Raw genomic sequence first — 54,662 nt, 5'->3', positions numbered from 1 at the left:
GCCGTGCGCGCCATGGCGGCGTCCCGCTCCGTCTCCCTCGTCGTGGTCGTGGCGCCGCCCGACGGCGCGGCCGAGGTGAAGAGCCTGCTCGCCGACCACGCGCTGCCCGAGCGCACCGACGTCGTCGTCGTGCCCGGCGGCGCGTCCCGGCAGGAGTCCGTGAAGCGCGGCCTCGACGCCCTGCCGGCCGGCATCGACATCGTCCTCGTGCACGACGCGGCCCGCCCGCTGGTGCCGGTGGACACCGTCGACGCGGTCATCGAGGCGGTGCGGGACGGCGCCCCGGCCGTGGTGCCCGCGCTGCCCCTCGCGGACACCGTCAAGGAGGTCGTGCCGACCACCGACGGCAGCCCCGAGCCGGTCGTCGCGACCCCGTCGCGGGCCAGGCTGCGCGCGGTGCAGACCCCGCAGGGCTTCGACCACGACACGCTCGTACAGGCGCACGAGACCGTCACCGAGGACGTGACCGACGACGCCAGCATGGTGGAGCGGCTCGGGCTCCAGGTCGTCCTCGTGCCCGGGCACGAGGAGGCGTTCAAGGTGACCCGGCCGCTGGACCTCGTGCTCGCCGAGGCCGTGCTCGCCCGCAGGAGGGCCAACGATGGGTTCTGACCGGCGGGCTCTCCCGTACGCGCTGCCGCAGGTCGGCATCGGGACCGACATCCACGCCTTCGAGGAGGGGCGGGAGATGTGGTGCGCCGGGCTGAAGTGGGAGGCGCCCGGCTACGAGGGCCCCGGGCTCGCCGGGCACTCCGACGCGGACGTCGTGGCCCACGCGGCCTGCAACGCGCTGTTCTCGGCCGCCGGGCTCGGCGACCTGGGGCAGCACTTCGGGACCGGGCGGCCCGAGTGGGCGGGGGCCGGAGGGCGCACGCTGCTCGCGGAGGCGGCGCGGATCGTGCGTGCGGCCGGTTTCGAGATCGGGAACGTGGCGGTGCAGGTCGTCGGTCCCCGGCCGAAGATCGGCAAGCGGCGCGACGAGGCGCAGAAGGTGCTGTCCGAGGCCGCCGGTGCGCCGGTGTCCGTCTCGGGCGCCACCACCGACGGCCTCGGCTTCCCCGGCCGCGACGAGGGCCTGATGGCGGTGGCGACGGCGCTGGTGGTGCGGACCGGGCCCTGACCTGCGGAGCGACCCGCACCGCGGGCTTATTGCGCATGGCTTGCAGTTAGCATGTTCGGGCAGGTTGATCGTGGCTCGGACAGGGTGAAGGCAGGCAATGGGTGACTATGTGCTCCGCGTGGCCGGTGACGGCGACGTGGACGGGGCCCGCGCCGTCATGCTGGACACCGTGTACCGCGACCTGAAGTCCGGCTACGTGCCGCGCTGGCACGCCGACATCATCGACCCGGCCGCCCACTACCTGCGCCCCCGCCGCCGCACGCTCCTCGTCGCCGAGCACCTGCCCAGCGGCGAGATCGTCGCCACGGGCGGGGTGCGGGACCGCGGTCCGGCCGCCCCGCCCAACCCGCGCCGGGTCGCCGACCGCTTCCCGTCCGGCACCACCGCCCAGCTGTGCCGCGTCTACGTCCGCCCCGCGCACCGGCGGCAGGGCCTGGCCCGCGCCCTGGTGCGCGAGCTGACCGCGTTCGTCGCGGCGGCCGGCGGCTACGAGGCGATCTACCTGCACACCGACCCGGCCGTGAGCGGCGCCGAGCCGTTCTGGCGGGCGCTCGCCCACGAGGTCTGCGACGAACGCGAACTGCCCGGCGGCGGACAGGGCATCGTCCACTTCGAGCTGCCGCTGCCCGCCGCCGTCCCCGCGCCCGCCCGCTGATGCGCCGCCGTGGCGTGCTGCTCGCGGCGGCCGGGCTCGGCCTCACCACCGCCTGCGGGTCGTTCACCGGCACCGCGCGCGGCGGCCGGCTCGGCGTCGACCTCGCCTTCGCGCCCACCCAGCGGCTCTCCCCGTACGGCGACGACGGGCTGCTGCTGAGCCGCCTCGCGGTCGTCGACGGCCTCACCCGGATGGACGCCGACGGCGCGATCCACCCGGCGCTGGCCGCCCGCTGGACCCGCACCACCGCCACCACCTGGGAGTTCACCCTGCGCCGCGCACGGTTCCAGGACGGCCGCGACGTCACCGCCGACGCCGTCGTGCGCTCCCTCACGCGGGCCGGGCGGGCGGCGGTGACCCCGCGCGTCCTGAGCGACGTACGGCTGAGCGCCCGGACGGCCGGGGAGCGGACCGTGCGGATCACCACCGCGGACCCCGATCCGCTGCTTCCCGCGCGCCTCGCCAACCCCTCCCTCGCCGTCCTCTCGCCCGCCGCCTACCGGCCGGACGGCAGCGTCGACCCGGTCGGGACCGCCACCGGCCCGTTCGCCCTGACACGGGTGAGCGGGGCGGTGTCCGCGACGCTCGACCGGTTCGACGGGCACTGGCGCGGCCGGGCCGCCGCGCGCGGCCTCGACGTCACCTTCGTCGCCGACAACAACGCCCGCGCCAACGCGCTGCGCTCGGGCCAGATCGAGCTCGCCGAGTTCGTGCCCGCCGCCCAGGCGCTGGTGCTCGGCGGCCGGGCCCGGCGGGTGCCCACCGTGCGCACCACCACCCTCTACCTCAACACCCGCACCGGCCCGCTCGCCGACCCCGGACTGCGCGCCGCCGTCCGCGCGGGCGTCGACATCGGCGCCCTGGCGGGCAGCGTCTACGAGGGATACGCCCGGCGCGCCGACGGACTGCTCGGGCCCGGCTTCGCCTGGGCCGACGGCCGCCGGCCGCCGGTCACCGGGCGGGCCGCGGCCACCGCGCCGCGCGGGCGCGCGCTCACCCTCGCCACGTACACCAACCGCGCCGAGCTGCCCGAGGCCGGCGCCGCGCTCGCGCAGCAGCTGGAGCGGGCCGGGTTCCGGGTGCGGCTCGTCGTCAAGGACTACGCGCGCCTGGAGGCCGGGGCGCTCGACGGCGCCTACGACGCGTTCCTGATGTCCCGCTCCACCGCGCTCGACACCGGCGACCCGGTCTCCTACCTCGCCTCCGACTTCACCAGCGGCGGCAGCTTCAACATCTCCCGGCTGCGCGACGCCCGCGTCGACGACGCCGTGCGCGCCGCCGCGGGCCGCGAGGGCGCGGCCCGGCACCGCGCGGTGCTCGCCGCCGAGGCCGCCGTGCTGCGCACCGACGCCGTCGTGCCGATCGTCCATGAGGAGCACCTCCAGGGCGTCGGCGCCGGGGTGCGCGGCGTCGTCCTCGACCCCTACGAGCGGCAGTTCGTCGGCCTGGAGACCCGCGCGTGAACCGGACCGGCCTGAAGACGGGCGCCGGACGGGTGGCCGCGGCGGGCGGACTGCTCGCGCTCACCGCGCTGCTGCCCCGGCTCACCCGCACCGACCCGGCGCGGACCGTGCTGCACGCGCGGTACGGGGACGCGCCCACGACGCCCCGGCAGCTCGCCGAGGTGCGCGAGCAGCTCGGGCTCGGCGAGGGCCCCTTCACCTTCCTCGGGCAGTGGCTGCGCGGCCTCGCGCACGGGGACCTGGGCACGTCCTGGGTGACGGGCGCCGACGTCGGCGCGGACGTCGCCGCCGCCTTCCGGGTGTCCGTGTCGCTGATGGCGTACGCGATGGCGGTCGCCGTCCTCGTCGCGGTGGCCGTCTGCCTGCCCGCCCTGCGCCGCGGCCGGGCCGAGGCGCCGAACGCGGTGGCCGCCGGGGTGCTCGCCGCGCTGCCCGAGTTCCTGATCGCCTCCGTCCTCGCGACGCTGTTCGCCGTCCGGCTCGGCTGGTTCCCGGCGCAGGGCTGGGCCTCGCCCGCCTCCGCCGTGCTGCCCGCGCTCGCCCTCGGCCTGCCCGCGGGCGCCGTCCTCGGTCGGCTCGGGCAGGACGCGCTGCCCGCCGCGTTCGCCGAACCCTGGGTGCGCACCGCCCGCGCGAACGGCATGCCGCGCTCGCGCATCGCCGGGCACGCCGTGCGCCGCGCGCTGCCCGCGGTGCTGCCGCAGGCCGGGCTGACCGTGGTCGGCCTGACCGGGGCGGCGGCGGCCGTCGAGGCGGTGTTCGCGATCCCCGGGCTCGGCGGCACCGCCGTCGCCGCCGCGCTCGACCTCGACCTGCCGCTCCTCCAGGGCTGCCTGCTCGCGCTGCTCGCCCTCGGCACGGTCGCGGCCGTCGCCGCCGAGGTCGTCCGGCGCCGGCTGCTCGGGCCCGCCCTGCGCGCGGGCGCGCTGCCGGGCGCCGCGCCGGTGCGGGCGGGCGGCCGGTGCGCCCCGTACGCGGCGGCGGCCCTCGGCTGCGTGCTGCTCGGGGTGCTCGGGTGGGGCCTGACCCGCGACCCGCTCCAGGTGGAGCTGACCGCCCGGCTCGCCCCGCCGTCCACCGCGCACCCCTTCGGCACCGACGCGCTCGGCCGCGACGTGCTGGCCCGGCTCGGGCACGGCGCGCTGCGCACCCTGGCCACGGCCGCCGCCGTCTGCGCCGCCTGCTGGGCCGCCGGCCTCGCGCTGGGGCTCACCCGCTGGGCCAGGGGGCCGGCCGAGGTCGCCAACGCGCTGCCCGCGATCCTCGCCGGGCTGCTGGTCACCGGCCTGTTCGGGGCGGGTCCCGGCGGCGCGGCCGTCGCCGTCGCCGCGGTCGGCTGGGCGCCGCTGGCCGCGCACACCGCGGCGCTGGCCGAGACGGAACGGGCGTCGGGGCACGTCGAGGCCGCGCGCGCCCAGGGCGCGGGCCGCGCGCACGTCCTGCGCCGGCACGTGCTGCCCGGGGTGTGCGGCCCGGTCAGCAAGCACGCGGCCCTCCGGCTGGCCCCCACCACCCTCGCCCTGGCCTCCCTCGGCTTCCTCGGCCTGGGCGCCCGGCCGCCCGCCCCCGAGTGGGGCCGCCTGCTGACGGAGAACCTCCCGTACGCGGAGCGCGCCCCCTGGGCGGTCCTGGCCCCGGCGGCGGCCCTGGCCTGCGTCGGCGCGCTGGTGGCGCTGGCCCCGGGCGTCCTGAAGGGGCGCGGGGTCCGCGCGCGCGGGCGGTGACACCCGGCCGAAAGCGCCCGAATACCGGCCACGCGCGGTGTGTTGCCGCAGGATCGGGTATGCGTTCGCAGTCATACGAGAAGGAGTGAAGCCATGTCCGCCCAGCTCTCCGACGAGCTCAAGGAACTGCTCGACAGCACGGTCTTCATCGCCGTCGCCACCATCCAGCCCGACGGCAGCCCCCAGGTCTCCCCGGTGTGGGTCAAGCGCGACGGCGACGACGTGCTGTTCTCCACGACGGTCGGCCGCCGCAAGGAGAAGAACCTGCGGCGCGACCCGCGGGTGACGGTCCTCGTGCAGCCCGCCGACAACCCGTACGCCTACGCGGAGATCCGCGGCACCGCCGACATCACCACCGAGGGCGGCCAGGAACTCATCGACGAGCTGTCGGTGAAGTACACCGGCAAGAAGTACGCCGAGTTCAACACGTCGTCGGGCGACGACGCGGAGCGGATCGTGGTCCGGGTCAGGGCCCGGAAGGTCGTCGGGCGGCTCTGACGCCCGCGCGGGTCCGCCTCTTTTGGGGGCCCGCGTCCGGCGGGGACCGCTCGCGTGGTCCCCGCGCCCCCATCGGGGCACGGCACCCTCCGCGGGCTACTACCCTGGGAGCGTGACTATTCGCCTGTACGACACCAGCGCCCGGCAGATCCGTGACTTCATCCCGCTCACACCGGGCCGTGTCTCGATCTACCTCTGTGGCGCCACCGTGCAGGCGGCCCCGCACATCGGGCACATCAGGTCGGGCCTCGACTTCGACATCATGCGCCGCTGGTTCGCGTACCGCGGCTACGACGTCACGTTCATCCGCAACGTGACGGACATCGACGACAAGATCATCAAGAAGGCGGCCGAGCAGAACCGCCCGTGGTGGTCGATCGGGTACGAGAACGAGCGGGCGTTCAACGACGCCTACGACGCGCTCGGCTGCCTGCCGCCGACGTACGAGCCGCGGGCCACCGGGCACGTCCCCGAGATGATCGAGATGATGCGCGGGCTCATCGAGCGCGGCCACGCCTACGAGGCCGACGGGAACGTGTACTTCGACGTGCGCTCCTTCCCCGGCTACCTGGAGCTGTCGAACCAGGAGCTGGACGGGCTGCGCCAGCCGTCCGAGGAGGGCGTCACCGGCAAGCGCGACCCGCGCGACTTCGCCATGTGGAAGGCGACCAAGCCGGGCGAGCCCAGCTGGGAGACGCCCTGGGGCCGCGGCCGGCCCGGCTGGCACCTGGAGTGCTCGGCGATGGCCCACAAGTACCTGGGTCCCGCCTTCGACATCCACGGCGGCGGCCTCGACCTGGTCTTCCCGCACCACGAGAACGAGATCGCGCAGGCCAAGGCCTTCGGCGACGACTTCGCGAAGTACTGGGTGCACAACTACTGGGTCACCATGGCCGGCGAGAAGATGTCGAAGTCGCTGGGCAACAGCGTCCTCGTCTCCGAGATGGTCAAGCAGTGGCGGCCGATCGTGCTCCGGTACTACCTGGGCACCCCGCACTACCGCTCGACCATCGAGTACAGCGAGGAGGCGCTGCGCGAGGCCGAGTCCGCGTTCGCGCGCATCGAGGGCTTCGTGCAGCGGGTCACCGAGCTGGCCGGCGGCACGGTCGCGCCGGCCGCCGAGGTGCCGCCCGCCTTCGCCGAGGCGATGGACGACGACCTGGGCGTGCCCCAGGCGCTGGCCATCGTGCACACCGCCGTCCGGCAGGGGAACTCCGCCCTGGCCGCCGACGACAAGGAGACCGCCGTCGCCCGGCTCGCCGAGGTGCGGGCCATGCTCGGCGTCCTCGGCCTCGACCCGCTGGACGCGCGGTGGGCCGGGGAGCAGAGCCAGGGCGAGGACCTCCACGGCGTCGTCGACAGCCTCGTGCGGCTCGTGCTCGACCAGCGCGAGGCCGCCCGGTCCCGCAAGGACTGGGCCACCGCCGACGCCATCCGCGACCGGCTCGGCCAGTCCGGGCTCGTCATCGAGGACAGCCCGCAGGGCCCGCGCTGGACGCTGGGACCGCGCTGACCGCACGGTGAATGTGCCGCCCGGTCCGCGGGGCGGCACACTTCATGTACGTACAGACATTCGTTTCCGTAAGAGAACAGGTAGGTCATGGCCGCCAACAACAACCGCCGCATGTCCGGCAAGAAGGGCGCGCAGGTCGGCAGTGGCGGCCAGCGACGCAAGGGTCTCGAGGGCAAGGGCCCGACCCCGCCCGCCGAGATGCGCAAGAAGCACAAGAAGAACCGCATCGCGACGGCCCAGGCCAAGCGCGCGCAGGGCCGCCCCACGAGCCGCACCGGCGGCCCGCGCGGCAAGTCGGCGTCCGAGATGGTCGTCGGCCGCAACCCGGTCGTCGAGGCGCTGCGCGAGGGCGTGCCCGCGAGCACGCTCTACGTCCAGCAGTTCATCGACAACGACGAGCGGGTCCGCGAGGCGCTCCAGCTCGCCGGCGAGCGCGGCGGCATCCACCTCATGGAGGCCCCGCGTCCCGAGCTGGACCGGATGACGAACGGGCTGAACCACCAGGGCCTCGTGCTCCAGGTGCCGCCCTACGAGTACGCGCACCCGGAGGACCTGGTCGCCGCCGCGTTCGACGAGGGCCAGGACCCGCTGATCGTCGCCCTCGACGGGGTGACGGACCCGCGCAACCTCGGCGCCGTCGTCCGGTCCGTCTCCGCGTTCGGCGGGCACGGTGTCGTGGTGCCCGAGCGGCGGGCCGCCGGGATGACCGCCGGCGCCTGGAAGACGTCCGCCGGTGCCGCCGCGCGGACGCCGGTGGCGCGGGCCACCAACCTGACCCGCACCCTGGAGCAGTACAAGAAGGCGGGCCTCGCCATCGTCGGGCTCGCCGCCGACGGCGAGCGGACCGTGGGCGACCTGGCCGCGCTGGAGGGGCCGGTCGTCGTCGTGGTCGGCAGCGAGGGCAAGGGGCTGTCCCGGCTCGTCGGGGAGACCTGCGACTTCCGGGTGCGGATCCCGATGCCCGGCGGCGCCGAGTCGCTGAACGCCGGTGTCGCCGCGGGCGTCGTCCTGTACGAGGCCGCCCGGCGCCGCGGCTAGCCGCTCCGTGCCCGTTCCCCGCGCCCCCGGCCGGGCTTCACCCGGCCGGGGGCGCGGGGCCTTGTTGACCTTGACGGGGCCCGGACATTTTGGCGCAGTCAAGGCAGTGTCCTAAACACACATCACTCGGTTAGATGAGTGTGGACACCAGAACGCCCCGCACACCCTCGGGGGACCGCTCGTCGGGATTCGACGACGCTCCCGCGCTGAGCATGGTGAAAGTCCCGTGCGACCCGGCGCAGGTCATCGTCAACCACGCGAGTTTCCGCGTGCAGCTCCCCACGGCGCAGAAGACCCAACTCCCGCGCATCGCGCGGCACTTGTCCGCCGTCGACGCGGCGACCGCGCGCATTCCCGTGATCACCGCCGCCGGTACGCCGGCGGCCAGGCGACGCCCGGTCGTCATGAGCGGCGGCGCCTTCGCCGCCGACGGCCTGCTGACCGGCGCGCGACGCCCCGGTGAGCCGGACGCGGGCGGTGCCACGCAGGTCATCCCGCGCATCGACGTCGACGACCGCTACGAGGGCGAGCCGACCCAGGAGACCCCGGTCATCGGGTCCGGCGCCCGGATCCTGCCGCAGATGCGGCAGTCCGGCAGCGCCTTCGAGGACTCCGGCGAGCTCGATCAAGTCCGGTACCGCGGCCATGAGTTCGACGGCGCCGACGGCGCCGACGACGCCGACGACGCCACCGAGACCACCGCCGCCCGCCGCTACGGACCCGTCCGGCACGCCTACTACCCCGGGCGCCGGATGAACCTCGGCGTGGTGCTGCTCCCGCTGCGCGTCTTCCTCGGCTTCATCTCCATCTACGCCGGCATGGGCAAGCTGTGCGACCCCGTCTACTTCGACGGCGGCGAGCGCGGCTCCATGGTCAAGTGGCTCAACTCGCTGCACCCGTGGGAGCTGGCCGAGCCGCTGCGCGACTGGGCGTTGCAGCATCCCGTCGGCGCCGGACTCGCCATCGCCTTCTTCCAGGTCATCGTCGGCGTCCTGACCGTGCTCGGACTCTGGCAGCGGCTCGCCGCCGGCATCGGCGTCCTGCTCTCCGCGGCGATCCTCGTCACCGTCAGCTGGAAGACGGTCCCCGCCTACGACGCGCCCGACATCATCTATCTGGCCGCGTGGTCGCCGCTGATCATCGCCGGCGCCCCGGTCTACTCCATCGACGGCCGCCTCGCCTCCCGGGCCTGGCGACGGCTCGGCCCGCGCTCCACGCTCGGCGAGCTGCGCCGCTACGTGCTGCGCCGCGGCACGGTCATCGCGACCGTCGTCATCGGCCTGACCCTGCTGATCGGTTCGCTGCTCGGCGGCGCCGTGCGCGACGCCGACCGGGTCACCGCCCCGGGCCCCGGCGACACCCCGCACAACCAGCTGCCCGGCTCCCCGCTCCCCTCCGAGCCCGGCAGCACGAAGCGGCAGGAGCGCGGCTCGTCGAGCCCGTCGGCCTCCGAGGCGCCGTCGCAGGGCAGCACGTCGAGCCCGTCCGGCCCGCCCGGCGCCACCCGGGAGAGCGGCGCCGCCAGCGGCACCACCAGCACCCCGACGCAGGGCGCCACGGCGGGCCAGGCCCCGCCGCAGCAGACGACCCCGCAGCAGCCGCCGAGCAGCACCGGCGGCGCGCCCGCCACCGGCGGCACGACCAGCGGCGGCACGTCGGACGGCGGCTCGTCCGCCACCGGCGGCGGCAACGGCGGCACCGGCGGCGGCGGTGGCGGCGGCGGAGGCGGTGGCGGCGGGTCCGACTCGTCGAGCGGCCGGCTCGTGGGCGGTCTGCTCGGCTGACCGCCCTCTTCACCCACTGCGCCGAGGGGGCCCCGCACGGAACGTGTGCGGGGCCCCCTCGGCGCAGTGCCGTACGGACGTGGCGGGCGTTGCTGGTGCCGACGGCGTGGGGAGGGGGCTCAACGGGCCTGGGCGGCCAGCTCCTTCGCGGCCTCGGTGAGGTCCTTCGCCGTGTCGATCGCCCGCCAGTAGGCGCCCTGCGGGAGCGGGAAGCCCGCGAGCCGCTTGGCGCGGGCCAGGCGCGGGAACGTGGTGCGCTCGTGGTCGCCGGTGGTGGGCAGCAGCGAGGCGAACTCGGGGGAGAAGACGTAGACGCCCGCGTTGATCAGGTACGGGGACGGCGGGGCCTCGATGAAGTCGGTGATGTGCCCGAACGCGTTGGTCTCCACCGCGCCCCACGGGATGCGCGGCCGGGCCAGCGCGAGGGTCGCGGTGGCCTCCCGCTCGTGGTGGAAGTCGGCCATCTCGCGCAGCGAGAAGCGGGTCCAGATGTCGCCGTTCGTCGCGTACCAGGGCCGGTCGGGGTGGGGCAGGCGGGCGGCCGCGTACTTCAGGCCGCCGCCCCGGCCGAGCGGCTCCTTCTCGACGACCGTCGTGACCCGCAGCGGGAGTTCGGCCCCCGCCAGCCACTCCTCCAGGACCTCGGCGAGGTGGCCGCAGGAGACGACGGCGTCCGTGACGCCCTCCGCGGCGAGCCAGGCCAGCTGGTGGCCGATGATCGGCGTGCCGGTGCCGGGGATCTCCACCATCGGCTTGGGGCGGTCGTCGGTGTACGGGCGCAGCCGCGAGCCCTGGCCGCCCGCCAGGACGACGGCCTGCGTGGGCCGGTGCGGATACGAGTGCGGGCCGTGCGCGGCGGGTTCAGCGGTCGTCATGACCGGAACCCTACGTGCGCACGGCCCGCTGGGTGTCAGGGGACGCGAGAGCGGTCGGTGCCGCCCGTCAGGCCCGGAAGCCGGCCACGCCCGAAGCGAAGGAGGTGTCGCAGACCGGACGGGCGTACGACTGGGCGCGCGCCGGACCGTACGCCTGCACGGCGGCCTTCCCCAGGGACTTCGCGATCGACATGCAGTACTTCGCGAGGGAGGGCCGCTGGTCGATCTCCTGCTGGAGGTGGGTGAGTGCCGTGCCCGGGTCCTTCTCCTGGAGTTCGACCAGAAGGCGGTCGCGCAGGACGTCCTGGGGGGCGCGCGACTTGGCGCGCGCCGAAACGTCCTGTGAGGAAGCTGTGAGGACGGAGTCCGAAGAGCCTCCCGACCAGTTGACTCGGGTGACCGCGAGGGTTCCGGAGAGCACCAGCATCACCGGCAGGACGAACGCGAGCGTGCGAGCGGCGCGGCGGGCGGGGCCCCGGCCCCGGGCGCGGCGCGGCTTCTGGGTGTAGGTAGCAGAGTGCGTCACGCGAGTGAGCGTAGCGGTAGGTGATGATTTGGCGACATTTAGTCACTCGACCGAGCGACACGCAACTTGGTTTTGCTGCCAAGGGGTTGACGCCCAGTAGTGAAATGTCCGAGTTGCCGGGGTATTTGTCGACAACGTGACCGAACGCGCGGAAGGGCCCCGCACCGAAGTGCGGGGCCCTTCCGTGGACTTCCGGGGGATCAGTCGGTGAGGCGCTCGCCCGTGGAGGTCGAGAACACGTGGGTCTCGCCCGGACGGGGCACGACGTGCAGCTGGGCGCCCTTGTCGGGCACCTGGCGGCCGTTGACCCGGACGACGAGGTCCTTGGTCTCGCCACCGACCTGGGCGGTGCCGTAGACGTAGCCGTCGGCACCCAGCTCCTCGACGACGTTCACCGAGACGGCGAGGCCGGCCGGGGCGTCGCTGGTGTCCTTGGTGAGGGTCCTCGCGGCCTCGCCACCGTGCTCGACGATGTCGAAGTGCTCGGGGCGGACACCGACGGTGACCGTGGTGTCGCCCTTGTCGGAGGCGGCCTTGAGGGCGTCGCGGTTGACCGGGACGACCGAGTTGCCGAACTTCACGCCGCCGTCGGTGATCGGGACCTCGACCAGGTTCATGGCCGGGGAGCCGATGAAGCCGGCGACGAACAGGTTGGCCGGGCGGTCGTACATGTTGCGCGGGGAGTCGACCTGCTGGAGCAGACCGTCCTTGAGGACCGCCACGCGGTCGCCCATCGTCATGGCCTCGACCTGGTCGTGGGTGACGTAGACGGTGGTGATGCCGAGGCGGCGCTGGAGCGAGGCGATCTGCGTACGGGTCGACACGCGGAGCTTGGCGTCGAGGTTCGACAGCGGCTCGTCCATGAGGAAGACCTGCGGCTCACGCACGATGGCGCGGCCCATCGCGACACGCTGGCGCTGACCGCCGGAGAGGGCCTTCGGCTTGCGGTCCAGGTACTCGGTGAGGTCGAGGATCTTCGCGGCCTCCTCGACCTTCTGCCGGATCTCCGTCTTGTTCACGCCGGCGATCTTGAGCGCGAAGCCCATGTTGTCGGCGACGGACATGTGCGGGTAGAGCGCGTAGTTCTGGAACACCATGGCGATGTCCCGGTCCTTCGGCGGCAGGTGGGTGACGTCGCGGTCACCGATGCGGATCGCTCCGCCGTTGACGTCCTCGAGACCCGCGAGCATGCGCAGGGAGGTCGACTTGCCGCAGCCGGAGGGGCCGACGAGGACGAGGAACTCGCCGTCCTCGATCTCGATCTCCAGACCGTCGACCGCGGGCTTGGTGGAACCCGGGTAGACGCGGGTCGCCTTGTCGAACGTGACAGAAGCCATGGCTGTGAAGCCCCCTTCACCGGCAGGAACGTGCCGGACGATCCGTTGTAAAGAAGGTGATCCCCGCCGGGCGCTCCCGGAGAGGTGTAGTCCACACGGGTGAACTGATCGGACCGTACCCGCCGGATCCCGGATCTGTCAGTAGCCCGGGGCCTGTGAGATTCGTCGAAATTTTCGACGGCGGCGGCCCGGCCTTTGGTTACACTGCTCGGGCTGCCTCCTTAGCTCAGCTGGTCAGAGCGCCGCTCTTGTAAAGCGAAGGTCGTCGGTTCGAATCCGACAGGGGGCTCCAGTACGACCGTGGGAGACGGGTCGCGGCAGTCGGCCGCGGCCCGTCTCCCGTTCCGCGCCGTCCTCGGCAGGCACGCGGACCGCGCGTGCTCGACGTCAGCAGCGGCGACCGCGCGTCAGTGCCGGCCGGCCAGCCGGTCCGCGATCTTCGCCAGCCGCGAGGAGTCCGCGGTGTGCGTGGTCAGCTCCCGGCGGTCGGCCGCGTAGTACGTGGCGTACATGCCGTGCACGCCAAGCCAGCGCAGCGGCTCCGGCTCCCACCTGCGGACCTTGTGGCCGACCCACGGCAGCGTGGTCAGTTCGGTCGGGCCCGCCTGGCCGGAGTCCTGCTGGACCAGGTCGCGCAGGGTGCGGGCCGCCAGGTTCGCGGTGGCGACGCCGGAGCCGACGTAGCCGCCCGCCCAGCCCAGGCCCGTGGAGCGGTCCAGGGTGACCGTGGCGCACCAGTCGCGCGGCACGCCGAGGACGCCGGACCAGGCGTGGTCGACGCGGACCCCGGCGAGCTGCGGGAAGAACCGGGTCAGGATCTCGGTGAGGGCCTCGATGGTCTGCGGCCGGGTGCGGCCGTCGCTGTCGGTCTTCGAGCCGTAGCGGTACGGGTGGCCGCGGCCGCCGAGCGCGATCCGGCCGTCGGCGGTGCGCTGCGCGTACATGTACGCGTGCGCCATGTCGCCGAGCGTCTCGCGGCCCGCCCAGCCGATCGTCGCCCACTGCTCCTCGGTGAGCGGTTCGGTGGCGATCATCGAGGAGTTCATGGGGAGCCAGGTGCGGCGCTGGCCCTTGAGCGAGGCCGTGAAGCCCTCCGTGCAGCGCAGGACGTACGGGGCCCGGACCGTGCCGTAGGGCGTGATCGCGTGCTTCGGCCTGATCTCGGTGACCGGCGTCGACTCGTGGATGACGACGCCGAGCGCCTCCACGGCCCGCGCCAGGCCCTTGACCAGCTTCACCGGGTGCAGCCGGGCGCCGTGCGGGGTCCAGGTGGAGCCGACCGCGCCCGCGATCCGGACCCGCTCCGCCGTCTCCCGCGCGCCGTGCAGGGTGCGCTCCTTCTCGCCGTACGCCAGCTCGGCCTCGTGGAAGGACTTCAGGCGCGACAACTGCGCCGGGGTGTAGGCGACTTCGAGGACGCCACCGTGGTGGATGTCCGCCTCGATGGACTCGGCGCGGGCGGTGTCGACGACCTCGGTGACCGTCGCGTTCATCGCCTGCTGGAGGCGGACCGCCGCCTCGTGGCCGTGCAGCTTCGCGTAGCGGTCGCGGCCCGCGATGCCGTTGTAGAGCCAGCCGCCGTTGCGCCCGGAGGCGCCGTAGCCGCAGAACTTCTGCTCCAGGACCGTGATCCGCAGGAAGGGCGCGGCCTTCTTCAGGTAGTACGCCGTCCACAGGCCCGTGTAGCCGCCGCCGACGATCACGACATCGGCGCTCGCGTCGCCGGACAGGGGCTCACGGCCGTCGGGGATGCCGTCGTCCGCGTACCAGAACGATATGCCGCCGTTGACGGTGTTCTCGCTGTTCACGCTGCTCATGCGGCGGGACGCTATCGCACGCGGGTGACGGCTGCCCAGGTCCGGCGCAGGGCGGCCGGCGGGTTCCACTCGGCGCCGGGACGGTCCCGGGTGAGCGGGAAGCAGGCCAGACCGATCAGGACCGACGCGAAGTGGCCCAGGTCGGTGAAGGTGCGGCCGGTGAGCAGCGGGGCGCCGTAGACGGCGAGCACCCCGGCCGCGTACAGGTACCGCCACGGGCGCGCGAAGCGGTACGTGAGGACGGCGACGACGCCCGCCAGCGCGTAACTCACCCCCACGTCCAGGGTGTTCACCATCGACACGGGGGCGTGGCCGTGCCGGATCGCCCACAGCAGGGAGCCCTCGCTGAGGTAGGTGGCGCCGACGTGCGCGGTGCCGAGGACGAGCAGCCAGCGGCCGGTGCCCAGCCAGCGCTCGGCGGGCGCGTGGAAGAGCGTGTACAGCACCGCGTACGGGAGCCAGCCGCTGCCGTCGATCCACAGCGCGCTCTGCACCAGGACGCGGACGGGGTGGGTCGACAGGGCGTGGATGTTGGTGGAGCGGGCGCCGAGGAACGCGTCGAGGGTGTCCGGTGCCATCAGGCGCATGATGATCGTGGTGAGCAGCAGGATCGCCAGCCAGACGTACGTGCCGGGGGCGCTGCGGAGCCGGTCCCGTACGGCGCGTCCGGCCCGGCGCGGGGAGAAAGGGCGCATGGTCGATTCAGGCACGGCGGCGGGGTCCGGCCGGTGATCGACATTCCGGACGCGCGGGGGTGGGCCGGGGGCCCGTCCCCCCGAAGGGCGCTCCGGCGGGGGGACGGGCGGCGTAATCTGCGCGGATGATTCGTGCAGCCAAGCCTCAAGACATCCCCGTGATCCATGCGATGGTCCGTGAACTCGCCGCGTACGAGAAGGTGCCGGACGAGGCGCGGGCCAGCGAGGAGCAGCTGCGGGAGGCGCTGTTCGGGGAGCGGCCCGCGGCGTTCGCGCACCTCGCCGAGGACGCGGACGGCGAGCCGGTCGGGTTCGCGCTGTGGTTCCTGAACTTCTCCACCTGGCGGGGCGTCCACGGCATCTACCTGGAGGACCTGTACGTCCGCCCGGAGGCACGCGGCGGCGGCCACGGCAGGGCGCTGCTCACCGAACTCGCGCGGATCTGCGTCGCGCGCGGTTACGAGCGTCTGGAGTGGTCGGTGCTGAACTGGAACCAGCCCTCCATCGGCTTCTACCGCTCGCTGGGCGCGCGGCCGCAGGACGAGTGGACGGTGTACCGGCTGACGGACGAGGCGCTGACCGCACTGGGCGGCTGATCGACCGTTCAGGGTTCCAGGACCACCTTGCCCGTCGTGCCCCGGGATTCCAGGGCGCGGTGGGCGGCGGCGGCCCCGGACAGCGGGAAGCGGCTGACGGCCGGGGCCAGGACGCCGCGGGACGCCAGGTCGAGGGCGGCGAGTTCCAGGGTGCGCATCGGGTCGGGGCCGCCCGCCCGGCGCAGCATCGCGGGCCCGAGCGTGCGCACCTGGGTGATGCCGCGCCGGGCCCGCTCGGCCTCGTCGAGGAGGGGCGGACCGGCCGCGTCGCCGATGCCCTGGGCGGACCAGCCGAAGACCAGGTGCTCGCCGCCGGGCGCGAGCAGGTCGAGCGCGGCGGCGGTGACGGGGCCGCCGACGCCGTCGAGGAGGACCGTGGCCCGCCGCCCGCCCAGGAACTCCCGTACCCGGGCGGGCCAGCCGGGGTCGGTGTAGTCGAGGGCGAGGTCCGCGCCGTTCGCCGCGACCAGGGCGGCCTTGCCGGGGCCGCCGGCCAGGCCGACGACGGTGCCGCCCGCGTGCTTCACGTACTGCACCAGGAGCGTGCCGATGCCGCCCGCCGCCGCCGGGACGAGGGCGACGGTGTCCTCGGTGACGGTGGTGAAGCCGAGGACGCCCAGGGCGGTGCGGCCGGTGCCGATCAGGGCCACCGCCCGCGCGGCGTCGAGCGCGGCGGGGATCTCGTGCAGGCGGGCGGCGTCGGTGACGGCGAGTTCGGCGTAGCCGCCGGGGACCGGACCCAGGTGGGCGACGACCCGTCTGCCGAGCCAGGCGGGGTCGGTGCCCGCGCCGAGCGACTCGACGGTGCCGGCGACCTCGCGGCCGGGAATCGTGGGCAGCGCCGGCAGTTCGGGGAACGGGCCCCGCACGCCCTGGCGGAGGGCGGTGTCGAGGAGGTGCACGCCCGCCGCCTCGACGGCGACGCGGACCTGGCCGGGGCCCGGCTCGGGATCGCCGGTCCTCTCGTACGTGAGGTGGTCGGCCGGGCCGAAGGCGTGCAGGCGGACGGCGTGCATGGGTGCTCCCGGGGGTGGGGCGGGCGGGCTGCCGCGCCGGGCGGCCAGTCTTCGACCTCAAGTCCGGTCGAGGTCAAGGGTGGTGGCCGGTGGTGGTGGCCGGTGGCGGGGGCCGCGGGGTGGGGCGTTGTCAGTGGGGGAGTGCAGCATGGGGGCATGGCGACGGAACGGCGTGGTGCGGCGGCGAAGGTGAAGCGGGCTCGGCGGCCGGAGGTGCGGCTGCCTCCGCTCGCGCCGTGGCGGGGCGCGGGCCTGGAGCCCGACGGGGACTACGACGGCGTGGAGTTCCGGGACGTGGACTTCGCCGGGCAGGAGGGGATCGGGGCGCGGTTCATGGACTGCGCGGTGGAAGGGTGCGCCTTCGACGAGGCGGGGCTCGCGCGGGCCCGGATCCTCGACTCGGCGCTGACCGGGATCAGGGGCGTCGGCACCGATCTGGCCGAGGCGACGCTGCGGGACGTCGAGGTGGTGGACGCGCGCCTCGGCGGGGTGCAGCTGCACGGGTCGGTCCTGGAGCGGGTGGTGATCCGCGGCGGCAAGATCGACTATCTGAATCTGCGCAGGGCGAAGCTGAAGGACGTCGTCTTCGACGGGTGCGTGCTGGTGGAGCCGGACTTCGGGGGAGCGCGCCTGGAGCGGGTGGAATTCACCGGGTGCGTGCTGAAGGGCGCGGACCTCACCGGGGCGACGCTGGTGGACGTGGACCTGCGCGAGGCGGCGGAGCTGGGCATCGCGCGGGGGGTCGACCGGCTGGGCGGCGCCGTCATCTCGCCCGGGCAGCTGTTCGACCTGGCGGGGGCGTTCGCGGCGCAGCTGGGGGTGCGGGTGATCTGACGCGGGCGCGCCGGCGGGTCAGGGCAGGCGGGGGAAGCGGGCCTGGAGGTCCCAGATCGCCGGGTTGTCCGCCAGGTCCTCGTGCAGGTCGCTGAGATCGGCGATCAGGTCGTGCAGGAAGTCGCGGGCCTCGCGGCGCAGGGCGCTGTGCGAGAAGGTCAGCGGCGGCTCGTGGCTCTCCATCCAGTCGGCCTCGATGTCGACCCAGCCGAAGCGGCGCTCGAAGAGCATGCGGTCGGTGGACTCGGTGAAGTCCAGGTCCGCGTACTGGGGGGTCGCCGAGCGGCTGCCGCGCGGGTCCCGGTCGAGCTGCTCCACGATGTCGCACAGCGCCCAGGCGAAGTCCAGGACCGGCACCCATCCCCAGGCGGTGGACAGTTCCCGGTCGGCCTCGGTGTCGGCCAGGTACACGTCGCCGCAGAACAGGTCGTGGCGCAGCGCGTGGACGTCCACGCGGCGGTAGTCCATCTGCGGGGGGTCCGGGAAGCGGCGGGAGAGGGCGTAGCCGATGTCGAGCACGGGGTCGATGGTGTCATGCCCGCTCACGGCAGCAGTCGCTGCTCCTTCGCGACCGCCACGGCGCCCGCCCGGGTGTCGACGCCGAGCTTGTCGTAGATCCGGCCCAGGTGGGTCTTGACCGTGGCCTCGCTGATGAAGAGGGCCTTGGCGATCTCGCGGTTGCCCAGGCCGTGGGCGAGCTGGGCGAGGATGTCCCGTTCGCGGTCGGTGAGGGTGGGGCGGGGGCGGCGCATGTTCGCCATCACGCGGGAGGCCACCGGCGCGGAGAGGGCCGTGCGGCCGTGGGCCGCCGCGTGGATCGCCGCGAAGAGTTCTTCCGGGCGCTCGGCCTTGAGCAGGTAGCCCGTGGCGCCGGCCTCGATGGCGCGGGTGATGTCGGCGTCGGTGTCGTAGGTGGTCAGGACCAGGACGTGCGGGGTGGGGGGCGGGGTCGTGGTGAGGCGGCGGGTCGTTTCTACGCCGTCGATGCCCGGGCCCAGCTGGAGGTCCATCAGGACGACGTCGGGGTGGAGTTTCGCCGTCAGCGCGATGGCTTCTTCGCCGGTGCCCGCCTCGCCGATCACTTCGATGTTCTCGGCGCTGTCGAGGAGGGCGAGCAGGCCCGCCCGGACGACCACGTGGTCGTCGCAGAGCAGGAGTCGGACCGGGGTCGCCGTCATGCGGGCTCCTTCGGCTTTGTTGGTTGGTCGGTCGGTCGGTGGGGCGGGGCTGGGCTGGGCGGGTTGTCGTTCGTCCGCGGCCCGGTGGCCTCTTCTCGCGCAGTTCCCCGCGCCCCTGAGGCATGCGCTGCCGCGCAGCCTCCCCCAGAGGCAGCGCTCCGCGCGCCTCCGCATGAGGCAGCGCTCCGCGCGCCTCCCTGGGCGAGCGGAGCTCGCTTCCAGGGGCGCGGGGAACTGCGCGGCCAGCCCCCACCGGGCGGCGGACGAAAGACTGCCCGGGGGGCGCGGGGAACTGCGCGGCCAGCACCCCACCGGGCTGCGGACGAAGAACCTGCCAGGGGCGCGAGGAACTGCGCGACCAGCCACGACGGGAGCTGCGGACGAGAGACTGCCCGGGGGCGCGGGGAACTGCGCGACCAGCCCCCACCGGGCTGCGGACGAAGAACCTGCCAGGGGCGCGAGGAACTGCGCGACCAGCCACGACGGGAGCTGCGGACGAGAGACTGCCCAGGGGCGCGGGGAACTGCGCGGCCAGCCCCCACCGGGCTGCGGATGACGAGACCACCCGTGGCGTGGGCCGGTGTCGTCGGGGGAGAGGGCGGTCATGGGGGAGGGAGGGGGATGGCGGTGGTGAGGACGGTGCCTTCGCCGGGGGCGGACTCGATGGCGAGGTCACCCCCGAGCTGCCGCACCCGCACCCGGATCGCCGCCAGCCCATGCCCCCGCACCCCGGCCACCACCCCCACCGCCGGATCGAACCCCACCCCGTCGTCGGCGACGTCCAGGACGACCTGGTCGTCGAGCAGGGTCAGGGTGACGGCGGCGCCGGAGGCCCCGGCATGCTCCCGTACGTTCGCCAGCGCGCCCTGCGCGATCCGCAACAGCGCGGCCTGCACGCGGTCCGGGAGCCGGTCGAGCCCGGCCGGCTCGGCGGCGTCGATGTGGACCCGGACCGCGAGGTGCTCCCCGGACTCCCGCGCGGCGACCGTGCGCAGCGCCTCCGCCAGTCCCCGGGCCAGATCGGCGGGCGCCAGGTCCTGCACGAAGCGGCGGGCCTCGGTGAGGTTGTGGTCGGCGATGGTCGCGGCGGTGTGCACATGGGTGCGGGCCTTGCCGGGGTCGGAACCCCAGACCCGTTCGGCGGCCTGGAGCAGCATCTGCTGGCTGGACAGGCCCTGCGCGAGGGTGTCGTGGATCTCCATGGACAGCCGCTGCCGCTCGGCGAGGGTGCCCGCCCGGCGCTCGGCGGCGGCCAGCTCGCGGCGGGTGCGGATCAGGTCGTCGATCAGGGCGCGCTGCCGGGCCGTCTGCCGCTGCATCTGGAGGAAGACACCGGCGGCGACCATGGCGACGATGGGCGGCCCGAGCACCAGGTCCGGGTCCCAGCGCCCGGCGAGCCGCACCTGGGAGGCGACGACCAGACCGGTCAGCAACGCCACCAGGATCAGCGCCGCGCGCGTGGGCAGGGTGCGCAGGCCGGTGTAGAAGAGCGGGATGCCGACCCAGGCGAAGCTCGGCGCGAGGACGACGAGCACCACGACCACGCAGACCACGAGGGACAGCCACACCCGCTGCCGGACGATCGGGCGGTGCGGGCCCTGCCAGGCGATGCCGACGGCGTAGAGCACGGCGAGGACCGCGCTGAAGGTGATGATCCAGGGGGTGCGGTCGCCGCCCGGGTGGCGCAGCAGGAAGCGGGCCAGGGCGACGGCGAGCAGCAGGAAGAACGCGGCGTGCATGAGGGCGGCGAGCCACCGGGTGTCGGTCGCCCCGGCCTCGTCGTCGACATCCCTCATGGCCACCTCCCGCGCCGCTCCGAACTGGGCAAACACTCCCATTGTCGGGTGCGGTCACGCCCCCGGGGTCAACCGATCGGATGACCCCGGGGTCAGCCGCCCGGCAGCCGCCGAGCAGCCGTAACGCCGACGGGAGGAGGCCGCCCGCGGACCCAGCATGGAGTGCAGAAGGAACGCACGCCCCGCCCTCCAGGAGTTGAATCGCATGGCCTCCCTGAAGAACCTGTCCCGCCGCGCCCGCGTCGCCACCGGTGGTGTCGTCCTGGCCGCCGTCGCCGCCGGTACGTTCGGCACGGTCTCCGCGAACGCCTCGGCCCCGGCCGCCGCGCCCGCCGCCGGCGTGAAGAGCGCGACGACCACCACCTCCACGCACCTGTCGATCGACGCCGCGAACAAGGCCGCGCAGGCCGCGCTGCACGCCGCCGAGAAGGAGAACCAGAAGGTCTCCGTCGCCGTCGTCGACCGCAACGGCAACACGATCCTGACCCTGCGCGGCGACGGCGCCGGCCCGCAGTCCTACGAGTCCGCCGAGAAGAAGGCGTACACCGCCGTCTCCTGGAACGCGCCCACGTCCGAGCTGGCCAAGCGGCTGGCGAGCACCCCGAACCTGAAGGACATCCCCGGCACCCTGTTCCTCGCGGGCGGCGCCCCCGTCACCGCGAAGAACGCCCCGATCGCCGCCATCGGCGTGGCCGGCGCCCCCTCCGGCGACCAGGACGAGAAGTTCGCCCAGGCCGGCGTCGCCGCGCTCCGCTAGTCCGGGCCGCTGTTCCGGGCCGCTGTTCCGGGCCGGGGGGCTGCATCGCGCGGGGACGTGCGGGTGCAGCCCCCCGAGGGCGTAGGGAAGCGCGCGACCGGCCACGATGTACGCGCACCTCGGAAGAGCGGCACGACACGCACGACACGCACGACACGCACGACACGCACGAGACGACACCCGCGACGACGCGCGGGCCCCGGGGCACCCCCGGGCCCCGCTCCTCGATCGCCGGAGGGGCCTGAGAGACATGAACGACCGCACCCTGCTCGAAGCCGCGGCCCAGGGCGACACCGGCACCGTCCGCGACGCGCTGGCGGCCGGCGCCGATCCCGGTGTCCGCGACGCCCACCGCCGCACCCCTCTCCTGCTCGCCGCGCTGCACGACCACGTGCCCGCCGCGCAGGCGCTCGTCGCGGCGGGCGCCGACCCGGACGCGCGGGACGACCGGTCCGACACGCCGTGGCTGGTCACCGGCGTCACCGGCTCGGTCGCCATGATGCGTGCCCTGCTCCCCGCGGGCCCCGACCTGAAGGTCACCAACCGCTTCGGCGGCATCTCCCTCATCCCGGCGTGCGAACGCGGCCACGTCGACTACGTGCGGGCCGTGCTCCGCGAGACCGACATCGACGTCGACCACGTCAACCGGCTCGGGTGGACGGCCCTGCTGGAGGCGGTGATCCTCGGGGACGGCGGCCGCGCGCACCAGGAGATCGTGGAGCTGCTGCTCACGGCGGGCGCCACCCCCGGCCTGCCGGACGGCGACGGCGTCACGCCCCTGGAGCACGCCGAGCGCCGCGGGTTCACCCGGATCGCCGGTCTGCTGAGGGCCGTACGGTGAAACGCCTCGCGCTCGCCGCGACGGCCGTCGCCGTCCTGGTGACGGGCTGCGCGACGAGCACCCGGGCCCCCGGGGGCGGCGACGCCCGTGACACGCCCGCGAGCACCCCGGCCGGGACCGGTGGGAGCGGCCGGCCGGACGCTCCGGCGACCCGCGCGGACGCCGACGGCACTCTCCTCGTCGCCGACTTCGGCGCCGACACCGTCAGCTTCGTCGACCCGGCGAAGGGGGTCACGGACACGGTCGAGGTGGGCCGCGCGCCCTACGGTCTCGTCGTCGGCGACGACGGCCGGGCCTGGGTCGCCACCGCCGAGGGCGTCGCCGTCGTCGACACCGCCGCCCGCGAGCGGACCGCGCTCGTGCCGTACCGGACCGGGGGCCTCGGCCCGGTCACCGGCGGCGAGTACCGCGGCGGCGGCATGGGCATCGCGCTGGCGCCCGACGGCCGGCACGCGTACGTCGGGGTCAACGTCCCCGGCGGCGACGGCACGCTGGAGACCGTCGACACCCGCACGCTCCGCGTCACCGGCACCGCCGACGTCGGCCGCCGCCCCTTCGACGTGGACGTCTCGCGCGACGGCCGCGAGGTGTACGCGACGGACCACGACTCCTTCGACGTCACCGTCCTCGACACCGGCAGCGGCGCCACCCGCCGCATCGAGGTCGCCCCCTACGGCACCGAGGGCGGCCTCGGCTCCTGGCTGAAGCCGCACTACACGGCCGTACGCCCCTCGGACGGGAAGCTGCTGCTGCCCTTCGAGGGCGAGAAGCTGGTCGTCGTCGACCCGGCGACGGGCCGTTCCCAAGTCGAGCGGATGACGGCGAACACGCACCAGCACGGCGTCACCGTCACCCCCGACGGCACCCTGTTCGCCGTCGGCACCGGCCCCATCGACCCCGCCGAGGACGAGGGCCCGTCCCTGACCGTCCGCACGAAGGGCGGCCGGGAGAAGGTGATCCCGCTGGACGGCCCGCACGAGGACGTCGCCGTCTCCGCCGACGGCCGGACGGCGTACGTCACCGGTGGCTTCACCCGCGACGGCTTCTGGGACGGGATCACCGTCGTCGACGTCGACAGCGGCCACACGCGCCGACTGGCGGCGGGCCGGCGGCCACTGGGCATCGCCGTCCTCGCCCCGGAGACGCCGGGGACGCCGGGGACGCCCGGGCAGGCACGGCAGGGCTGACAAAAGGGGCAATAGGGTGGGCGGGTGCGCAGACGCCCCCGCCCCCTGGCCCGCCCTCTGGCCCGCCCTCTGGCCCGCCCTCTGGCCCTCCTCGTCGCCCTGCTGTCCGTCGCGGCCTGCGGCGGCGGGGTGCACGGCTCGCCCGGCGCCTCCGGGCTGCGCGACCCGTACTTCCCCAAGCTGGGCAACGGCGGCTACGACGTCACCCACTACTCCCTGAACCTCGCCTACGACCCGGACAGCCACCGCCTCACCGGCACCGCCACCCTCACCGCGACGGCCCGCCAGGACCTCAGCGCCTTCAACCTCGATCTGCGGGGCCTCACGGTCGGCGGGGTCACCGTCGACAGGAAGCGGGCGCGCAGCCAGCGGGCCGGCAGCGAGCTGACGATCCGGCCGTTCGACGAACTGCCCGCGGGCCACACCTTCCGCACGGTCGTGCGCTACTCCGGCGAGCCCGTCACCATCACCGACCCCGACGGCTCCGAGGAGGGCTGGCTGCGCACCGGGGACGGCGCGCTCGGCCTCGGCGAGCCGACCGGCTCGATGGCCTGGTTCCCCGGCAACCACCACCCCTCCGACAAGGCCACGTACACCCTCGCGATCAGCGTCCCCGCGGGTGTGCGGGCCGTCTCCAACGGGGAGCTGCGGAGCGCCAAGCGGTCCGCGTTCGGCAGGAGCACCACCTACGTCTGGCGCGTCACCCGGCCGATGGCGAGTTACGTGGCCACGGTCGCCATCGGCGACTTCCGGATCCGCACGTCCCGGACGCCGGACGGCATCCCCGTGTACACCGCGGTCGATCCGCGGGAGGAGAAGGCGAGCGCGAAGGTCCTCGCCCGGCTCCCCGAGGTCGTCGACTGGGAGACGGCGACCTTCGGCCCGTACCCGTTCTCCTCCACCGGCGCGATCGTCGACCGCGACGGCGACGCCGGGTACGCGCTGGAGACGCAGAACCGGCCCGTCTTCCCCGGCGCGCCCCGGCTGGGCACGCTCGTCCACGAGTTGGCCCACCAGTGGTACGGCGACTCGGTCACCCCGAAGTCGTGGCGCGACATGTGGCTGAACGAGGGCTTCGCCACCTACGCCGAGTGGCTGTGGGAGGAGCGGCACGGCGGGGACACCGCCCAGCGGTCCTTCGACGACGCGTACGACCACGACGCCGGCTCGGCCGTGTGGGCCTTCCCGCCCGCCGACCCGCCCGGCGCCGCCCACATCTCCGACGCGCCGGTCTACGGGCGCGGCGCGATGGTCCTGCACCGGGTCCGGGAGACCGTCGGGGACCCGGCGTTCTTCGCCCTGCTGAAGGGCTGGGCCACCGACCACCGGTACGGCAACGTCGACACGCACGACTTCACGTCCTACGTGGAGCGCGAGAACCCGGCCGAGAAGAAGGCGCTGGCCGAGGTGTGGAAGGACTGGCTCTACGGCAAGGGCAAGCCGGACGAGCCGGACAAGTCCTGACCCTCCGGCGCTCGCAGGGGCTTGCGCAGCACCCGGCAGGGGCGGCCGAGCTGCCGGTCCCGGCGGCGGGCAATCTCCTCGTAGCCGAGCGCGGTCCAGAAGGCGAGGCCGGCCGGGTTGTTGTCGAGCACGGCGAGCCGGACGGCGGTGCGGCCGGCCCGCCGGAAGCGCTCCTCGACCGCGTGCGCGAGCCGCCTCCCGTGTCCGGTGCGGTGCCGCCGGGCGTCGACGAGCAGCAGGCCGATCCACGGGTCCGGGTCGGCCGGGTCCGGGTGGCGGGCCAGGGTCAGGGCGATGCCGACGAGCCGCCCCGGGGCGTCCCGGGCGAGCAGCGCCTCGGCCGCGGGGGCGGCCAGCTCCTCGTCGAGGGTGGCGGCGACCTGCTCCGCGGTGATCGCGTCGGGGTCGGGGAAGTCGCCGCTCAGCGCGAAGAAGTCCCGGTTGGAGGCGTAGAGGGCGGTCAGCTCGGCGAGCAGGGCGGGGCCGGGCGGCTGGGTGAGGGGGGTGAGCGGGGTGAGGTCCACGGGGAGAGGGTAGGCGCGGGGTCCGGTGTCGCCGAGGGCGGGAACGGGGCGGGAACGGTGCGGGAACGGGGGCGGGCCCCGGAAGGATCCGGGGCCCGCACCTGGGAATTCGGGAACGTCGGCTCAGACGTTCACACCGAAGTCCTGGGCGATGCCGACCAGGCCCGAGGCGTAGCCCTGGCCGACGGCGCGGAACTTCCACTCGGCGCCGTTGCGGTACAGCTCGCCGAAGACCATCGCCGTCTCCGTCGCCGCGTCCTCGGAGAGGTCGTAGCGGGCGATCTCGGCGCCACCGGCCTGGTTCAGGATACGGATGTACGCGTTGCGGACCTGGCCGAAGTTCTGCGAGCGGTTCTCCGCGTCGTAGATCGAGACCGGGAAGACGATCTTGTCGACGTCGGCGGGCAGGCCCGCCAGGTTCACGTTGATCGCCTCGTCGTCGCCGTCGCCCTCGCCGGTGCGGTTGTCACCGGTGTGGACGATGGTCTGGTCCGGCGTCTGCTTGTTGTTGAAGAAGACGAAGTGGCCGTCCGAGTAGACCTTGCCCTGCGTGTTCACCGCGATCGCGGAGGCGTCCAGGTCGAAGTCGGTACCGGTGGTGGTGCGGACGTCCCAGCCGAGGCCCACGGTGACGGCGGTCAGGCCCGGAGCCTCCTTGGTGAGCGAGACGTTGCCACCCTTGGACAGGCTTACAGCCATGGTTCGGGAGTCCCTTCCCTCGTTAAATGCGTGGCGTACGGGTGTACGTGCGTAGCCGAAGCTACTCGTACCCGTATGAACGCGATGCGGGGTGGAGAAGGTTCCAGCTCTCTTTACTTTCTTTACCCGGCTGGAAAACCGGGGTGACGAGCGGTGCCCGGACGCGCGACCATGGAGCCATGTCCGGTCCTTATCCCATCCGCGGTTCGGTCGTCCTTCCGGAGGCCGAGCTGGTCTGGCGTTTCTCGCGGTCGTCCGGGCCGGGCGGGCAGCACGTCAACACCAGCGACTCGAAAGTGGAGCTCTCGTTCGATCTGGCGAACACCCGGGCGCTGCCCGAGGTGTGGAAGGCGCGGGCGGTGGAGCGGCTCGGGTCGCGGCTGGTGGGCGGGGTGGTGACCGTACGGGCGTCTGATCACCGGTCGCAGTGGCGCAATCGGGAGACGGCTGCCGTGCGGCTCGCCGCGCTGTTGGCCGAGGCCACGGCGCCGCCGCCGAAGCCGCGCCGGGCCACCAGGATTCCGCGGGGGATCAATGAGCGGCGCCTTCGGGAGAAGAAGGCCCGCTCCGAGACCAAACGGGGGCGCTCCGCGCGGGACTGGTGACGGCGGCCGAGGCCGCCCGCGCGGTTCCCCGCGCCCCTGGCTGGTCTTCCGGGTGCACCACCGTCGTGGCTGATCGCGCAGTTCCCCGCGCCCCTGGGCAGTTCCTCGTCCGCGGGCGGTGGGGCTTCTCGCGCAGTTCCCCGCGCCCCTGAGGCATGCGCTGACGCGCAGCCTCCCCCAGAGGCTGCGCTCCGCGCGCCTCCACGGAGGGGCGGGTCGGTGGTGCGCCTCCACAGAGAGGCGAGACGGTGGAGCGCCTCCACAGAGAGGCGGGACGGTGGGGCGCCTCTCCTGGGGGGCGGGGCGGTGGTGCGCCTCTCCCCGGTGGAGGCGGGGCGGTGGGGTGCCTCTCTTGATGAGATGGCGCACGAAGTGCGCATCTCAGGGGCGCGGGGAACTGCGCGACCAGCCACGGCGGTGGCGCGCGTAACAGACCACCCAGGGGCGCGGGGAACTGCGCGACCAGCCACGGCGGTGGCGCGCGTAACAGACGACCTAGGGGCGCGGGGAACTGCGCGATCAGCCACGGCGGTGGCGCGCGTAACAGACGGCCCAGGGGCGCGGGGAGCGGCCACCGGGCCGCGGGTGACGTACGGCCCAGGGGCGCGGGGGGCTGTGCCGTCGGGGCGCGCGTGGGGAAAGGGTTAGGGCAGGGTGCGGTAGCGGCCCCGGAAGTAGAGGAGGGGGGTGCCGTCGGCGCTGGGGAGGGTGGTGGTCAGGACGCGGCCGATGTACATGGTGTGATCCCCGGCGACGACCCGCTGCTCGGTCCGGCACTCCAGCGTCGCCAACGCCCCACCCACCAGCGGAGCATCCGTGTGCTCACCGCGTATGTAGGGAATGTCCTCGAACAGCAGCCGGTCGCTGAGGCGCCCCTTCATCGCGAACCGCCCGGCGATGTGACTCTGCGACTCCGCGAGCAGCGACACCGCCCACAGGGGCTGCTCGTCCAGCACGTCGTCCATCCGGGAGCCGTTGCGCAGGGAGACCATCACCAGCGGCGGGTCGAGGGACACCGACATGAAGGCGGTGGCCGTCATGCCCGCGTCCTCGCCCGGCGGCGCCCCCGCGTCACCGGGATCCAGCGAGGCCTCGCGGGCGGTCAGCAGGACGACACCCGCGGCGAGACGGGACAGGGCGGCACGGAACTGATCGTTGCTCACCCCCTCAGCATGCCCGGGGGAGTGCGGCGCGGGAGGGACGGGAGCGGCAGGGGAGGTCTTCAGCACGGCTTCGACGCTAGTCGCGCGGTGCGCCGCCCCGCATCGGGCCGAGGGCCGAGAGGGGACCTAGGTCCCGGGGCGTACCGCGCACAGCCGTTCATCATGAGTTGTGACTTGAGTCACAGGAGGCCTTTTTTGTTGACCCTGTGTACCGAGTGAGGAGCGCGCTGTGATTCAGTGGCGGTCGACACTGCGAGATGAACGTGCTCACGCACGTGCGCGGGGAAAGAGCCGATCAGAGTACTGGAGTGCTGTCGAGGTCTCGGGGAGAGCTGAGCATGGAGACCGAGTCGGAGCCCTACGTCCGTCTTGCGACCCTGCGGCAGCTGCACCACGTGATGGCGGACATGAACGCCGCGCGCAGCCTGGCCGACACCCTCCAGACCGTCGCCGACGGGGTCGTGAACGGGCTGGGATACGAGCTGGCCTGCGTCAACCTCGTACGCCCCGACGGAGACCTCGTCGTCGCCGCCTTCTCCGGAAATTCGGCCGCCGAGGCCCTCATCACCGGCCGCGTCGGCTCCCGCGCCGCCTGGGACCGCAGGCTCACCATGGGCGAGCGCTGGGGCGAGCTGTGCTTCATACCGCACACCGAGGGCTGGGTCCTCGACGAGGACGACGTGCCGCAGTGGTTCACCGACGGCCCCCCGCCCCGCTTCGAGGACGAGTGGCACCCGTCCGACCGCCTCTTCGCCCCGATGTTCGCGACCGGCGCGGCCGGCGGCGAGCTGATCGGCGTCATATCGGTGGACCGCCCGCGCAACGGCCGAATACCCGGCGCCTGGGGCCGCGAGGCCCTTCAGATGTACGCCTTCCAGGCCGCCATCGCCATCAGCAACGCCCGGCTGCGGGCCAACATGCAGCGCGCCCTGGTCCGCCTGGAGCGCGAGCAGCAGGCCCTGCGCGCCAGCGAGGAGAGCTTCCGCCAGGCCTTCGAGTACGCGCCCTCCGGCATGGCCATCGCCGAGATGGGCGGCGACGAGCGCGGCCGGATCCTGCGGACCAACGACGCGCTCTGCCGCCTCCTCGGCCGCCCCGCCTCCGCGATGCGGCGCTACTCCTTCTCCGACCTCGTGCACCCCGAGGACATCGGCACCCTGCTGCGCACCTCCGCCGAGGGCGGCCGCGCCGAGCTGCGGCTCGGCCGGCGCGACGGCACCTACGTCTGGGTCTCGCTGCGCAACTCGGTGGTCGCCGACGCCGCCGACGGGCCCCGCTTCCTGCTCACCCACGTCGAGGACATCGAGGAGCGCAAGCGCCGCGAGCTGCACCTCGCCCACCGCGCCTCGCACGACTCCCTGACCGGCCTGCCGAACTCGGCGGAGCTGCGCTCCCGGCTCGGGGCCCGGCTCTGCCGCCGCCCCCAGGAGCAGCTGCCCAGCGCGATCGACTCCCTCGACGCGGCCTACGGCGACCCCGTCGGCGCCTCCGCCGTCCCCGGCGGCCACGGACACGACGTCGACTTCGGCGGGTTCGGCGGGCCCGCCCTGCACCGCACCGGCCACGCCGCGGGGCTCTACGAGGGCTTCGACCACCATGTGCACGTGGCGGCGCCGGGCGGCGACGAGACGACCGACGACGGCACCAAGGGCCTCGCCGTCCTCTTCTGCGACCTCGACGGCTTCAAGTCGATCAACGACCGGTTCGGGCACAACGCGGGCGACGCCGTCCTCATCGAGGTGGCCCGCCGGCTCACCAGCGGGGTCCGCGACGGCGACACGGTGGCCCGGCTCGGCGGCGACGAGTTCGTGGTGCTCGCCGACGGGCTCGGCCGCGCGGACGCGCAGGACCTCGCCGTCAGGCTGCGCAACGCCATCATCCCGCCGATTCGGGTGGACGGCAGGGCGGTCCGGGTGGGGGCCAGTTTCGGCATCGGCTGGGCCCACTGCGGGATGACGGCCGAAGAAGTGCTGCAATCCGCTGACCAGCGGATGTACGTGGAGAAAAGATCACGTGCCAAGCAGCACCGACGAGCGGGCTGAGCTGCGGAACGGCCGTAGGGTCGGTCACCTGTGAGGTCGGGGCCACTCCGTGGGGCCCCGCGCAGCGGGTACGCTCGCCCGGGTAAGCAAACGCGTAGGGAGTGATCAGGGATGGCGCCCGGCAACAACGGCGCGAGCACCACGCCCGAGGACGATGATCCGTTCGGCTATCTGTACGCCGACGGACAGGCGGCCGGGGCGACCCCGCCGAACGGCGGGGGCGGCGGCTACGGCTACCCGAACTCCCGCTCCTTCAACCAGGTGCGCACGGTCGGTGAGCGTCAGTACGGGCAGCAGCAGGTGCCGCCGCAGCAGACCCAGCCCGGCCAGGCGTACCACCAGCCGAACACGCACTACCAGGCACCGGAGACCATGCCCGGTGGCGGTCCTCCCACGCAGCCGACGCCGTCGCGCTCCTCGCGCGGCGGGGGCGGCGGCCGCGGCCCCAACACCAGGGCGCTGCTGATCGGCGCGGTCGCCGTCGTGGCCGCCGTGGTCATCGGCATCAGCGTCGCCATGCTCAGCGCGGACTCGGACGACGACAAGAACACCGACGCGGCCGCCAAGCCCACCGGCACCGCCCGGTCCGCGCAGCCCAGCAAGTCCGCGTCGCCGTCCGCGTCGGCCTCCGACGAGGCGGCCGACCTGCCGAAGACCGACGTGAAGTCCGTGACGCTGGGCGGCGGCACCTCGGTCGCCGCCGACGTCAAGGGCGCCAAGGCCGACGGCGGCCAGTACGTCGCGGGCTTCAACAAGGTCGGCGCGACGATCACCTGGACCGTCAACAACATCCCGGACGACGGCGAGTACCGCCTCTACGTGAACTACGGCGTGCCCGGCAAGGACCAGAACGCCACGATCGACGTCAACGGCAAGAAGCAGGCCCGCGCCCTGAACATGGAGAACTTCGCCCACGCCAAGGAGGGCGACTGGGAGCACGGGTGGACCAACACCTGGGCGTCCGTCCAGCTCACCAAGGGGACGAACGCGATCACGGTGTCCTGCCAGGACGGCAACCAGTGCGACGCGAACTTCGACCAGTTCTGGCTGACCGGCAAGAACGGCTGACACCCCGGCGGGGCGGCGGGTTCTAGGCCGCCCCGGCCCGTTGCGACACCGTCACCCGGGTGACGGTGTCGTCGTACGTCTGGCGGTCGAACTCGCCCGCCACCGGTGCCACCACCGTCGCCGCCGACAGCGCCACCGCGCGGGCCAGCCGCTCGGGCCACGGCAGTCGTTCGGCCTGGCCCGAGAGCAGGCCCGCCACCGCGGAGTCGCCCGCGCCCGTGGGATTGCCGGCGAGCCGGCCGGGGGCCGGGGCGTGCCAGACGCCGTCCGGGGTGAGGGCGCACAGCCCCTCCGCGCCCAGCGAGGCGACCACGGTGTGCGCGCCGCGCCTGCGGGCGTCCTTCATGGCCTGCAACGGCTCGTGGGAGCCGGTGAGTTCGGCCAGCTCGTCCGCGTTCGGCTTGACGATGTCGGGGCGGGCCGCGACGCCCCGGCGCAGCGGTTCGCCGCTGGTGTCCAGCAGGACGGGCACGGAGGCGGCCCGCGCGGCCCTGATCAGCGTCGCGTAGGCGCCCACCGGGACGCCCGGCGGCAGGCTGCCGCACAGGGCCACCGCCGAGACCGAGCCGAGCAGGACCTCGTACGCCTCCTGGAAGGCCGTCCACTCGGCGGGGGAGATGGTCGGGCCCGGTTCGTTCAGCTGGGTCGTGTCGCCCGTCGAGGCGTCCACCACGGCGACCGTGCGGCGGGTCGCGCCGTCGACCGGCACCAGGGCGTCGCGGAGCCGCCCGACGCCCCTCAGCCGCTCCTGGAGGGTGCGGCCGGTCGCGCCGCCCGCGAAGCCCGTGACGGTCACCTCATGGCCGAGGGCGGCCAGCACCCGCGCCACGTTCAGCCCCTTGCCGCCGGGGCGTTCGACGACCTCGGTGACCCGGTGCGAGGTGTGCGGGCGCAGGGCGCGCACGCGGTAGGTGATGTCGAGTGCGGTGTTCAGTGTGACCGTGAGGATCACAGGACCTCACCCCCCGATACGGCGCGACGTGCTTTCGGTGACGGGGGTCGATCATGCCAAAGTCGAGGCGGTTGGCCCAGACCTCGGGTCAACCGCCTCGAGTGGCGCGCGAGTTACGGCGTGATCAGCCACTCGCCCTTGCGCATCACGCCCTTGACCTCGAACTCCTCGTCGAGGACGACGAGGTCGGCGTCCTTGCCGGGCTCCAGCGAGCCGACCGTGTCGTACACGCCGAGCAGCCGCGCGGGGTTGGCGGAGATGGCCCGCACGACGTCCTCGACCGGCAGCCGGTCGACGGTGACGGCCCGCTTGAACGCGCGGTCCAGGGTGAGCGTCGAGCCCGCGATGGAGCCGCCCTCCACCAGCCGTGCCACGGAGTCCTTCACCTCGACCTCCATCGGGCCGAGCATGTAGCGGCCGTCGCCGAACCCGGCGGCGTCCATCGCGTCGGTGATGAACGCGACCCGGTCGGAGCCCTTGTGGTGGAAGGCCAGTTCGAGGGCGGCCGGGTGCAGGTGCGTGCCGTCGTTGATCAGCTCGACCGTGATCCGCTCGTCCTCCAGGAGGGCGGCGATCGGGCCGGGGGCGCGGTGGCCGAGCGTCGGCATCGCGTTGAACAGGTGGGTGGCGACCGTGGCGCCCGCGTCGATGGCCTCCACCGTCTGCTCGTACGTGGCGTCGGTGTGGCCGATCGCGGCGATCACCCCCTGCTCGGCCAGCAGCCGCACGGAGTCGATGCCGCCGGGCAGCTCGGTGGCGAGGGTGACCATCCTGGCCCGGCCGCGCGCGGCGTCGACCAGCTTGCGCACCTCGGCCGGGTCGGGGTCGCGCAGCAGCGTCTCGTCGTGGGCGCCCTTGCGGCACGGCGAGATGAACGGGCCCTCGAAGTGGATGCCGGCGATCTCGCCCTGCTCGGCGAGTTCGGAGAGCAGGCCCGCGCGCTGGACGAGGAAGTCCATGTCGCCGGTGACGAAGGACGGCACGATCGTCGTGGTGCCGTGCTGCCGGTGGGTGTGGATGCCCTTGAGGATCTCGTCGACCGTGCCGGAGGTGAAGGACGCGCCGCCGCCGCCGTGGTTGTGCATGTCGACGAAGCCGGGCACCACCCAGTGGCCGGAGAGGTCGACGGTCTGCGCGTCCGCGGGAGCGCTCCCGGCGATGCGCGGCCCGTCGACGATGACACGGCCGTCGGTGACGGTCCCGGTGGGCAGTACCACCCGGGCACCGGCGAGCACCTTTGCTGTGGCCATCAGGCGGTTACCTCCGAGGATCCAGTGGCTGCTGCGGTGTGGTCGAGCAGGTCCCAGGCGAGCAGTCCCGCGCCCAGGCACCCGGCGCTGTCCCCGAGGACGGCCGGGACGATCGTGGGCAGCGACTGGAACGTCACGCGCTCGGCGACGGCCGCCCGCAGGGGTGTGAACAAGGTTTCCCCGGCCTCGGCCAGTCCGCCACCGATGATCAGGGTGCGCGGGTCCAGCAGAGTGAGCGCCATGACCAGGCCGTCGGCGAGCGCGTCCACCGCGTCCTGCCAGACCCGCACGGCCCGGGGGTCCCCGGCGTCGACGGCCTTCGCGCAGTCCGCGGCGGTCGCCGCGGTGTCGCCGCAGGCGTCCTGCCAGGCGAGGGTGACGGCGCTCGCGGACGCGTACCGCTCCAGGCAGCCGCGCTGGCCGCAGCCGCAGTCGATGCCGCCGGGCCGCACGACCACATGGCCGATCTCGCCCGCCGAGCCGTGCGCGCCGGGCTCGATGTGCCCGTCGATGCCGATGGCGCCGGCGATGCCGGTGCCCAGCGGCAGGAACAGGAAGCGGTCGGCGTCCCGGCCCGCGCCCAGCCGGCCCTCGCCGAGCCCGCCGGTGCGCACGTCGTGGCCGAGGGCGACGGGGATGGCGCCCAGCCGCTCGCTGAGCAGCGCCCGCATGGGCACGTCGCGCCAGCCCAGGTTGGCGGCGAACAGGGCGATGCCGGCCGCCTCGTCGACGACGCCGGGCACGGCGACCCCGGCGGCCAGGGCGGGCTCCCCGAGGTGCTCCTCGCCCCAGGCGCGCAGCTCGGCGGCGAAGTCGAGGATCGATCCGACGACCGCGTCGGCGCCCCGCTCGCGCTCCGTCGCCCGGCGCGCCTGATGCAGCAGGGTGCCGTCCGCCCCGACCAGGGCGGCCTTCATTCCGGTGCCGCCCACGTCCAGGGCGATGACATGTCTCACGGGAACAGTCTGGCGCGTCGACCCGCAACAGGTCTAGTCCACTTGCAGGGATCTTGTGCGTCCGTACCCTTACGGCCCCCTGACCGGCCCTGTTGCCGAAGCGAGATCTAGGTGGTGTAGACCTTGTGTCCGACTAGCGGATTCCCGAGTGCGAGGGTGGGACACACGGTGCAGCGGCACATCACCGGTCTGATCGCGGCTGCGGCCGCACTGGGCATGGCGGGCACGCTCACCGCGTGCGGGGGGACCGGATCGGGAGACGTCACCCTGAAGCTGGTCGCCGCCGACTACGGCGACTCCGCGGACAACAGCTCGCAGAAGTACTGGGACGCGCTGGCCGGTGCGTACGAGAAGGACCACCCGGGCGTCAAGGTGGACGTCGACGTCTACAACTGGAAGGTCGTCGACACCAAGGTCAAGGACCTCGTCGCCGCCGGCCACGCCCCGGACATGGCGCAGATCGGCGCCTACGCCGACTACGCGGCGGCCGGGAAGCTCCTCCCGGTCGGCGAGCTGCTCAACGTGCCCACCCAGGCCGACTTCCTGCCGCAGCTCGCCGACGCCGGCAAGGTCGACAACGTGCAGTACGGCATGCCGTTCGCCGCCTCCACGCGCCTGCTCTTCTACAACAAGAAGCTCTTCAAGGACGCGGGCATCACCCCGCCCCGCACCTGGGCCGAGCTGGCCGCCGACGCCAGCGCCCTCAAGGCCAAGGGCGTGCCGATCCCGTACGCGCTGCCGCTCGGCCGGGAAGAGGCGCAGGCCGAGACCATGATCTGGATGCTGAGCGGCGGCGCCGGCTACACCGACGACGTCGGCTCGTACATCCTCGACTCCAAGCAGAACATCTCGACGTTCGACTGGCTCAAGGACGATCTCGTCGGCAAGGGCCTGACCGGCGCCACCGCGCCCGCGAAGCTCAACCGCGCCGACGCCTTCGCCGCCTTCGCCAAGGGCGAGGTCGGCATGCTCAACGGCCACCCGACGCTGATGCAGATGGCCGCCGCCAAGGGCGTCGACTACGGCACCGTGCAGCTGCCCGGCCCGAACGGGCCCGCCAAGTCCACGATGGGCGTCGCCGACTGGATGATGGCGTTCAAGCAGAACGGGCACGCCAAGGAGACCGGCGACTTCCTCAACTACGTCTACAGCGAGCGCAACGTCCTCGACTTCTCCCGCGAGTACGACCTGCTGCCGGTCACCAGCAGCGCCTCGAACACCATGGCGTCGGCCGGCGACGACAAGAAGCTCCGGCCGTTCCTCAAGAGCCTCGGCGACTCCGAGCTGTACCCGGTCGGCAACACGTCCTGGGCGAGCGTCAGCGAGGGCATCAAGCAGGAGATCGGCACCGCCGTGTCCCCGCACGGCAGCCCGGCCGCCGTGCTCGGCCGGCTCCAGACGGAGGCGGCGGCCGCCGAAGCCGCCGAGTAGCGTGGCGGGCATGGACGCACAGCCCGCCCTCGGTGACCGTGAACTCGCCGTCCTCGCCTTCGAGGCGCGCTCCTTCGCGTCGCCCGGCGCCAAGGAGCGGGCCGTGCGCGAGGAGCTGGACCTGGCGCCCGTGCGCTATTTCCAGCTCCTGAACGCCCTGATCGACGATCCCCGCGCGCTGGCGGCCGCCCCGGTCACCGTGAACCGGCTGCGCCGGGTCCGGGAGGCCAAGCGCCAGGAGCGCTGAGGTGGCTAAGGTCGGTGCCATGGACGCCATCAGGACCGCCGCCGGCCGGGACGGACTGGCCGCGATAGCCGCCCGCCCCTCCCGGGCCGTGATCGCCCTCGACTTCGACGGGACGCTCGCGCCGATCGTGCCCGATCCCGAACGGGCCCGGGCCCAGCCCGGCGCCGTGGAGGCGCTCGCCGCGCTCGCGCCGCACGTCGCCTCGGTCGCCGTCGTCACCGGACGGCCCGCCGGGGTGGCCGTGCGGCTCGGCGGGTTCGCCGGGGTGCCCGGCCTCGGACACCTCGTCGTGCTCGGGCACTACGGCGCCGAGCGCTGGGACGCCGTCACCGGGACCGTGCACGCGCCCGCGCCGCACCCCGGCGTCGCCGCCGTCCGCTCCGAGCTGCCCGGCGTGCTGGCCGAGGCCGGGCTGTGGCACGACACGTACGTCGAGGAGAAGGGGCGCGCCGTCGCCGTCCACACCCGGCGGGCCGGCGATCCGCAGGGGGCCTTCGAGACGCTGCGCGGACCGCTGGCGGAGCTCGCCGCGCGGCACGGGCTGGTGGTCGAGCCCGGCCGGATGGTGCTGGAGCTGCGCCCGCCCGGCGTCGACAAGGGAGTGGCGCTCACCGAGTACGTCCGCGAGCTGGGCGCCGAGTCCGTGCTCTACGCCGGTGACGACCTCGGGGACCTGCCCGCCTTCGCCGCCGTCGACAAGCTGCGCTCGGACGGTCTGGCCGGAGTCCTGCTGTGCAGCGGCACCGAGGTTCCCGACCTGGCCGCCCGCGCCGACCTGACCGTCCCCGGCCCGGCCGAGGTGACCGGGTTCCTCGCGGACCTGGCCCGTTCCCTGTCGGCCTGAACGTCGGGCTGAACGTCGGCCCGGACGTCGGCCCGAGTGCCGGCCCGCCCCCTGCGCGCGGGGACGGGCCGGCGCCGGGCGTCAGTCGCGCAGGGCGTGCAGCTGCTCCAGGAACCAGGGGCCCGGCGGCAGCGCCGTGGCCGCCGCCGAGAGGCGCTTGGAGCGCTCGGCGCGCTCGTCGGCCGGCATGGCCAGCGCCTCCGCCAGCGCCTGCGCGGTCGCGGACACGTCGTAGGGGTTCACCACGAGCGCGTCCTCGCCCAGCTCCTCGTACGCCCCCGCCTCCCGCGACAGCACCAGCGCGCACCCGTCGTCCGCCACCAGCGGGATCTCCTTGGCGACGAGGTTCATGCCGTCGCGGATCGGGTTGACCAGCGCCACGTCGGCGAGCCGGTACGCGGCCAGGGAGCGGGCGAAGTCGTCCTTCACGTGCAGCACGACCGGGGTCCAGTCCTCGGTGCCGAAGCGCGCGTTCACGGCCTCCGCGACCCGCGACACCTCGTCGGTGTAGTCGCGGTACACGGCGAGGTCCTGCCGCGACGGATAGGCGAACGCGACGTGCACGACCTTCCGGCGCCACTCGGGCCGCTCCGCGAGGAGCAGCTCATAGGCGCGCAGCCCGCGCACGATGTTCTTGGACAGCTCGGTGCGGTCCACCCGGACCACCACCTTGCGGTCCGGCCCGATCTGCTCGCGCAGGGCGGCGAGCCGCTCCTCCACGTCGTCCCGGTGGGCGCGCTCGCGCAGGAAGTCGGCGTCGGCGCCGAGCCCGTGCACCCCGACCCGGGTCCCGGACGTGCCCCCGATGATCTGTGCGCAGCACTCGGTGAACGCGTCCGCCCAGCGGCGGGTCAGGAACGCCAGCCGGTCCGCGCCGAGCATCCCGCGCAGCAGCTGCTCGGCGATGTCGTCGGGCAGCATCCGGAAGTAGTCCACGGGCGCCCACGGCGTGTGCGAGAAGTGCCCGATGCGCAGGTCCTCGCGCAGCTCCCGCAGCATCCCCGGGACCAGGGCGAGGTGGTAGTCCTGGACGATCACGGTGGCGTCCGGCGCGGCCTCCTCGGCCAGCGCCTCGGCGAAGGCCCGGTTGTACGCCTCGTAGGACGCCCACTGGCGGCGGAACTCCGGGCCGAACGACGGCTCCAGAGGCGTCTGGTAGAGCATGTGGTGCACGAACCACAGCACCGAGTTCGCAATGCCGTTGTACGCGTCCGCGTGGACGGCGGGGTCGATGTCCAGCATGCGCACGCCCGGCTCGGCGACCCCGGCGCGCACGGCCGCCCGGTCGCCGTCGCCGAGCGCCGCGCACACCCAGAGTTTGTCGTCGACGACGCTGAGCGCGGAGACCAGTCCGCCACCCCCGCGCCTCGTCTCGATCGACCCGTCGTCGCCGACGGCATAGGAGACCGGGCCGCGGTTGGACGCGACGAGAACCTCAGCAGCACCTTGCGTGGAAGCCATAAGGCGAAACTAGCCCGCACTCCAGACCCTCAAACGTACGGCCGGGCCCCGCGCGGGGCCCGGCCGTATACGACGCGCTCGGCGCGGGTCAGTCCTTGCGCCTGCGGGCCGCCGACAGCAGCAGCGCGCCGAGCCCGCACAGGGCCACGGCGAGGCCGCCGCAGAGCAGCGCGGTGTCGGCGCCGGTCGCCGCCAGTTCGGAGCCGTGCGGCTTCGGGCGCGGCGGGGCCGGCGGCGGCGTGGGCCGGGCCTGCGCGCGGCCCGCGGTGAAGGTGATCGTGCACTGCGGGGCGGTGCTGCCCGCCGCGCAGACGCTGTGCGGGATCACCAGATGGCGCACGACCCGCGCACCGGGGGTGCGGGGCACCGGGATGCGCAGCGGCACCGTGACCCGGCCGTGCGGCGGGACGGTGATGTCGCGGACGGTGCCGTCCTCGTCCTTGATCTGCGTCTTCTGCGGGACACCGGCCGGGTTGCGCAGCACGACGGGGACGATGACGTCGCCCGGCGGCGGGTTCTGCGGCACGTGGGGGACGGTGACGTCCAGCGGCGGGGGCGGCGTCGGCTTCTCGACCGTCGGGGCGGAGCCGCAGCCCGGGTCGGTGGAGCCGGACTCGCAGTTGGTGCGCGGGGTGTCGGCGGTGACGTGGTTGGTCAGCCTGCCGTCCCCGCCGAGCGGGTCGTGCAGGGTGACGCTGTAGGTGATCGTCGCCGTCCTGCCCTCGGGCACCGTGCCGGTCCAGGTGAGCCGGGGGCGGCGGTAGGCGACCGTGCCGATGTCCGCCGTCGCGTCGTCGTCGTACGTCGCGTCGTCGAGCAGGTCGGACAGGTCGTCGGAGAGGGCGGCGCCCGGGTAGTCGACGCCGCCGATGTTCTTGGCGGTGATCGTGTACGTGACCCTGCCGCCCGGCTTCACCTTCTTCGGCGACGCGCTCTTGCGGACCTCCAGGTCGGGCACCGGCACCGAGAAGGCCAGCGCGGACGGCACATAGGTGTCGCCGCGGGTGCGGAAGGTCAGGTCCGCGGAGGTCGCGCCCTCGGGGAGGACGCCGGCCGGGATCGTCGCGGTCTTCGCGTCGATGCTGAAGTTGTTGCCCTCGCACGGGTCGAGGCAGCCCTCGGCGCGGCTGTTGAAGAAGTTGTTGGTGCCGGCGCCGCTGTCCGGGTCGGCGATCCGCACGCCGTTGACCAGGAACGCGTCCCCGGTGACGTTCGCGTCGCCCTCGTAGGCGGTGACGCTCGCCCGGACGTCCTTGGTGCCCGCCCGGTAGAAGCCGTCGATGCCGATGGTGGTGTCCGGGTCCTTGGACTGCTGCACCACGTGGCCGCCGTAGACGTAGACGTGGCGGCGGGTCGGCGCGTACTGCGCGTCGGGCGCGTCGTACTTGTAGACGACCGTCAGCGACCAGCCGCCCACGCAGCCCTTGCCGGTGGGCGCCCAGATGTCACCGACCGCGACGGGCACCGGGGTGCCGGTCGCGACGCCCGCGAACAGCGCGGTGACGTCGGACTCGGCCGTGTAGTAGTGCGGGCCGCCGACCGAGGCCGGGGTGCGCACCGCGTTCTCCACGGTGACCTGCGTCTCGGCGCCGCCGTTCACCCGCACCCGGGGCCGGGTGTCCAGCGGCCCGCTGTCGGTCGGCGAGGTGGCGGGGCCCGCGGTGTCGCACCGCTGGATCTGGTTGTTCCCCAGCTTGTACGTGCCGTCGTTGCCGCCCCAGAACAGGCGGGCGTAGGCGACGGTCGCACCGGGCGGCACGGTGACCTGGCCGGTGGAGGAGTTCAGCACCGCGGAGGCGAACCCGGCCGTGTCCGTGTACTGCATGTCGAACTGGTTGTTGTTCTCGCTGCTCGTCCCGGCCTGCGCGGCCCGGCAGCGCGCCGCGTCGTCGGCGGGCGTGGACGGACACTGCATCACGGTGTTGCCCAGCGTGCGGAAGTCGCCGTAGACGGCCTCGTCGTAGCGCTGGGCGAACGGCTCGACGACGACCGCGGACGCGGGAGCGGCCGCGGCGACGAGGGTCGCGGCGGCCGCTGCCGCGGCGGCCAGCGCCGCCAGGGTGCCTTGTACCTGTCTGTGCCACATACAGGGCAATGTAGGGAAAGGCGCCTATTATCCGGTGATTACGCCACGCGACGCTCCGCATACTCACTGATTTCGGCCATCGGGGGCCGCTCCTCGGTGTCCACCGCGTGCACCCGGGGCTCGAAGCCGTCCGCGCCCCGCTCGAACTGGGTGAGCACGGGCCGCACCAGGTGCCCGCGCGCGAGCCGCAGCTGCGCCGTGCGGTAGATCGCCGCCGCCATCCGGCCCAGCGCCTGCCCGTCCTGGTGGCGGTGCCTGCGCACGCCGACGTCGACCTGGGCGAGCGCGTCCAGGCCCACGGTGTGCAGCGCGTCGACCAGCAGCCCCAGCTCCACGCCGTAGCCGACCGGGAACGGCAGCCGCTCCAGCAGGCTCCTGCGGGCCGCGTACTCGCCGCCCAGCGGCTGCACGAATCCGGCCAGCTGCGGCCAGTGCAGATTGAGCACCGGGCGCGCCATCAGCTCGGTGACCCGGCCGCCCTGGCCCGCCGCCCCGCCCAGCGGACGGTCGTACATGGCCTTCACGAAGTCCACGTCCGGGTCGGTCAGGAGCGGGCCGACGATGCCGGTGACGAAGTCCGCCGAGAACTCCTTCAGGTCGGCGTCGACGAAGCACACGATGTCGCCGGACGTGACGAGCAGCGAGCGCCACAGCACCTCGCCCTTGCCGGGGCGGGCCGCGATCCGGGGCAGGATCGCGTCCCGGTGCTCCACGCGCGCGCCGGCCGCCGCGGCGACCTCGGAGGTGCGGTCGGTGGACCCGGAGTCGACGACCACGATCTCGTCGACCAGCGGCACCGCCTCCGTCATCAGCTCGCGCCGGATCACGGAGACGATCTCGCCGACCGTCTCCTCCTCGTTCAGCGCGGGCAGCACGACGCTCACGGTCCGGCCCGACGCCCGCTTCGCGGCGACCAGCCGGGCCGTCGGACGGTCGGCCACGGACCAGGAGCGCCGCCTGAGCCAGCACTCGACTTCTTCCAGCACGACCAGGGCCCTCCCGTATGTGATCCATCTCGCGGTTCGGACGACTATCTCAAGGGTCCACCCCTTCAGTTACAGTCTTGAACAGGGTCCGTGACCATCGCATGTCGGGGTCGACGAGCCCACACAACTCCATCCACACAATCGAATACCGCTCATCCAGAGGGGCAGAGGGAAACGGCCCGTTGAAGCCCCGGCAACCCTCCCGCCGACCGACGAGGTCACGGTGGGGAAGGTGCCAATTCCGTCTCGTGGCGAGATGCGTCGCGAGGAAGATGAGGAGAAAGGGCCTCGCCTCTCATGGCTGTACAGACTGTCGCCACCGAATCCGCCACCACGGACGCCGTCGATCTCGGTCCCGCATCCGGCCTCTCCTGCCGCGAGTGCGGCGCACGGGTCCCGCTCGGACCGGTCTTCGCCTGTGCCGAGTGTTTCGGGCCTCTGGAAGTCGCGTACGACCTGCCGGTCGGCGATCCCGAGGCGCTCCGCAAGCGGATCGAGGCCGGCCCCGCCAACATCTGGCGCTACGCCCCTCTCCTGCCCGTCCCGGCCGACGTCGCCGAGAAGCCGAACCTGAACCCCGGCTGGACCAAGCTCGTCCAGGCCGACAACCTCGCCCGCGAGCTGGGTGTCGAGCAGGGCAAGCTGTTCGTCAAGGACGACTCCGGCAACCCGACCCACTCCTTCAAGGACCGGGTCGTCGCGCAGGCCATCGAGGCCGCCCGCGCCTTCGGCTTCACCACCCTCTCCTGCTCCTCCACGGGCAACCTGGCCGGTGCCGTCGGCGCCGCCGCCGCCCGCGCCGGCTTCCGCTCCTGCGTGTTCATCCCGCACGACCTGGAGCAGGGCAAGGTCGTCATGGCCGGTGTCTACGGCGGTGACCTCGTCGCCATCGAGGGCAACTACGACGACGTGAACCGCTTCTGCTCCGAGCTGATCGGCGACCCGCTCGGCGAGGGCTGGGGCTTCGTCAACGTCAACCTGCGCCCGTACTACGGCGAGGGCTCCAAGACGCTGGCCTACGAGATCTGCGAGCAGCTCGGCTGGCGGCTGCCCGACCAGCTGGTCATCCCGATCGCGTCCGGCTCCCAGTTCACGAAGATCGACAAGGGGCTGAAGGAGCTGATCCAGCTCGGCCTCGTCGAGGACCGGCCGTACAAGCTCTTCGGCGCCCAGGCCGAGGGCTGCTCCCCGGTCTCGGTGGCGTACAAGGGCGGCCACGACGTGGTGCGCCCGCAGAAGCCGGCCACGATCGCCAAGTCCCTGGCGATCGGCAACCCGGCCGACGGCCCGTACGTCCTGGACATCGCCCGGCGCACCGGCGGCGCCGTGGAGGACGTGGACGACGAGCAGGTCGTCGACGCGATCCGGCTGCTCGCCCGCACCGAGGGCATCTTCGCGGAGACGGCCGGCGGCGTGACGCTCGGCGTCACCCGCAAGCTCATCGAGGCCGGACTGATCGACCCGTCGCTGACCACGGTCGTGCTGAACACGGGGGACGGGCTGAAGACGCTCGACGCCGTCGCGGAGTCCTCGCAGGCCACCGCCACGATCCGGCCGTCCCTGGACGCGTTCCGCGCCGCCGGCCTGGCCGCCGAGTAGTCCACCCCCCAGCAACAGATCGCCGAGGTGCATCCATGAGCGTCAACGTCCGCATCCCCACCATCCTCCGTACCTACACCGGCGGCGCGGCCGAGGTCAGCGCCGAGGGCGCCACGCTCGCCGACGTCATCGCCGACCTGGAGAAGAACCACACGGGGATCTCCGCCCGCGTCCTCGACGACCAGGGCAAGCTGCGCCGGTTCGTCAATGTGTACGTGAACGACGACGACGTCCGTTTCGAGCAGGGCCTGGAGACCGCCACGCCCGACGGCGCCGGCGTGTCGATCATTCCGGCCGTCGCCGGCGGCTGACACCCGCAGTCCCCTTGATTGCCCCCTCCGCGAGGAAAGCGGAGGGGGCAATTCTGCATGGTTGAGCGCGGTACAGTTGGGGAAGCTGGTTCGATTCCGATCGCGGCGCATGACGGGCGCATATGAGTTCTCGCCCGGCGCGCGACAAGAAGCAGCCAATGTGTCCCGCCCATTCAGGCCCTTTATGGCTTTTGTGTGGCCCGACTTGCCCTGGGATCCGTCCAGTTGGCCCGTTTTCCGCGATCACGCGTGCCCAGAATTCTCGTCCGACTGACCTGTTGCAGACGGCAGTTGGGCAGATACATTCAGCCGCGGTCGACGCGTTCCGGCGCACACCCCCAAACCCTTTGGGGCGTGAGGTCTGACCCGGGTCCGCGAAGTGCGGACTCGCGCAAGGGCCAGTAATAGGGGAGTTAGGCATGGCTCAGGGCACCGTCAAGTGGTTCAACGCGGAGAAGGGGTACGGCTTCATCGCGGTCGACGGTGGTGCGGATGTTTTCGTCCACTACAGCGCGATTCAGATGGACGGCTACCGCACCCTCGAAGAGGGTCAGCGAGTGGAATTCGAGATCTCGCAGGGCCAGAAGGGGCCGCAGGCCGACATGGTCCGCCTGGCCGCCGGCTGAGCGCGCGACCGACTGTAGTACGCAAGCTTCGAACGGTCCACGAAGGGCCCGCTCCCGGTTCGCCGGGGCGGGCCCTTCGTGCTGCGCGCGCCCCCGCCCGATCTGTGATAGCCGCTTGCACTCGCATGGGTCGAGTGCTAATCATTGGCTTAGCACTCTCCGAGTGAGAGTGACAGAACTTGGATCGGGTCGGTGAGGTCCGGGAGCCGGGTGGGGCAAGGAACCACAAGGCTCAAGGGCCGTCCGTCGCGGGCACCAGCACGGTCCGTTTGCGTTTCCACCCCGTCCGGGAGGACCACTTCACATGGCCAAGATCATCGCGTTCGACGAGGAGGCACGGCGCGGCCTCGAGCGCGGCATGAACCAGCTCGCCGACGCCGTCAAGGTGACCCTGGGCCCCAAGGGTCGCAACGTCGTCCTCGAGAAGAAGTGGGGCGCCCCCACGATCACCAACGATGGTGTGTCCATCGCCAAGGAGATCGAGCTCGAGGACCCGTACGAGAAGATCGGCGCCGAGCTGGTCAAGGAGGTCGCGAAGAAGACGGACGACGTCGCCGGTGACGGCACGACGACCGCGACCGTCCTGGCCCAGGCCCTGGTGCGCGAGGGTCTGCGCAACGTGGCCGCCGGTGCCAACCCGATGGCCCTCAAGCGCGGCATCGAGAAGGCCGTCGAGGCCGTCTCCGGTGCGCTTCTCGAGCAGGCCAAGGAGGTCGAGACCAAGGAGCAGATCGCTTCGACGGCCTCCATCTCCGCCGCCGACACCCAGATCGGCGAGCTCATCGCCGAGGCGATGGACAAGGTCGGCAAGGAAGGCGTCATCACCGTCGAGGAGTCGCAGACCTTCGGTCTGGAGCTTGAGCTCACCGAGGGCATGCGCTTCGACAAGGGCTACATCTCGGCGTACTTCGCCACCGACATGGAGCGTATGGAGGCCTCGCTTGAGGACCCCTACATCCTGATCGTCAACTCGAAGATCGGCAACGTGAAGGACCTCCTTCCGCTGCTGGAGAAGGTCATGCAGTCGGGCAAGCCCCTGCTGATCATCGCCGAGGACGTCGAGGGCGAGGCCCTGTCGACCCTGGTCGTCAACAAGATCCGTGGCACCTTCAAGTCCGTCGCCGTCAAGGCCCCGGGCTTCGGTGACCGCCGCAAGGCCATGCTCGGCGACATCGCCATCCTCACCGGTGGCACCGTCATCTCCGAGGAGGTCGGCCTCAAGCTGGAGAACGCCGGTCTCGACCTGCTCGGCCGCGCCCGCAAGGTCGTCATCACCAAGGACGAGACGACGATCGTCGACGGCTCGGGTGAGAGCGACCAGGTCCAGGGCCGCGTCAACCAGATCCGCGCCGAGATCGAGAACTCGGACAGCGACTACGACCGCGAGAAGCTCCAGGAGCGCCTCGCGAAGCTGGCCGGCGGCGTCGCGGTCATCAAGGCCGGTGCCGCGACCGAGGTCGAGCTCAAGGAGCGCAAGCACCGCATCGAGGACGCCGTCCGCAACGCGAAGGCGGCCGTCGAAGAGGGCATCGTCGCCGGTGGTGGCGTGGCTCTCCTCCAGGCCTCCGCGGTGTTCGAGAAGCTGGAGCTGGAGGGTGACGAGGCGACCGGCGCCAACGCCGTGAAGCTCGCCCTGGAGGCCCCGCTCAAGCAGATCGCCGTCAACGGCGGCCTCGAGGGCGGCGTCGTCGTGGAGAAGGTCCGGAACCTGGCCGTCGGCCACGGTCTGAACGCTGCCACGGGCGAGTACGTCGACATGATCGCCGAGGGCATCCTCGACCCGGCGAAGGTGACGCGCTCCGCGCTCCAGAACGCCGCGTCGATCGCCGCGCTGTTCCTCACCACCGAGGCCGTCATCGCCGACAAGCCGGAGAAGGCGGGCGCCGCCCCGGCCGGCGGCGGCATGCCGGGCGGTGACATGGACTTCTGAGCCTGACGGTTCAGCCTGTCCTCGACGAGGGCGGCACCCCCTGCGGGGGGTGCCGCCCTCGTCTTTTTCCGGTACCCCGCGCCGCGCGCTCCGGGCCGTTCGCTACTGTCCCTCTGCGATGAGCTCACCTGGGGGGAACATGACAGAGAAGCGGGTCGGCGTGTGGGGGCAGACGGTCGCGGCCTTCGCGCTCGTGGGGGCGCTCGGCGCCGGGTTCTGGGCGATGGCCCAGCAGCCGGAGGACGGGCGCAGCGCCGAGGAGGACGCGGCGGTCTGCACCGGCGGCGTCGCGACGAAGGCCGACCGGGCCGCCGGGCGGGTGTCCGGGGACCAGCTGTGCAAGGCGCTGAACCAGCCCGACCTCGCGGAACTGCTCGGCGTGCCGGGCAGCCTGGCCACGAGCGCGTACGGCAGCGGCGGGTCCGTGGAGAGCGGCGGGAAGAAGACCCCGACGCCCTCGGGGCACGTCGAGTTCGGGGGCTACACCGTGGAGCTGTCCGCGTCCTACGACCGGTACGCGGTGGACGCGGAGACCGCCGGGCTGCTCGGCCGTGACGTGCACGCGCAGCGGCTGCTGCGCCGGCCCGCCGTCTTCTACACGACGCAGACCATGGGCATCCGGCTGCGCCTCGACGGCAAGGACGCCGAGAGCACCGAGGGGGTGCCCGCCGAGGCGCTCACGGTCGCGCTCGACGAGAAGAACCGCGGCGGCTCCTACGACCTGGTGCTGTGGCGCGACAGCGGCGGCTATCCGGACCGCACGGTGCTGCTGGAGATCGCGAAGAGGGTGCTGCCGAGGGTCCCGGGCTTCTTCGGCTCAGGGGCGGCGACGCCTCAGGACGCGCCCTCCTCGTAGCTGCTCCAGGCGTCCCGCCCGGCGCGGCCCGCGCTCGTCGCCGCCGTCTGGGCGTGCCGCAGGGCGCGCTGGGCCAGTTCGGCGGGCGGCACCTCCCAGCCGCCGGTCCAGTTGCGGCCCGCGCGGGCCAGTTCGTAGACCAGGACGCCGACGCCCGCGGCGCCGAGCAGCAGGCCGGCGCCGGTCAGGCCGGCGCCGACGGTGAGCCGCCGCTGGTCGGGGCGGAACTCGGTCCAGGAGATCTTGGAGAAGGTGCTGTCAGCCATGGGGCCAGGATGCGGGGCGCCGCGCGGCCCCGCATGTCGAGCGCGTCACACCAGCTCTTCGGCGGGGGCCTCCTCGACGCTGTGCGAGTCGGTGAGGCTGGCGGCGCCGACGGCCGCGATCACGCCGACCACGACGGCCAGCACGGCGTAGGTGATCCGCTCGCCGTGGAAGAAGGAGGCGATGAGGTCGCCGCTCCAGACGCCGGCCGGGAGCGTGGTGGTGACCAGGGCGGCGATCAGGGTGCCGACCATGGCGGTGCCGACGCTGGAGCCGACCTCCTGGGCGGTGTCGTTGAGGGCGGCGGCGATCGAGGTGCGGTTGGCGGGCATGGCGTCGACGAGGGCGACGGCGCAGATCGTCATGACGGTGCGCAGGCCCACGGTCATCAGGACCATGCAGACCGCGATGACGGCGTAGCCGTGCTCGACGCCCCAGGACAGCCCGGCCAGGGAGCCGGCCAGGCAGGCCGCGCCGACCAGGCAGGCGATGCGGTGGCCGAAGCGGCGGCCGAGCCATTCGGACAGCGGGGTCGCCACCAGCATGGTGACGATGATCGGCAGGTTGGCGAGGCCGGCCCGCACCGGGCTCCAGCCGTAGGCGTACTGGAAGTGCAGGATCAGCCCGAACATCACGCTGGCCATCGCGATCGAGGTGCCGATCTGGGCGAGGGCGGCGCCGCGCACGGTGCCGTTGCGGAAGACGGTCAGGTCGAGCATGGGGGCGCTGCTGCGGCGCTCGTGCACCACGAAGGCGACGGCGGCGGCGACGGCGCCGACGATCGAGGCGAGGGTGGCCGCGGAGAGCCAGCCGTGCTCGACGCCGCTGGTCAGCGAGTAGCAGGCGAGGCCGATGGCGGCGACGCTGAGGACGGCGCCGGGCAGGTCGAGGCGGTCCTTGGTGAGGTCCTCGGGGCGGTCGGCGGGGACGCCGAAGCGGACGCCGAGGCAGGCGAGCACGGCGATCGGCGCGTTCACGACGAGCAGCCACTCCCAGCGGACGTGGGCCAGCGCGGTGCCGCCGAGCAGCGGGCCGAGGACGAAGCCGGACATGCCGACGACGATCATGACAGTCATGGCGCGCATGCGCAGCGCCTTGTCGTCGAAGAGCCGGAAGACCAGCGAGTTCGTGATCGGGGCCATCGCGGCGGCGGCGACGCCGAGCGCGGCGCGCAGGGCGATCAGCTCGCCCGCGGTGGTGACCCAGACGACGCACAGGCTGAGCGCGCCGAAGACGGCGAGGCCGACCAGCAGCACCCGGCGGCGGCCGAGCCGGTCGGCCATGGAGCCCGCGGTGAGCAGCAGCCCGCCGAAGGTCAGGGAGTAGGCGCCGGTGACCCATTGCAGCGCGGTGGTGCCGCTGCCGAGGTCCCGGCCGATGGTGGGCAGCGCGATCGACAGCAGCGTGTTGTCGACCATCTCGACGAAGAAGGCCAGGCAGAGCGCTGCCAGGGGGATCCACGCCGCGCGCAGCGACGTATAGGTACGCGTAGTCATGGCAGCGGTCCTTTCTGTCCGTTTCCGGTAGGTTCTATCGAACGGCGCTCGATCATCGAACCACGTTCGATAAGCTACGATAGAACAGCGTTCGATAAGATGCAAAGCCACAGGTAGACGTGAGGAGCTGACGCCCATGCCGCGCCCGCAGAACCGCACCGCCGGGGGTCGCCGGCGGGCCTCGCACTCGATGGAGTCCGTGCTCGCCGAGACGGTGGCGCTGCTCGACGAGGCGGGGCCGTCGGCGCTGACGTTCCGGGCGCTCGCGCAGCGGCTCGGCGGCGGGGTCGCGAGCATCTACTGGTACGTGGCGAGCAAGGACGAGCTGCTGGACCGGGCCACGGACCACGTGATGGGCGCGATCCTCGCCGACATCGAGGCGCTGCCCCGGCGGGACGACCCGGTCGACGCGCTGCGCGCGATGGCGCTGACCCTGTTCGACGCGATCGTGGCGCGCCCCTGGCTGGGCTCCTACTTCATGCGCAACACCGACGTGCAGAACAACTCGCTGCGGCTGTGGGAGCGGCTGGGCCAGCAGACCCTGCGCCTCGACCTCACCGCCCGCCAGCGCTTCCACGCGGTGTCCGCGGTCGTCGGGGTCGTGGTGGGTTCGGCCGTCGACCTGGGCCAGGAGCCGCCCGCCGAGGTCCTCGGCGGCGCGGTCAGCCGCGACGACTTCCTCGGCCGGTTCGTGGCCACCTGGCGGGAGCTGCCCGCCGAGGAGTTCCCGTTCGTGCACGAGATCGCCGACGAGTTCGACGGCCACGACGACTCGGACCAGTTCCGCTCCGCGCTCGACCTGACGCTGGCGGGCCTGCGGTTGCAGGCCGGCGGCTGAGCGGGGGCGGGGCCCCGGCGGCCGTCAGGGGCCGGTGACGCGCAGGGCGAGCAGGGCGATGTCGTCGTGGGCGTCGGGCCCGGCCGCGTGGTCGGCGAGCCGGTCGAGCAGGCCGGGGAGCCGGTCGTGGCGGTGGCGGGCGAGGAAGCCGCCGACCCGGTGGGTGGCGGTGTCGATGTCGTCGCGCCGTTCCTCGACGAGGCCGTCCGTGTAGAGCAGCAGGAGGCTGCCCGGGGCCAGCCGCACCGTGTGGTCCTTGCGGGCGGGGCCCGCGGGCAGTCCGGGGTAGACGAGCCGCCCGTGCCGGTCCAGCCGGCGCACGGTGCCGTCGGGGTCGACGACGAGCGGGGCGGGGTGCCCGGCGTTGGCGTAGGTGAGGTCCCATGCGCCGGTGTCGGGGCAGGGGCGCAGGTGGGCGTGGAAGAGGGTGCCGCTGACGGTGAGGCCGAGGTGCTGGTTGGCGTGCTCGAAGGCGGTGACGGAGCGGGCCGGGCCCCGGCCCGCGTGGTCGAGGTCGGCCTGGCGGAGCATGCTGCGGGCCTGGCCCATGAGGGCGGCGGCGCGCAGGTTGTGCCCGGTGATGTCGCCGACCGACACGGCGAGGGTGTCGCCCCGGCCGCCCTGGACGGCGGCGGGCAGCTGGTAGGCGTCGTACCAGTCGCCGCCGACCAGTTCGCCGTCGGACGCGGGGCGGTAGAGGGCGGCCAGTTCGAGGCCGGGGACGGCGGGCAGCTCGGTGAGCAGGGCCTCCTGCATCTGCCGTGCCGCCTCGATGCGGCTGTCGACGAACAGGGCGCGCTCGACGGCGCGGGCGGTGTACCCGGCGAGGGAGGACAGCAGGGCCTGTTCCACGATGTCGATGTCGTGCGGCTGGTCCCAGCCGAGCACGAGGGTGCCCAGCGGGAGCACGGTGCCGGGCAGGGGGACGCACACCGCGCTGCTCAGGCCGAGGCTGGCGAAGGCCGCGACGGCGTCGGCGTCGTAGTCGCCGCTCAGCTCCTCGGCGCTGTGGATGGTGATGGTGCGGTTCTCGCGGGCGGCGCGGGCGGTGGGCCAGGCGTCCTGGAGCCGGTAGTTCTCGAACCGTTCCTCCATGGGCGCGCTGCCGGTCGCGTCGACCAGGCGGCGCAGCCGGCCCTGCTCCTCGACCAGGACCAGGCCGACGTAGACCGGCTTCAGGTCGCCGGTGACCAGGTCGCGGACCTGTCGGCGCACGTCGGCCAGGCTGGTGGCGCCGCTGAGCGCGTCGGCGGCCCGCAGCAGCAGCTGGGAGCGTTCCAGGGCGATGCGCAGCCTGCCCGCCAGCTCGCCCGCCTGGGCGCGCGCGGACTCCCGCTGGCGTGAGGCGACGCGCAGGCGCAGCTCCGCCGAGCAGGCCGCCGCGAGGTCCTCCAGGGCGCGCAGCTCGCGCGCCGTCCACTGGCGGGGCCGGGTGTCGATCGCGCACAGGGCGCCCAGCACCTGCCCGTCGGTGTCGGTCAGCGGCGCGCCCGCGTAGCCGTTGACGCCCAGGTCCTCGATGGCCGGGCTGTCCTGGGTGCGCGGGTCGGCCCGGGTGTCGTCGACGACGAGGGGCGCCGCGTCGGCCACCACGTGGCGGCACATCGAGTGCGACAGCGGGGTGCGCCGGGCCGTCGCCCACGGTTCGGCCAGGCCGATCATGCCGGGGAAGAACTGCCCCTCGTCGGTCACCATCGACACCAGGGCCACGGGGACGTTGAGCAGGTCGGACACCAGGCGGGCGAAGCGGTCCATGCCCGCGTCCGCCGTCGCCGACAGTCCCGTCTCGTGCACCGCGGCCACCCGCTCCGCGTCCGGACCACCCACGGTCTCTCCCGACTGGGTCGATGGGATCGGTTGGATCGGTTTCCCCTGACGTCACGACAGTTGCAGCGCGGCAACTGTAGTCCGTCCCGGTGGGGCCCGGACCCCCCGGTGTCCGATGGGCCGGGCCGACGGCTCAGGGGGTGGGCGCGGGTGCGGTCAGGGGGAGTGTGGCGGTGATCTGTTTGCCCGTGCCGGTGGAACTGACGGTGAGCGTCCGGGCGAGCAGGGCGACGATCTCCAGGCCGTGCTGCCCGATCCGGTGGGGGTCGGCCTCGCGGACCAGGGGCTGTGCCGGGCCGCTGTCCTCCACCCGGACCGACAGGCCGGTGTCGTCGATGCTCAGGTGCAGCAGGCCGGGGCCGGGGGCGTACTTGACGACGTTGGTCACGAGCTCGCTGACGATGAGCTGGGTGTTCTCCACGATCGTCTCGGACACGGGCAGCCGGTGGGTGTCGCGGGCCTCTTCGAGGAACCTGCGGGCGGCGGCGCGGGCCTCGGATATGCATGCGCTGTCGCCGTCCAGGGCGATCACCTGGGGGCGGGGGCCGGGGCGGGCCGGTGGCATGCGTGCCCCCTCGGAGTCGTGGCGCGTGGCGGACGGCGGCGGTGGTGGTGCACACCGATGACCCGGAAGACGTTACTCGCCCCACTCGGTCCCGGCTCGGGCCGCTCGGATCCCCGCGGCGCGGCGATCGGCGCTAGCCTCACCGGCCATGAAGCTGCGCAGGGCGAAGAAGCTCTCCCACGACCTCTTCGGCGCGATCCTCGCGGGGGACGCCGGCCGGGTGCGGGCGGTGCTGCGCCGGGGCGCGAGCCCCGCCCGCCCGTTCGGCGCGGGCACCACTCCGCTGTACCTCGCCGCCGTGCAGGGGGAGGCGGAGGTGGTGCGGGTGCTGCTGGCGGCGGGGGCCGCGCCCGACGCGGAGAGCGCGGGGCCCGGCTCGGAGGGCACGCCGCTGTGCGCGGCGGCCTGCTGGGGCCACACCGAGGCCGTCCGCCACCTCCTCGCGCACGGCGCCGACCCCGCCCTGCGCGAGGACCGCGGCACGGGCCTGACGCCCCTGGAGTGGGCGGACGCCGGCCCGCACCCGGAGACGGCCGGGGTGCTCCGGGCGGCGGGGGCGTCCCCGGCGGAGTAGTCCCGTCGCGGTGCCCGCGCCGCCTCAGCGGGCGCGCAGGGCCGTGCGGATGCCCTGGGCGTACGTGCGGACCGCGCCCGGGGTGAGGGCGGGCGGCGGCGCCGGGCGGGCCGGGGCCGCCGTCGTGCCCCGGCATCCTCCGCACCGGCCGCCCCTGATGTCCTCCGGGCGGCCCGGGTCGCCGCACGCCGTGCACTCCACGACGCGCAGCGGCGGGCGCGGTGCCGGTTCCGGCGGGAGTTTGTCGATCAGGCGCCTGCGGATCAGCGCCGCCGGGCTGTGCACCGGGGCCGGCAGGCCCGTCGTCAGCGCGCGCAGCACCGCCGGTTCGTCGGCGCCCCGCGCGAACCAGTCGTCCGTCAGCGGCGCGAGCCGCTCGCACTCCGCCGCCGACAGCGCCAGGGCCGGCGCCGTCCTGCCCAGCGCCGCCAGCAGGACGAACGCCCTGCTGCGGGAGGGCCGCCGCGGCTCGGGCGCATCCTCGGGCACGTCCCCGCGCAGGAACCTCGTCCACCAGCCGTCGTCCCGCGCGGTCCGCGAGAACCACGTCCGCGTCACCCAGCGCGCGCTCCCCGAGCCCACCACGTGCTCCCGGCCGCGCCGCAGGTGCCCGGCCGCCTGGAGGTTGTTCAGCGCCGTGCGCATGGCCTGCTGGCCGTACGGGAGGCAGGACGCGAGCAGCTTCACCGAGATGTCCGCGCCGTCGGGCAGCCGGTCGATGAACCCGGCGATGTGCGCTTCCCTGGCCGGGAGGTGCGCGAAGTCGGCGGGGGTGCGCGGGGCTTGGTCCGGCGCCGGGCGTTTGCCGTAGCCCGGGTTGGCGGCGGGGTGCGCGGGCGTGCCCGCACCACTAAAGTAGGCGTCAGCCATGGATCGACTCATTTCGATCTCGATGGATAGGCCCTCGTCCGGTGTTGGCGCACCGGCGGGGGCCGTTCGTCGTTCGGGCACGCTAAACGGTCGTCACCCTGCGTGGCAAGTCGGACCCGGAAAGTCGCCGGGCCCGCCAAGTCGCAGGGTGGGAGGGTGGGTTGAGACCCACCTCCCCATCCCTAGAAGCACAGCTCGGGGCTCGGGGCCCGAGCTTCGGGCGGGCGGCTAGCCGTCGCGCCGCAGGTCGTCGATGAACGCCGACCAGGCTGCCGCCCGGAGCACGAGCTTCGGGCCGTCGGGGTTCTTCGAGTCCCGGACCGGGACCAGTTCGGGGTGCGCGGTGGTGGCCACTTCGAGGCAGTCGCCGCCCTGGCCGCCGCTGTAGGTGGACTTGTGCCAGGCGGCGCCGGGGAAGTCGGTGGCGACTTCGAGGCAGTCGCCGCCGCTGCCGCCGCTGTATGTGGACTTGTGCCAGATGGCCGAGGTGAGGTCAGGCTCCGGGTGCGTGCTCTTCATGCGCGTAATCCTCCGCCACTGATTCGATCAGGGCCAGGGATTGCTTCGGAGTGAGTGCGTCGGCCCTGAGCAGATCGTAGGTCAACTGGTGGCGGGCCACGATCGCCGGATCATCCGTCAACTGGCCCATGCTGGGCGCCTCGACGAAGGAGAGTGGGGGCGCGTCATCGAAGTGCATGAGCTTGAGCGAGCCGTCCAGTGAGGCGTGGGCGCCCGCCGAGAACGGCAGCACCTGAACGATCATCCGGCGCCTGCGCGCCAGTGCGGCGACGCGGGTCAGGGCCTTCGCCATCACTGCTGGGTCGCCCACCACCCGGCGCAGAGCTGTCTCGTCCAGAACGACCCACAACAACGGCTTTGTTGGATCGTCAAGGAGGTGCGCGCGCTCCATCCTGGTCGCGACCAGCTCGTCGATGACCTCCTCCGGCGCCGTCGGCTGATACGCCAGGAACACCGCGCGCGCATAGTCCGGGGTCTGGAGCAGGCCCGGGATCAGCAGCGACTCGTATTGCCTGATCTCGATGGCCACGGCCTCCGCTTCGGCGGCCTCGGCGAAGTGCTCGGGATGCTTCGAGCGGTTCGCCTTCGTGCAGTGCCGCACGAAGAACCCCCCGCTCTTCAGGATCTCGTCGAGCCGCACCGCCATGTCCGGCAGGATGCGCCGCGTCCCGGCCTCCATCTGGCCGACGTACGAACCGCTGACGAACAGCTGCTCACCCAGGGCCTGTTGGGTGAGGGCCGCTCTCTCCCGGGCGTGGCGCAACTCTTCGCCGATCATGACGCGACGCGAGGAGGGGTCGAGGTCCTTCGGTCCGGACATGTGCATCAACTCCGCTGGATCCCGCTGGCAGCAACGCCCTTTGTTGGGCTCGGGCTCTGGAAAGCGTAGAGCGCGATCGGTCACGCTGGGTGAGGAATGCGGAACACTCGGTGGAAGAAAGGTGCTGATCGGGATGGTCGTGCGGGACGCGGAGCGGCTTCGGGTGGTCGAGGACGCCATCGCGCAACTGAGGGCGGAGCTCACGGCATTGGGGGTGGTGCTGCCCTCGCTGCGGGTGGATGCGGTGACGGCGGCCGGGGAGACCCGGTATCCGCTGGTGGAGCTGGGGTGCGTGAACCTGGACACGGCGATGCGGCTGACGGCCGTCCTGCACGGGGTGCGGCGGTGAGCGCGGTCCGGGAGTACGTGATCGACGTACGGGACGGGCGGGTCGGCCAGATCATGGGCACGGAGGGCGGCCGGGTGCAGCTCAGGCCGCCGGGCGGCGGCGTCGAGTGGGACTGCCCGCCGGACTGCGTGACGCCAGGACCGGACCCGCGCGGGCCGGGCGGTGCGGATCGAGGCGGCGGAGCGGCCGT

The 54,662-nt window shown here is 73.4% G+C and carries 55 protein-coding genes, 1 tRNA gene and 1 riboswitch (2 of these 57 cut by a window edge); of the genes, 30 read left to right on the top strand and 26 right to left on the bottom strand.

Features of this window, described 5'->3' with window-relative positions; all coding sequences use genetic code 11:
* From ispD to ACIP5K_RS05155, 9 genes are all read left to right on the top strand, one after another.
* On the top strand, positions 1–612 hold the 3' portion of the coding sequence (ispD, locus tag ACIP5K_RS05195) for a 2-C-methyl-D-erythritol 4-phosphate cytidylyltransferase (RefSeq protein ID WP_401405035.1). 138 nt of this gene lie to the left of the window's left edge; the window shows 612 of its 750 coding nt (coding positions 139–750); the start codon falls outside the window, past its left edge; it ends in the stop codon at positions 610–612.
* Positions 602–1,120, top strand: coding sequence for a 2-C-methyl-D-erythritol 2,4-cyclodiphosphate synthase (gene ispF / locus ACIP5K_RS05190; RefSeq protein ID WP_401405033.1), 519 nt, complete (start codon positions 602–604; stop codon positions 1,118–1,120). Before ispD ends, ispF begins: the two co-directional genes overlap by 11 nt.
* A gap of 97 nt (positions 1,121–1,217) precedes the next feature.
* Positions 1,218–1,775 carry a GNAT family N-acetyltransferase gene (locus tag ACIP5K_RS05185; protein WP_401405031.1) on the top strand — a complete coding sequence of 186 codons (558 nt, stop codon included), beginning with the start codon at positions 1,218–1,220 and terminating at the stop codon, positions 1,773–1,775.
* Entirely contained in the window at positions 1,775–3,238 is a 1,464-nt protein-coding gene (locus ACIP5K_RS05180; protein ID WP_401405029.1) for an ABC transporter substrate-binding protein, read from the top strand. Before ACIP5K_RS05185 ends, ACIP5K_RS05180 begins: the two co-directional genes overlap by 1 nt.
* A complete protein-coding gene (locus ACIP5K_RS05175) occupies positions 3,235–4,962 on the top strand; it encodes an ABC transporter permease subunit (RefSeq protein ID WP_401405028.1) in 1,728 nt (575 codons plus the stop codon). Before ACIP5K_RS05180 ends, ACIP5K_RS05175 begins: the two co-directional genes overlap by 4 nt.
* A gap of 93 nt (positions 4,963–5,055) precedes the next feature.
* Complete coding sequence (locus tag ACIP5K_RS05170; protein WP_401405026.1) at positions 5,056–5,460, top strand: PPOX class F420-dependent oxidoreductase; 405 nt, start codon at positions 5,056–5,058, stop codon at positions 5,458–5,460.
* 112 nt (positions 5,461–5,572) lie between these two features.
* A complete protein-coding gene (gene cysS, locus ACIP5K_RS05165; RefSeq protein WP_401405025.1) occupies positions 5,573–6,973 on the top strand; it encodes a cysteine--tRNA ligase in 1,401 nt (466 codons plus the stop codon).
* Positions 6,974–7,060: 87 nt separating this feature from the next.
* Positions 7,061–8,011, top strand: a complete 951-nt coding sequence (gene rlmB, locus ACIP5K_RS05160) for a 23S rRNA (guanosine(2251)-2'-O)-methyltransferase RlmB (protein ID WP_401405023.1) — start codon at positions 7,061–7,063, stop codon at positions 8,009–8,011.
* A gap of 134 nt (positions 8,012–8,145) precedes the next feature.
* On the top strand, positions 8,146–9,795 hold the full coding sequence (locus tag ACIP5K_RS05155; RefSeq protein WP_401405022.1) for a DoxX family protein: 1,650 nt from the start codon (positions 8,146–8,148) through the stop codon (positions 9,793–9,795).
* Between the two features lie 119 nt (positions 9,796–9,914).
* Here the strand turns inward: ACIP5K_RS05155 and ACIP5K_RS05150 are convergent, their stop codons facing one another.
* The 3 genes from ACIP5K_RS05150 to ACIP5K_RS05140 all read right to left on the bottom strand — a co-directional run bounded on the left by ACIP5K_RS05150 (position 9,915) and on the right by ACIP5K_RS05140 (position 12,533).
* On the bottom strand, positions 9,915–10,670 hold the full coding sequence (locus ACIP5K_RS05150) for an NDP-sugar synthase (protein WP_401405020.1): 756 nt from the start codon (positions 10,668–10,670) through the stop codon (positions 9,915–9,917).
* A 67-nt stretch (positions 10,671–10,737) separates the two neighbouring features.
* Positions 10,738–11,196: a hypothetical protein gene (locus ACIP5K_RS05145; RefSeq protein ID WP_401405018.1), complete on the bottom strand. Its 459-nt coding sequence runs from the start codon at positions 11,194–11,196 to the stop codon at positions 10,738–10,740.
* 200 nt (positions 11,197–11,396) lie between these two features.
* Positions 11,397–12,533 carry an ABC transporter ATP-binding protein gene (locus ACIP5K_RS05140; protein ID WP_401405017.1) on the bottom strand — a complete coding sequence of 379 codons (1,137 nt, stop codon included), beginning with the start codon at positions 12,531–12,533 and terminating at the stop codon, positions 11,397–11,399.
* Positions 12,534–12,748: 215 nt separating this feature from the next.
* Between ACIP5K_RS05140 and ACIP5K_RS05135 the strand changes: the two genes are divergently transcribed.
* A tRNA-Thr gene (locus tag ACIP5K_RS05135) sits at positions 12,749–12,825 on the top strand.
* Between the two features lie 115 nt (positions 12,826–12,940).
* Here the strand turns inward: ACIP5K_RS05135 and ACIP5K_RS05130 are convergent.
* A complete protein-coding gene (locus ACIP5K_RS05130) occupies positions 12,941–14,350 on the bottom strand; it encodes an NAD(P)/FAD-dependent oxidoreductase (protein WP_401405015.1) in 1,410 nt (469 codons plus the stop codon).
* Between the two features lie 11 nt (positions 14,351–14,361).
* Positions 14,362–15,045, bottom strand: coding sequence for a rhomboid-like protein (locus ACIP5K_RS05125; RefSeq protein WP_401405014.1), 684 nt, complete (start codon positions 15,043–15,045; stop codon positions 14,362–14,364).
* Positions 15,046–15,170: 125 nt separating this feature from the next.
* Here ACIP5K_RS05125 and ACIP5K_RS05120 point away from each other — a divergent pair, with 125 nt between their 5' ends.
* Positions 15,171–15,641 (top strand): GNAT family N-acetyltransferase, encoded by a 471-nt coding sequence (locus tag ACIP5K_RS05120; RefSeq protein WP_401405012.1) that lies wholly within the window; start codon positions 15,171–15,173, stop codon positions 15,639–15,641.
* 8 nt (positions 15,642–15,649) lie between these two features.
* Here ACIP5K_RS05120 and ACIP5K_RS05115 read toward each other — a convergent pair whose 3' ends face one another.
* Positions 15,650–16,657, bottom strand: a complete 1,008-nt coding sequence (locus ACIP5K_RS05115) for a zinc-binding dehydrogenase (RefSeq protein ID WP_401405010.1) — start codon at positions 16,655–16,657, stop codon at positions 15,650–15,652.
* Positions 16,658–16,813: 156 nt separating this feature from the next.
* Between ACIP5K_RS05115 and ACIP5K_RS05110 the strand changes: the two genes are divergently transcribed.
* On the top strand, positions 16,814–17,491 hold the full coding sequence (locus ACIP5K_RS05110) for a pentapeptide repeat-containing protein (RefSeq protein ID WP_401405008.1): 678 nt from the start codon (positions 16,814–16,816) through the stop codon (positions 17,489–17,491).
* A gap of 18 nt (positions 17,492–17,509) precedes the next feature.
* On the opposite strand, the gene ACIP5K_RS05105 is transcribed toward ACIP5K_RS05110, so the two are convergent.
* From ACIP5K_RS05105 to ACIP5K_RS05095, 3 genes are all read right to left on the bottom strand, one after another.
* Positions 17,510–18,010 carry a hypothetical protein gene (locus ACIP5K_RS05105; RefSeq protein ID WP_401405295.1) on the bottom strand — a complete coding sequence of 167 codons (501 nt, stop codon included), beginning with the start codon at positions 18,008–18,010 and terminating at the stop codon, positions 17,510–17,512.
* A gap of 23 nt (positions 18,011–18,033) precedes the next feature.
* The gene (locus ACIP5K_RS05100; protein ID WP_401405006.1) at positions 18,034–18,669 is read right to left on the bottom strand and encodes a response regulator; all 636 of its coding nucleotides are present in this window, start codon (positions 18,667–18,669) and stop codon (positions 18,034–18,036) included.
* Positions 18,670–19,271: 602 nt separating this feature from the next.
* Complete coding sequence (locus ACIP5K_RS05095; protein WP_401405004.1) at positions 19,272–20,465, bottom strand: sensor histidine kinase; 1,194 nt, start codon at positions 20,463–20,465, stop codon at positions 19,272–19,274.
* Positions 20,466–20,679: 214 nt separating this feature from the next.
* Between ACIP5K_RS05095 and ACIP5K_RS05090 the strand changes: the two genes are divergently transcribed.
* From ACIP5K_RS05090 to ACIP5K_RS05075, 4 genes are all read left to right on the top strand, one after another.
* Positions 20,680–21,222, top strand: coding sequence for a heme-binding protein (locus ACIP5K_RS05090; RefSeq protein ID WP_401405293.1), 543 nt, complete (start codon positions 20,680–20,682; stop codon positions 21,220–21,222).
* 250 nt (positions 21,223–21,472) lie between these two features.
* Positions 21,473–22,063: an ankyrin repeat domain-containing protein gene (locus ACIP5K_RS05085; RefSeq protein ID WP_401405002.1), complete on the top strand. Its 591-nt coding sequence runs from the start codon at positions 21,473–21,475 to the stop codon at positions 22,061–22,063.
* Entirely contained in the window at positions 22,060–23,250 is a 1,191-nt protein-coding gene (locus ACIP5K_RS05080; RefSeq protein ID WP_401405000.1) for a hypothetical protein, read from the top strand. Before ACIP5K_RS05085 ends, ACIP5K_RS05080 begins: the two co-directional genes overlap by 4 nt.
* Positions 23,251–23,274: 24 nt before the next feature.
* Complete coding sequence (locus ACIP5K_RS05075; RefSeq protein ID WP_401404999.1) at positions 23,275–24,714, top strand: M1 family metallopeptidase; 1,440 nt, start codon at positions 23,275–23,277, stop codon at positions 24,712–24,714.
* Here the strand turns inward: ACIP5K_RS05075 and ACIP5K_RS05070 are convergent.
* Complete coding sequence (locus ACIP5K_RS05070; protein ID WP_401404997.1) at positions 24,675–25,238, bottom strand: GNAT family N-acetyltransferase; 564 nt, start codon at positions 25,236–25,238, stop codon at positions 24,675–24,677. The genes ACIP5K_RS05075 and ACIP5K_RS05070 overlap by 40 nt on opposite strands.
* A 123-nt stretch (positions 25,239–25,361) precedes the next feature.
* Positions 25,362–25,937: a TerD family protein gene (locus tag ACIP5K_RS05065; RefSeq protein ID WP_111665406.1), complete on the bottom strand. Its 576-nt coding sequence runs from the start codon at positions 25,935–25,937 to the stop codon at positions 25,362–25,364.
* A gap of 179 nt (positions 25,938–26,116) precedes the next feature.
* On the opposite strand from ACIP5K_RS05065, the gene arfB reads away from it, so the two are divergent.
* Complete coding sequence (gene arfB / locus ACIP5K_RS05060; RefSeq protein WP_401404995.1) at positions 26,117–26,542, top strand: alternative ribosome rescue aminoacyl-tRNA hydrolase ArfB; 426 nt, start codon at positions 26,117–26,119, stop codon at positions 26,540–26,542.
* A 644-nt stretch (positions 26,543–27,186) separates the two neighbouring features.
* Here the strand turns inward: arfB and ACIP5K_RS05055 are convergent.
* A complete protein-coding gene (locus ACIP5K_RS05055; protein ID WP_401405292.1) occupies positions 27,187–27,768 on the bottom strand; it encodes a flavin reductase family protein in 582 nt (193 codons plus the stop codon).
* A 275-nt stretch (positions 27,769–28,043) separates the two neighbouring features.
* On the opposite strand from ACIP5K_RS05055, the gene cdgB reads away from it, so the two are divergent.
* Both cdgB and ACIP5K_RS05045 read left to right on the top strand, forming a co-directional pair.
* Positions 28,044–29,747 carry a diguanylate cyclase CdgB gene (cdgB, locus tag ACIP5K_RS05050; RefSeq protein WP_401404994.1) on the top strand — a complete coding sequence of 568 codons (1,704 nt, stop codon included), beginning with the start codon at positions 28,044–28,046 and terminating at the stop codon, positions 29,745–29,747.
* Positions 29,748–29,858: 111 nt separating this feature from the next.
* Entirely contained in the window at positions 29,859–30,815 is a 957-nt protein-coding gene (locus ACIP5K_RS05045) for a carbohydrate-binding protein (protein ID WP_401404992.1), read from the top strand.
* Positions 30,816–30,837: 22 nt separating this feature from the next.
* Here the strand turns inward: ACIP5K_RS05045 and ACIP5K_RS05040 are convergent, their stop codons facing one another.
* From ACIP5K_RS05040 to ACIP5K_RS05030, 3 genes are all read right to left on the bottom strand, one after another.
* Positions 30,838–31,767 carry a 1-phosphofructokinase family hexose kinase gene (locus ACIP5K_RS05040; protein ID WP_401404990.1) on the bottom strand — a complete coding sequence of 310 codons (930 nt, stop codon included), beginning with the start codon at positions 31,765–31,767 and terminating at the stop codon, positions 30,838–30,840.
* A 113-nt stretch (positions 31,768–31,880) separates the two neighbouring features.
* Complete coding sequence (gene nagA / locus ACIP5K_RS05035; RefSeq protein WP_401404989.1) at positions 31,881–33,017, bottom strand: N-acetylglucosamine-6-phosphate deacetylase; 1,137 nt, start codon at positions 33,015–33,017, stop codon at positions 31,881–31,883.
* Complete coding sequence (locus ACIP5K_RS05030; RefSeq protein ID WP_401404987.1) at positions 33,017–33,973, bottom strand: ROK family protein; 957 nt, start codon at positions 33,971–33,973, stop codon at positions 33,017–33,019. The genes nagA and ACIP5K_RS05030 overlap by 1 nt, the downstream gene beginning before the upstream one ends.
* A gap of 216 nt (positions 33,974–34,189) precedes the next feature.
* Here ACIP5K_RS05030 and ACIP5K_RS05025 point away from each other — a divergent pair, with 216 nt between their 5' ends.
* From ACIP5K_RS05025 to otsB, 3 genes are read left to right on the top strand one after another with little or no spacing between them, the layout of a single operon-like run.
* The gene (locus ACIP5K_RS05025) at positions 34,190–35,404 is read left to right on the top strand and encodes an ABC transporter substrate-binding protein (protein ID WP_401405290.1); all 1,215 of its coding nucleotides are present in this window, start codon (positions 34,190–34,192) and stop codon (positions 35,402–35,404) included.
* A 10-nt stretch (positions 35,405–35,414) separates the two neighbouring features.
* Positions 35,415–35,651: a DUF3263 domain-containing protein gene (locus tag ACIP5K_RS05020; RefSeq protein WP_401404985.1), complete on the top strand. Its 237-nt coding sequence runs from the start codon at positions 35,415–35,417 to the stop codon at positions 35,649–35,651.
* Positions 35,652–35,670: 19 nt separating this feature from the next.
* Entirely contained in the window at positions 35,671–36,495 is an 825-nt protein-coding gene (otsB, locus tag ACIP5K_RS05015) for a trehalose-phosphatase (RefSeq protein ID WP_401404983.1), read from the top strand.
* An 81-nt stretch (positions 36,496–36,576) separates the two neighbouring features.
* Here otsB and ACIP5K_RS05010 read toward each other — a convergent pair whose 3' ends face one another.
* The 3 genes from ACIP5K_RS05010 to ACIP5K_RS05000 form a co-directional block, all read right to left on the bottom strand.
* A complete protein-coding gene (locus ACIP5K_RS05010; RefSeq protein ID WP_401404981.1) occupies positions 36,577–37,956 on the bottom strand; it encodes a trehalose-6-phosphate synthase in 1,380 nt (459 codons plus the stop codon).
* A gap of 88 nt (positions 37,957–38,044) precedes the next feature.
* Positions 38,045–40,042: a hypothetical protein gene (locus ACIP5K_RS05005; protein ID WP_401404979.1), complete on the bottom strand. Its 1,998-nt coding sequence runs from the start codon at positions 40,040–40,042 to the stop codon at positions 38,045–38,047.
* A 38-nt stretch (positions 40,043–40,080) separates the two neighbouring features.
* Positions 40,081–41,028 (bottom strand): glucosyl-3-phosphoglycerate synthase, encoded by a 948-nt coding sequence (locus ACIP5K_RS05000; RefSeq protein WP_401404978.1) that lies wholly within the window; start codon positions 41,026–41,028, stop codon positions 40,081–40,083.
* Positions 41,029–41,177: 149 nt separating this feature from the next.
* Positions 41,178–41,307: riboswitch (SAM riboswitch) on the top strand.
* 18 nt (positions 41,308–41,325) lie between these two features.
* On the opposite strand from ACIP5K_RS05000, the gene thrC reads away from it, so the two are divergent.
* From thrC to ACIP5K_RS04975, 5 genes are all read left to right on the top strand, one after another.
* Positions 41,326–42,627, top strand: coding sequence for a threonine synthase (gene thrC, locus ACIP5K_RS04995; protein WP_401404977.1), 1,302 nt, complete (start codon positions 41,326–41,328; stop codon positions 42,625–42,627).
* 35 nt (positions 42,628–42,662) lie between these two features.
* On the top strand, positions 42,663–42,938 hold the full coding sequence (locus tag ACIP5K_RS04990) for a MoaD/ThiS family protein (RefSeq protein WP_401404975.1): 276 nt from the start codon (positions 42,663–42,665) through the stop codon (positions 42,936–42,938).
* A gap of 419 nt (positions 42,939–43,357) precedes the next feature.
* On the top strand, positions 43,358–43,564 hold the full coding sequence (locus ACIP5K_RS04985; protein ID WP_005486335.1) for a cold-shock protein: 207 nt from the start codon (positions 43,358–43,360) through the stop codon (positions 43,562–43,564).
* A 304-nt stretch (positions 43,565–43,868) separates the two neighbouring features.
* Entirely contained in the window at positions 43,869–45,494 is a 1,626-nt protein-coding gene (gene groL, locus ACIP5K_RS04980) for a chaperonin GroEL (protein WP_361558997.1), read from the top strand.
* Positions 45,495–45,633: 139 nt separating this feature from the next.
* On the top strand, positions 45,634–46,350 hold the full coding sequence (locus ACIP5K_RS04975; protein WP_401404972.1) for a DUF6215 domain-containing protein: 717 nt from the start codon (positions 45,634–45,636) through the stop codon (positions 46,348–46,350).
* Here ACIP5K_RS04975 and ACIP5K_RS04970 read toward each other — a convergent pair.
* Both ACIP5K_RS04970 and ACIP5K_RS04965 read right to left on the bottom strand, forming a co-directional pair.
* Positions 46,329–46,616 (bottom strand): hypothetical protein, encoded by a 288-nt coding sequence (locus ACIP5K_RS04970; protein ID WP_401404970.1) that lies wholly within the window; start codon positions 46,614–46,616, stop codon positions 46,329–46,331. The genes ACIP5K_RS04975 and ACIP5K_RS04970 overlap by 22 nt on opposite strands.
* 45 nt (positions 46,617–46,661) lie before the next feature.
* On the bottom strand, positions 46,662–48,110 hold the full coding sequence (locus ACIP5K_RS04965; RefSeq protein WP_401404969.1) for an MFS transporter: 1,449 nt from the start codon (positions 48,108–48,110) through the stop codon (positions 46,662–46,664).
* Between the two features lie 190 nt (positions 48,111–48,300).
* Here ACIP5K_RS04965 and ACIP5K_RS04960 point away from each other — a divergent pair, with 190 nt between their 5' ends.
* Positions 48,301–48,948: a TetR/AcrR family transcriptional regulator gene (locus ACIP5K_RS04960; protein ID WP_401405288.1), complete on the top strand. Its 648-nt coding sequence runs from the start codon at positions 48,301–48,303 to the stop codon at positions 48,946–48,948.
* Positions 48,949–48,972: 24 nt separating this feature from the next.
* On the opposite strand, the gene ACIP5K_RS04955 is transcribed toward ACIP5K_RS04960, so the two are convergent.
* Positions 48,973–50,775, bottom strand: coding sequence for a SpoIIE family protein phosphatase (locus tag ACIP5K_RS04955; protein WP_401404967.1), 1,803 nt, complete (start codon positions 50,773–50,775; stop codon positions 48,973–48,975).
* A gap of 133 nt (positions 50,776–50,908) precedes the next feature.
* Positions 50,909–51,340: an ATP-binding protein gene (locus ACIP5K_RS04950; protein WP_401404965.1), complete on the bottom strand. Its 432-nt coding sequence runs from the start codon at positions 51,338–51,340 to the stop codon at positions 50,909–50,911.
* Between the two features lie 148 nt (positions 51,341–51,488).
* Between ACIP5K_RS04950 and ACIP5K_RS04945 the strand changes: the two genes are divergently transcribed.
* Positions 51,489–51,914, top strand: coding sequence for an ankyrin repeat domain-containing protein (locus tag ACIP5K_RS04945; RefSeq protein ID WP_401404963.1), 426 nt, complete (start codon positions 51,489–51,491; stop codon positions 51,912–51,914).
* 24 nt (positions 51,915–51,938) lie between these two features.
* Here the strand turns inward: ACIP5K_RS04945 and ACIP5K_RS04940 are convergent, their stop codons facing one another.
* From ACIP5K_RS04940 to ACIP5K_RS04930, 3 genes are all read right to left on the bottom strand, one after another.
* Positions 51,939–52,784 (bottom strand): hypothetical protein, encoded by an 846-nt coding sequence (locus ACIP5K_RS04940; RefSeq protein ID WP_401404961.1) that lies wholly within the window; start codon positions 52,782–52,784, stop codon positions 51,939–51,941.
* 228 nt (positions 52,785–53,012) lie between these two features.
* Positions 53,013–53,303 carry a DUF397 domain-containing protein gene (locus ACIP5K_RS04935; RefSeq protein ID WP_401404959.1) on the bottom strand — a complete coding sequence of 97 codons (291 nt, stop codon included), beginning with the start codon at positions 53,301–53,303 and terminating at the stop codon, positions 53,013–53,015.
* Positions 53,278–54,123 carry a Scr1 family TA system antitoxin-like transcriptional regulator gene (locus ACIP5K_RS04930; RefSeq protein ID WP_401404957.1) on the bottom strand — a complete coding sequence of 282 codons (846 nt, stop codon included), beginning with the start codon at positions 54,121–54,123 and terminating at the stop codon, positions 53,278–53,280. The genes ACIP5K_RS04935 and ACIP5K_RS04930 overlap by 26 nt, the downstream gene beginning before the upstream one ends.
* A gap of 121 nt (positions 54,124–54,244) precedes the next feature.
* Between ACIP5K_RS04930 and ACIP5K_RS04925 the strand changes: the two genes are divergently transcribed.
* Entirely contained in the window at positions 54,245–54,472 is a 228-nt protein-coding gene (locus tag ACIP5K_RS04925) for a hypothetical protein (RefSeq protein WP_401404955.1), read from the top strand.
* A 189-nt stretch (positions 54,473–54,661) separates the two neighbouring features.
* On the opposite strand, the gene ACIP5K_RS04920 is transcribed toward ACIP5K_RS04925, so the two are convergent.
* A protein-coding gene (locus ACIP5K_RS04920) for a CGNR zinc finger domain-containing protein (RefSeq protein ID WP_401404953.1) crosses the window boundary here: on the bottom strand, position 54,662 shows a 1-nt sliver of it. 581 nt of this gene lie beyond the right edge of the window; a 1-nt sliver of its 582-nt coding sequence is all that appears in the window; the start codon falls outside the window, past its right edge; the stop codon is cut by the window's right edge — 1 of its three bases falls inside, at position 54,662.

This window comes from Streptomyces sp. NPDC088785, from assembly GCF_044750685.1.
Lineage (GTDB): Bacteria > Actinomycetota > Actinomycetes > Streptomycetales > Streptomycetaceae > Streptomyces.
The sequence above is the reverse complement of the archived record's forward strand: the minus strand, read 5'-3'. Positions and strand labels throughout refer to the sequence as shown.

Coding starts and splice junctions, on each gene's coding strand:
- ispF (WP_401405033.1), top strand. CDS start 602: ATGGGTTCTGACCGGCGGGCTCTCCCGTACGCGCTGCCGCAGGTCGGC.
- ACIP5K_RS05185 (WP_401405031.1), top strand. CDS start 1,218: ATGGGTGACTATGTGCTCCGCGTGGCCGGTGACGGCGACGTGGACGGG.
- ACIP5K_RS05180 (WP_401405029.1), top strand. CDS start 1,775: ATGCGCCGCCGTGGCGTGCTGCTCGCGGCGGCCGGGCTCGGCCTCACC.
- ACIP5K_RS05170 (WP_401405026.1), top strand. CDS start 5,056: ATGTCCGCCCAGCTCTCCGACGAGCTCAAGGAACTGCTCGACAGCACG.
- rlmB (WP_401405023.1), top strand. CDS start 7,061: ATGGCCGCCAACAACAACCGCCGCATGTCCGGCAAGAAGGGCGCGCAG.
- ACIP5K_RS05155 (WP_401405022.1), top strand. CDS start 8,146: ATGAGTGTGGACACCAGAACGCCCCGCACACCCTCGGGGGACCGCTCG.
- ACIP5K_RS05150 (WP_401405020.1), bottom strand. CDS start 10,670: ATGACGACCGCTGAACCCGCCGCGCACGGCCCGCACTCGTATCCGCAC.
- ACIP5K_RS05140 (WP_401405017.1), bottom strand. CDS start 12,533: ATGGCTTCTGTCACGTTCGACAAGGCGACCCGCGTCTACCCGGGTTCC.
- ACIP5K_RS05130 (WP_401405015.1), bottom strand. CDS start 14,350: ATGAGCAGCGTGAACAGCGAGAACACCGTCAACGGCGGCATATCGTTC.
- ACIP5K_RS05125 (WP_401405014.1), bottom strand. CDS start 15,045: ATGCGCCCTTTCTCCCCGCGCCGGGCCGGACGCGCCGTACGGGACCGG.
- ACIP5K_RS05120 (WP_401405012.1), top strand. CDS start 15,171: ATGATTCGTGCAGCCAAGCCTCAAGACATCCCCGTGATCCATGCGATG.
- ACIP5K_RS05115 (WP_401405010.1), bottom strand. CDS start 16,657: ATGCACGCCGTCCGCCTGCACGCCTTCGGCCCGGCCGACCACCTCACG.
- ACIP5K_RS05110 (WP_401405008.1), top strand. CDS start 16,814: ATGGCGACGGAACGGCGTGGTGCGGCGGCGAAGGTGAAGCGGGCTCGG.
- ACIP5K_RS05100 (WP_401405006.1), bottom strand. CDS start 18,669: ATGACGGCGACCCCGGTCCGACTCCTGCTCTGCGACGACCACGTGGTC.
- ACIP5K_RS05095 (WP_401405004.1), bottom strand. CDS start 20,465: ATGAGGGATGTCGACGACGAGGCCGGGGCGACCGACACCCGGTGGCTC.
- ACIP5K_RS05085 (WP_401405002.1), top strand. CDS start 21,473: ATGAACGACCGCACCCTGCTCGAAGCCGCGGCCCAGGGCGACACCGGC.
- ACIP5K_RS05065 (WP_111665406.1), bottom strand. CDS start 25,937: ATGGCTGTAAGCCTGTCCAAGGGTGGCAACGTCTCGCTCACCAAGGAG.
- arfB (WP_401404995.1), top strand. CDS start 26,117: ATGTCCGGTCCTTATCCCATCCGCGGTTCGGTCGTCCTTCCGGAGGCC.
- cdgB (WP_401404994.1), top strand. CDS start 28,044: ATGGAGACCGAGTCGGAGCCCTACGTCCGTCTTGCGACCCTGCGGCAG.
- ACIP5K_RS05045 (WP_401404992.1), top strand. CDS start 29,859: ATGGCGCCCGGCAACAACGGCGCGAGCACCACGCCCGAGGACGATGAT.
- nagA (WP_401404989.1), bottom strand. CDS start 33,017: ATGGCCACAGCAAAGGTGCTCGCCGGTGCCCGGGTGGTACTGCCCACC.
- ACIP5K_RS05025 (WP_401405290.1), top strand. CDS start 34,190: ATGGCGGGCACGCTCACCGCGTGCGGGGGGACCGGATCGGGAGACGTC.
- ACIP5K_RS05020 (WP_401404985.1), top strand. CDS start 35,415: ATGGACGCACAGCCCGCCCTCGGTGACCGTGAACTCGCCGTCCTCGCC.
- otsB (WP_401404983.1), top strand. CDS start 35,671: ATGGACGCCATCAGGACCGCCGCCGGCCGGGACGGACTGGCCGCGATA.
- ACIP5K_RS05010 (WP_401404981.1), bottom strand. CDS start 37,956: ATGGCTTCCACGCAAGGTGCTGCTGAGGTTCTCGTCGCGTCCAACCGC.
- ACIP5K_RS05005 (WP_401404979.1), bottom strand. CDS start 40,042: ATGTGGCACAGACAGGTACAAGGCACCCTGGCGGCGCTGGCCGCCGCG.
- thrC (WP_401404977.1), top strand. CDS start 41,326: ATGGCTGTACAGACTGTCGCCACCGAATCCGCCACCACGGACGCCGTC.
- ACIP5K_RS04990 (WP_401404975.1), top strand. CDS start 42,663: ATGAGCGTCAACGTCCGCATCCCCACCATCCTCCGTACCTACACCGGC.
- ACIP5K_RS04985 (WP_005486335.1), top strand. CDS start 43,358: ATGGCTCAGGGCACCGTCAAGTGGTTCAACGCGGAGAAGGGGTACGGC.
- groL (WP_361558997.1), top strand. CDS start 43,869: ATGGCCAAGATCATCGCGTTCGACGAGGAGGCACGGCGCGGCCTCGAG.
- ACIP5K_RS04975 (WP_401404972.1), top strand. CDS start 45,634: ATGACAGAGAAGCGGGTCGGCGTGTGGGGGCAGACGGTCGCGGCCTTC.
- ACIP5K_RS04970 (WP_401404970.1), bottom strand. CDS start 46,616: ATGGCTGACAGCACCTTCTCCAAGATCTCCTGGACCGAGTTCCGCCCC.
- ACIP5K_RS04965 (WP_401404969.1), bottom strand. CDS start 48,110: ATGACTACGCGTACCTATACGTCGCTGCGCGCGGCGTGGATCCCCCTG.
- ACIP5K_RS04960 (WP_401405288.1), top strand. CDS start 48,301: ATGGAGTCCGTGCTCGCCGAGACGGTGGCGCTGCTCGACGAGGCGGGG.
- ACIP5K_RS04950 (WP_401404965.1), bottom strand. CDS start 51,340: ATGCCACCGGCCCGCCCCGGCCCCCGCCCCCAGGTGATCGCCCTGGAC.
- ACIP5K_RS04945 (WP_401404963.1), top strand. CDS start 51,489: ATGAAGCTGCGCAGGGCGAAGAAGCTCTCCCACGACCTCTTCGGCGCG.
- ACIP5K_RS04940 (WP_401404961.1), bottom strand. CDS start 52,784: ATGGCTGACGCCTACTTTAGTGGTGCGGGCACGCCCGCGCACCCCGCC.
- ACIP5K_RS04935 (WP_401404959.1), bottom strand. CDS start 53,303: ATGAAGAGCACGCACCCGGAGCCTGACCTCACCTCGGCCATCTGGCAC.
- ACIP5K_RS04930 (WP_401404957.1), bottom strand. CDS start 54,123: ATGTCCGGACCGAAGGACCTCGACCCCTCCTCGCGTCGCGTCATGATC.